A 52,993-nucleotide genomic window follows, 5' to 3' on the forward strand; every position below is an offset into this window, starting at 1 on the left:
CCGTAAGGCTCTGGGGGACACGGCCCCTCCACCGACAGCCCGCCTGGCGCGGCTACGCCAGGCGGGCGTCCCGGAAGACGTCGCCACTGTAGCAGCCAGCCAACAAACAAGGGGGACCGGCCGCCGACCCCGGCCTCGAGCCGGGGGAAGAGCGGCTGGTGGAGGGGGCGGGCCGGGAGCTCGGCGGATTGGACGGCGGGGGCCGGCGCGGCGCCTGGGGCTCGCCCCCTCCACCCCGCGCTCTACGGCCGGCTTCGCCGACCTCGGCCCGCGGTCCCCCTCCCGCCGCTTCGCGGGGGAGGTGAAGGTCGGACTGGTTGGTGGCAACGTCTGCTTTGGGCGTGTGAGGCAAAGGCCCCGTTCGACCCTTCTCGGACGTTGCGTGCACTCGGCCTGCAAACTGTGCTGGTATCGCGGGGCGATGAGGCATGAACGACCGAAATGACTGAACCGGTGCGGACCTATCGAAAGGCGCGTCGTGCTCAGGCTGCCATCGTCGGTGGGCTTGTGACGGGCGTGGTCGCAGCCGTCGCCGGACTTCTCTGGCTAGGATTTCCGTTCAATTTGACTGCCATGATCGATGGCAGGGATGCGCTTGACGCCGGGCACCCGACACCGTTTGGGTGGTGGTCTATCGGGTGGCGTGCAGCACTTGTCGGGCTCGTGGGGCCGGCTCTGACCGCCCGCGGCTACGCATGGTGGCAGCGTGTCCTTAGGCAGGATCGGGCCAGCTAGAACGCCCGCATTCAACCCTTCTGCAACGTCCGGAACGTCCGGTTGCCGGCGATGGTGGTCGAAATCTCGGAAGCGCATGGAGGCGCGCCGGCGCGACGGACTTGATGACCCGGGAAGGGGGCGTTCAGCCTGCTGCCCGGCTGACCTTCTTCGGGACGATCTGGGTCCAGGCTTCGCGGACGAGGGTTTCGAGTTCGGCGTCCTCCAGGGCGGCGAGGTCGACGTAGCTCCAGTGGACGGTGGCGACCTTGCAGGGCTGGAAGACGTCCGGGCGGATCTCGAAGAGGAGGTCCTGGTGGGCGCGGTCGAGCTTGAGGACCGCGCGGTCGTTCCAGACGAGGGCGAAGGTCTTCCTGCCGACGTTGAACCAGGGGGCGCCCTTGTAGGTCACCTCGTGCGCGCCCGGCAGGGCGAGGCTGAGGCGGCGCAGGTCGTCGAGGGTGGCCATGGGCGGAGGCTCCTCCGCCCATGAGGGCGCCGGCGGGCGGGGGCGGTCAACCCCGCGCCCGGGCCTCAGGAGTCGGCGGTGGCGAGGTGGCGGATGGTCTCGGCCTCGTCGCCGAAGACGCGGGCGAAGACGCGGTCGACGTTCTTGAAGTGGTACTCGAGGTCGAAGAGCTGCTCGAGCTCGGCGTCCGAGAGGGTGATCTCGGGGTCGGCCTTCAGGAAGTCGAGGAAGTTCCCCTCGCCGCGCCACACCTTCATGGCGTTGCGCTGGACGGCGGCGTAGCTGGCCTCGCGCGAGAGGCCCTTCTGGGTGAGGCCCAGGAGGACGCGCTGGGAGTGAACCAGGCCGCCGAGGCGGTCGAGGTTCTTGGCCATGTTCTCGGGATAGACCACCAGCCGCTCGACCACGCCGGCGAGGCGGCGGAGGGCGAAGTCGAGGTGGACGCAGGCGTCGGGGCAGATGCCGCGCTCGACCGACGAATGGCTGATGTCGCGCTCGTGCCAGAGGGCGACGTTCTCCATCGCCGGCGTCACCGCCGAGCGGACCAGGCGGGCGAGGCCGGTGAGGTTCTCGGTCAGGATCGGGTTGCGCTTGTGCGGCATGGCCGACGAGCCCTTCTGGCCGACGTCGAACGGCTCCTCGGCCTCCAGCACCTCGGTCCGCTGCAGGTGACGGATCTCGACGGCGAGGCGCTCGATGGAGCTGGCGACGACGGCCAGGGCCGCGAAGTAGGCCGCGTGGCGGTCGCGCGGGATCACCTGGGTCGAGACCGGCTCGACCGCGAGGCCCATCTTGTCGGCCACGTAGGCTTCCACCTCGGGGGCGACGTTGGCGAAGGTGCCGACGGCGCCGGAGATGGCGCAGGTGGCGATCTCGAACTTGGCCATCGCCAGGCGCTCCTTGGCGCGCTGGAACTCGGCGTAGTGGCCGGCGAGCTTGAGGCCGAAGGTGGTGGGCTCGGCGTGGATGCCGTGGCTGCGGCCGACGGTGGGGGTGCGGCGGTGCTCGTAGGCGCGGCGCTTGAGGGCGGCCAGGACCAGGTCGACGTCCTCGATCAGCAGGTCGGTGGCGCGGACGAGCTGGACGGCGAGGGTGGTGTCGTTGACGTCGGAGGACGTCATGCCCTGGTGCAGGAAGCGCGCCTCGGGGCCGACGATCTCGGTGACGTGGGTCAGGAAGGCGATGACGTCGTGCTTCACCTCGCGCTCGATCTCGTCGATGCGGTCGGCGTCCCAGATGGCGTCGCGGCCCTTTTCCCAGATGACCCGCGCAGCCTCCTTCGGGATCACGCCCAGGTCCGCCATGGCGTCGGCGGCGTGGGCCTCGATCTCGAACATGATCTTGAAACGGGTCTGGGGAGCCCAGACGTCGGCGGCTTCCTTGCGGGTGTAGCGGGGGATCATGGGCGGGGGTGTGCCGCCCGCCCTTGCCTCAAGTCAAGGCCTGGAGGGTCCGGCGGCGACGGAAGATAGCGCCGGCGAAGCCGAAGCCGCCGATCATCAGCGCCCAGGCGGACGGTTCGGGGACGGCCGTGGTCTGGTTTCCGCCGGGGACCGGTTCGCGCTCGCCGCCCGGAAGCCCGCCGGGGTTTCCGCCGGGCAGGCCGCCCGGCTCCTCCTCGTCGGGGAAGCCGCCCTGCGGCCCCTCGTTCACGAAGGACGCGAAGACGCCGCCCGCGCCCGGCTTGGGCGGCGGGATCAGTTCGAGGATCAGCTCCAGGTCGCCGTCCTCGGGGTTCCAGGTGAACTCCTGGCCGCCGAAGGTGAGCTGGTCACCGGCGATGCCGCCCATGGTGAAGGAGCCCCAGGTCCCCAGCTCCTGGCCGTTCAGCCGGAAGCTGAGCCGGAAGGTCTTGCTGTCGAGGGCGCCGAGGACGCCGCGCTCCAGGAGGAGCTGGCCGATGGTCATCGGGCCCGCCGCGCCGGCCGCCGACCAGGTCTTCGAGAAGACGCCGTTGTCGTTGAAGCAGGTGGTCTTGCCGCAGCCCTCGGTCCAGCCGGCCGAGAGGATGGTGGCCGCAGACGCGGGGGCCGCCGCCAGGGCGGTCAGGGCCGCCGCCGCGCAGATCGCCTTCAGAGCCGTACGCATGTTTCGCCACCCTTCGATTCCACGGTGAAGCTCGTCGACTCAGGGTGGAATCGCAAGCGCTCGCCCCACTGGAGCGAGCGCTACTCTCCCGTTAGGAGTAAATTAACTATACTTGAGGTGGCGGCGGCCGCGCAGGGCCGAGCCGGCGGCGAAGAAGCCCCCGATCATCAGCGCCCAGGTCCCCGGTTCCGGGATGGCGGCGGCGAACACGCCGCGACCCGGCGAGGGCAGCGGCGCGGGCAGGGGATTGTTGAGGCCGGTGGGGATCGGCGCGCCGCCGAGAACGATGCCGCCGCCCGTGAAGCCGCCGGCTCCGAAGCCGCCACCGCCACCGAACGACGGCGCCCCGGCAAAGCCGCCGCCGCCCCCGAGGCCGCCCCGCTTCGGGACCAGCACCTCGAGGTTCAGCACCAGTTCGCCGCCCGCGCCGTCCCAGTCCAGGGGCTGGCCGCCGATGGTGACCACGTCGCCGCCGAGAACGGCGAGGGTGTAGGCGCCCCAGTTGCCGACGACGGCGCCGTCCTTGGTGGTGAAGGTGATCTTCACGGCGTACTTGCCGAGGTCGCCCAGCATGGCCTTGTCGATGGCCAGGCCCGAGATGCTCATCGGGCCGGAGAAGCTGCGCTGGAAGGTGGTCTTCTCGGTGAAGCAGCCGCCCTTGCCGCAGAGGCTGGCCGCATCGAGGGTGAGGACCGTCGCCGCCTGGGCCGACGTGGACGCCCCGGCCATGGCGGCCGCGGCGGTGATGGCGAGCACTACGCTCTTATGCATGTCAGCCCCACTTACTGAACTAAACCGTGGCCCCCGACACCGCGCTACAGTCTGCGCATTAGGGTTAAGCTGCAAGCAAAAGCTGCATCGAAACCCACATTCTCCCGTTATGCTAGAAAGCAGGGCGGCAGAGGGGCGCCGCCGCCTACAGCTCAGGCGTCAGCGCTCCCTCAACCGACAGGCGACGGAATAGTTCCCGGCGGGATTGATCAGGCTGCCGCGGGAGCGGCCTGAGCGCTCTGCGCCTTCGCCCGGGCCATGTCCTTCGGCAGGGTGATCGCCGCCAGCAGGTAGTGCACGCCGGCCCAGGCGTAGATCAGCAGGTTCGAGACGATGCCGGCGCGGGTGCCCTCGGCCATGGCGGCGGGGCAGGCGGCGGCCAGCTCGGGCGAGGCGCCGGCCGGGGCGAGGCCGCCCTTGCAGACCTCCAGGAAGTCGCCGGCCATGCCCTTGGCGGTGAAGGCGGCGCGGGCGAACTGGTCGATGCACCAGCCGGTGAAGGGCGGGCCGAAGCCCAGGGCGATCAGGTTCAGCACGAAGAACAGCACCGCCACGGCCGTGGCGCGCATGCGGGTGTCCATCACGTTCTGCACCACCCCGAACGTCGGGCCGAGGTAGGTGTAGTGCAGGATGCCGGGGATCAGCAGGACCGCGATGGCGATCTGCCAGGTGTCGCGGGTGTAGGCGTAGATGTAGATCGGCGTCGCCAGGATCAGGCCGATGGCGGGCACCAGGGCGTACCAGCGCGCGCTGCGCTTGCCCGCCCAGTCGGTGAGGACGCCGCCCAGCAGGGTGCCGGCGCCGTTCGACAGGCCGCCCACCAGGCCGATCAGCAGGCCGACCATGCCGAGGCCCAGGCCGAACTCGCGGATGAAGTAGGCCGGGGCGTAGTTGCCCGTGCCGTAGCCGGCGAAGCTGGCCATGGTGATGCCGGCCGCCAGGTGGAACATGCCCCACGAGCCGAACAGGCGCTTGGAGACGGCCAGGATCGAGGGCGGCGGGCCGGCGGCCTCGGCGCCCGGGTTCGGCGCGCCGGCCTCCGAGGCCTCGCGGCCCAGGTCGCCGGGGCGCTCCTCGGCGAGGGCGAGCTGGGAATCGGCCCAGCCGCGCGGCGGCTCCTTGATGAAGACCTTGATGGCGATGGCCACCAGCACGCCGGGCAGGCCCACCACCATGAAGGCCGCCTGCCACGACAGATTCTCGGCGATCCAGCCGCCGGCCATGGCCCCGAACATGGTGCCCAGGGGGATGCCGAACGAATAGATCGAGAGGGCGGTCGCCCGCTTCTTCGGCTCGAAATAGTCGCTGATCAGGCTGTGCGCCGGCGGCGACAGGCCCGCCTCGCCGACGCCCACGCCCACCCGGTAGAGCAGGAGCTGGACGTAGCTGGTCGCCGTGCCGCAGAGGGCGGTGAAGGCCGACCAGATGACGATGGCGATGGCGATGATGTTCACCCGGCTGGTCCGCTCGGCCAGGCGCGCGATCGGGATGCCGAGGGTGGTGTAGAGCAGGGCGAACGACAGCCCGCCCAGCCAGCCGAGCTGCTGGTCGGTGAGGCCGAGGTCGGTTTTGATCGCCTGGCCGATCGTCGAGATGATCGTCCGGTCGATGAAGTTGAAGGTGTAGGCCAGCACCAGCAGCCACAGCACCGTATTGCGGTAGGCGGGGGAGAAGCTGGGCGCCCCGGGCGCGGCGGGCGGAATCTGGGCCTTGTCGGTCACGCGGTCTCGTCTCCCCCGGGCACGCCTCGCCGCCGGAAAGCGGCGGGCGCCGTCGTTGTGGTTGACGCGGACGTTAAGCGGGGGCGCCGGCCTTGGATAGGGGGACGTTGCGGGAGGGGCGGGCCCTCCCGCGCTAGGGTCAGGACGCCGGCCGCGAGACCTTGAGGATTCGCAGGGGGCGCTTCTTCCCGTCGCGGTCGGGCCAGAGGATCGACTGGCCGGCGGTCAGGCCCAGCAGCCCCGCGCCCACGTGGGTCATCACCGAGACCCGGCCGGCGGCGATGTCGGCCTCGCCCGGCCAGACGAGCTGGACGGTGCGCGGCGCGCCATGGGCCTCGTCCAGGAACTCGACGGTGGAGCCCATGGCGACCACGTCGGCCGGCAGCCTGGCGTCGGGCTTCACCCGGGCGCGCTCCAGCTCGTCGAGCAGCAGGGCGGCCACCTCGGGCAGGCGGTCCTCGGCCTGGAGGGCGAGGGCGGTCAGGCGCTCGGCGTCGGTCTCGCCGACGGTGATGGGGGGACGCGCGGTGGCGCGGGCGGCCATGCCGGTCATGGCGGTCTCCTTGTGCGGAAATGGGGATGGCGCGCGCCGGGCGGCGCGGGCGGGTGTGGTGAGTTGAAAGGTGTGGCGCCCCGGACCTGCCGCGGCGCGCGCGTTCAGCCCGGGGCTAGGAGCCTTGCTGGAGCGTGCCGCCGTGGCAGCGGAACCGGCCGAAGGTGGGGCGGGCGAACATGAGCGCCATTGGGCGGGGTGCGGGTGTGAAAGTCAATGTGGGGTGGCGGCGCGGGGACGCCAAGGGGGGGAGACCACGGACCATGAGGACCAGACGGACCATGGGGACGGGGCGTGGGCTCGCGCCTCAGGCGGCCTTGAGGCGCTCGATCTCGCGGGCGAATTCGAAGCGGAGCTGGTTGGCCTCGTCCTCGGGAAGCCAGTTGGCCATCTGGGGGAAGACGGTCTGCCACATGCGGGCGTCGCGGTCGGGCCAGGGCATGGCCTTGGCCTCGCGCGCCAGGGCGAGCAGGTCGTGAAGGCGGCGGCGCACGTCGGCCGGGTCGGGCGCGTAGCTGCGCGCCGGCGGCTGCATCCGGCCCTCGCCGGCGCCGAAGAGGCTGAGCTGGTCGGGCATCGTGCGTGCGAGGCTCCGTCTTCGGTGCAGGTGTTGAGCTTGCCCATATTCTTCCCGCCACGAAAGGCTGTCCCCGGCGCGCGGCGCGGGTAAGTTGTGACCCGTAGAGTCGGGGCCGGGATGAACGCAGCGGACTTCATCGCGAAGTGGCGTGACAGCGAGTTGCGGGAGCGGCAGGGCTCGCAGGAGCATTTCCTGGACCTGTGCCGGCTGCTGGGCGTGCCGACGCCCGCCGACGAAGATCCCAAGGGCGAGCGCTACTGCTTCGAGCGCGGCGCGGAGAAGGTCGGCGGCGGGGACGGCTGGGCCGACGTGTGGCGGCGCGGCTGTTTCGCCTGGGAATACAAGGGCAAGCACAAGGATCTGAACGCGGCGCTGCGGCAGGTGACGGCCTATGCGCGCGACCTGGAGAACCCGCCCTATCTGGTCGTGTCCGACATGGACCGGATCATCGTCCACACCAACTGGACCAACACGGTCCCCAAGACCTACGAGGTCGCCCTCGACGATCTGCTGGAGCCGGCCAAGCGGCACCTGTTGCGGGCGGTGTGGGAGGGCTCGGACGAGCTGAAGCCCCGGATCAGCCCGCAGGAGCTGACCGCCAAGGCCGCCGAGCGGTTCGGGGAGCTGTCGACGCGGCTGCAGGACCGCGGGCACGAGCCGCGGGCCGTGGCGCATTTCCTGAACCAGCTCGTCTTCTGCATGTTCGCCGAGGACGCGGACCTGCTGAAGGATAACCTGTTCACCCGCCTGATCAAGGCGACGGCCACGCGGCCCGAGGCGGCCACGCGCCAGCTTTCCGAGCTGTTCGGCAAGATGGCCCAGCAGGGCGACACCTTCTTCGGCGCCGAGTTCATCCGCTGGTTCAACGGCGGGCTCTATGACGGGGCGGCGGTGCTGCCGCTGGAACGCATCGACCTGGAGCTGATCGGCCGCACGGCCGAGGAGCACGACTGGTCGCAGATCGACCCCTCGGTGTTCGGCACCCTGTTCGAACAAGCCCTCAGCGCCCGTCGCGAGCGCAAGGCCCTGGGGGCGCACTACACCGATCGCGAGAAGATCCTGAAGATCGTGGAGCCGGTGATCGTGCGCCCGCTCCAGGCCGAATGGGCGGCGGCGCTGGAGACCGCGCGGACGGCGATGGCCAAGGCCGAGGCGGCCGACGCGGAGCGAAAAACGCTGCTGGAGGCGGCGGCCGAACAGATGCGGGCCGACCCGCGCGCGGCGCAGGACGCGGAGGCCAAGCGGCGCAAAGCCCTGACGGCCATCGACCGGCGGCGGACGGCGGCGCGGCGCGAGGCGCAGGACGTGGTCGAGGCCTGGCTGGAGCGTCTCGCGAATTTCCGCGTGTTGGACCCGGCCTGCGGCTCGGGCAACTTCCTGTACGTGGCGCTGCACGAGCTGATGGACATCGAGCAGCGGGCCATCGTGGACGCCGAGCGCCTGGGCCTGACCGGCTTCCTGCCGCGCGTCGGGCTGGAGGCGGTGCGCGGGATCGAGCTCGACCGCTACGCCGCCGAGCTGGCGCGGCTGACCCTGTGGATCGGCTACCTGCAATGGGTGCTGAAGAAGGCCGCCAAGCCGCCGCCCGACCCGGTGCTGTCCAACCTCGACCAGATCGAGAACCGCGACGCCCTGCTGAACCCGGACGGGACCGAGGCGGAGTGGCCGGCGGTGGATGTGATCATTGGGAACCCGCCGTTCCTGGGCGGCAAGCGCCTGCGGGACAGCCTGGGGGACGCGGCGGTCGAGCGGCTGTTCGCGGCCTACAAGGGGCGCGTGCCGGCTGAAGCGGACCTGGTCGCTTACTGGGTCGAGAAGGGCTGGCGACAGGTGGAGGCCGGGCGGGCGACGCGCGTCGGGCTGGTGACCACAAACTCGATCCGAGACGGAGCAAGTCGGCGAGTCGTCGATGCAATCCGTGATGCTGAGGCACTGGAAGAGGCCTGGGCGGACGAACCCTGGGCTGTCGATGGGGCCGATGTTCGCGTCTCAATGATTGGCTTTGGCGCGGGTTTTGTCGAACGCCGCCTCAACGGAAAGCTGGCGGAACGCATCAATTCAAACCTTACAAGTACGGCCGTCGACGTAACAAAGGCGGCATCGCTCAGACAGAATGCCGGCGTTGGCTTTATCGGCACTCAGAAGGGCGGCCCGTTTGACGTCGAGGGCGAAACGGCCAGAGCATGGCTAAGCCTGCCACTTAACCCAAACGGACGCCCCAATGGCGACGTGCTGCGGCAATGGAGAAACGGCTCTCACTTGACTGGGCGCTGGGACGATCGCTGGATCATCTTCTTCCCTATTGATTGCTCTCTGGAGGAGGCGGCGCTCTATGAGGCGCCATTTGCCCATGTGAATGAGCATGTCCTTCCGCAGAGAGAGGGCCTGCGACGCGACAATCATCGCCTTCGTTGGTGGATTCATGCTGAACCTCGGCCCGGGATGTGGCGTGCGCTGAGCGGGCGAACGCGCTTCATTGCTACGCCCCGAGTTGCAAAGCACCGCTTCTTCGTATGGTTGCCCGAAGCCGTCGTTCCTGACAGTCGGCTCGTGGCCATCGCCAGGGATGACGACCTTGCTTTCGGAATTTTGACTTCGCGGCTCCACGAAGTCTGGTCCCTTGCGACGTGCTCTTGGCATGGCGTTGGCAATGACCCGACCTACAATGCAGAGAGCTGCCTTTCGACCTTCCCCTTCCCCGAGGGCCTGACCCTCAACATCCCCGCCGCCGACTACGCCGACGACCCGCGCGCCCAGGCCATCGCCGAGGCGGCGCGGAAGCTGAACGAGCTGCGCGAGGCGTGGCTGAACCCGCCGGACCTGACGGTGCGGGTTCCCGAGGTGGTCCCCGGCTATCCCGACCGCATCCTGCCGAAGGACGAGGCGGCGGCGAAGGCGCTGAAGGCCCGCACCCTGACCAACCTCTACAACGAGCGGCCCCGCTGGCTGGCGATGGCGCACGAGGCGCTGGATGCGGCGGTGGCCGCCGCCTACGGCTGGCCCGCCGACCTCTCGGACGACGAGATCCTGGAGCGGCTGTTCGCCCTGAACCAGGAACGGGCCGCGGCGGGGCGGTAGGCGCCTCTCTGTTCGTCCACGAACCACGCGAACCCCACGAACGGGACAGGTCCGCGCGGCGAGGTTCGTGTGGTTGGTGTGGTTCGTGGACGATTGCGCCTGCGGCGCGGGGCGGCGGCGAGGCCCTGGCAGGGGGCTCGCCCCCTCCACCCCCCGCTCTTCGGCCTGCGGCCTCGGCGGGCGGTCCTCCTCCCCCGTGAACGGGGGAGGTGAGGGTCAGCGGTTCGGCTGGGGGCGCCGCCCCCTCCACCACTTCGTGGTCCCCCTCCCCCGCTTCGCAGGGGAGGTTAGGGGCTCACCGGGCCCACATGCCCTTGCCGTCCAGCATGGCGCGGAGCTGGGCGGGGAGGTGGCGGCCGTGGGAGTGGCGGGTGAAGTCGGTGGCCCAGCCGGCCTCGACCATCAGGGTCTCCAGGTCGGCGCCGTCGGCGGTGCGGCAGCGGGCGACGATGCGGCCGTGGGTGCGGCCGCCCTGGTCCTGGCAGGCGATGGGGCCGCGGGTGGCGACGAGGGCGGCGAGGTGGCGGCGGGCGGGCTCGCCGTGGGGCGTCGACATCTCGGGCGCGTCGATGCCGGAGAGGCGCAGGCGGTGGGCGCCGAAGCGCAGGGTGTCGCCGTCGGTGATGCGCGTGGGCCGGCCGCTGATCCGGGCCTCGGGCGTGAGCGGCGTATCGGGGGGCGTGGCCATCATCGCGACTGCGCCGCCGATCAGCAGCGCGGTGAGGACGCCGAGGGTGAGCGGCTGACTGCGGCGGGGAAGCCGTGCCCGCCCAGGCCCCCGGGGGGACCTGGGCGTGGCGGCCGGGAACCGGCGGCGACTCATGCGGCGCAGGGGGCGGGCGGCGCAGGGGGCGGGCGGCGCAGGGGGAGAGCGGGCGGACCGGGCCCCCTTAGCTGACGACGTCCTCGCGGATGGTCTTGCGGGCGCGCCAGAAGCCGAAGAAGGCGACGAGGCCGAAGAGGGTGGAGAGGATCAGCGCCCAGCGGACGCCCTCGCCCGAGGCGGCGGCGCAGGCGGCCTTGGCCTCGCCCACCGCGCCGCGGCAGGTCTGCACGGTCAGGCCGGTGTCCGCGAGGATCATGTTGGCCGACAGGTCCGACACCGCGCCGACCGCCAGCGGGCCGAGACCCAGGCCGATCAGGTTGATGATGAACAGCAGCAGCGCCGCGGTGGTGGCGCGCATGTGCGGCGGCGCCACCGACTGGCCGGTGCCATAGACCGGGCCGTACCAGAGCGTGCCGAGGAAGGCGTTCATGGCCAGCAGGCAGAAGGCGAGCACCGCCGAATCCACCGTCACGGCGATGATGAAGATCGGGATGGTCAGCAGGCTGGCGATGGCGGGCGTCACCATGTAGGCGCGCAGGTCGTTCTTGCCGAAGCGGTCGGCGATGACCCCGCCGGCCATGGCGCCGACGGTGCCGGCGATGCCGCTCATGATGCCGAGGGCCAGGCCCACGAAGCCGCGCGACTGCAGGTCGAAGCCCAGCAGGTCGCCCCAGAAGGCGGCGAGGCGGCCGACCTCCTCGGTGTGGTTGCGGAAGAAGAACGAGGCGGTGAACGGGGCGTGGCCGTAGCCGATGAAGGCCTTCACCGCCGCCGCCATGGCGATGAACCAGAAGGTGGGCTTGGCGGCCAGGTAGCGCACGGTCTCGCTGAAGGTGGCGCTGGCGGCCTGGACCTGGGCCGCGTGGCGGGCGAGGCGGGCGCGCGGCTCCTTCAGGGTGAAGACGGCCAGCAGGGCGAAGATCAGGCCCGGCGCGCCGGCGACGAGGAACGCCGTCCGCCAGCCATAGGCGTCGGCCACGAGGCCGCCCATGATCAGCCCCAGGAGGCCGCCGATCGGCGTGCCCATGGAATAGAAGGCCAGGGCCGAGGCGCGCTTTTCCTTCGGCACGTAGTCGACGATCAGGGAGTGGGCCGGCGGCGTGCAGCCGGCTTCGCCCACGCCGACGCCGACGCGGTAGAGCAGGAGCTGCCAGAAGTTGCCCGCCGTGGCGCAGAGGGCGGTGAAGCCGCTCCATACCGCCACCGACGAGCCGATGATCACCGCACGGTTCTTGCGCTCGGCCAGCCGGGCGATGGGGATGCCGAGGATGGTGTAGAAGATCGCGAACGCCAGGCCGCCGAGCAGGCCCATCTGGGTGTCGGTGAGATGCAGCTCGAGCTTGATGTCCTCGATCAGGATGTTGAGCACCTGGCGGTCGAGGAAATTGATGATGTAGATGCCGAGCAGCAGCCACATGACATAGCTGGTGTAGCCCTTGGAGAAGGGCGGGGCCTCAGCGCCCGCCGCGGGTTCGCGCGCGGCGCCGTCGGACACGGCATCGGTCATGGGGGGCGTGTTCCTCAGTTTATTTTGTCGTTGGTTCCGAACTAGATGGCGCCGCGCGGGCGGCCGCAACACATGAAGTGTTTCAAGTCAGCAGCATGGAGCAGGGCCGATGGAACTGGTGATCGGGACGAAGAAGTGGTCGACGTGGTCCCTGCGGCCCTGGCTGGCGATCAAGCGCTCGGGCCTGCCGTTCACCGAGACCCTGGTGGAGCTGCGCCAGGAGAACAACATGAGCGAGGCCGAGATCCGCGTGCACTCGCCCTCGGGCCTGGTGCCGGTGCTGAAGGACGGCGACCTGGTGATCTGGGACTCGCTGGCGATCTGCGAATACCTGGCCGAGAAGGCGCCGGGGCTGTGGCCCTCGGACCCGGCCCTGCGGGCCCTGGCCCGGTCGGCGGCGGCCGAGATGCACTCGGGCTTCGCCTCGCTGCGCGGGGAGTGTCCGATGGCGCTGGAGTCCGAGCCGCACGTGGCGACGCTGTCCGAGGCGACGCACAAGAACATCCGCCGGATCGTCGAGGGCCTGGGCGGGATCCTGGCGAGGTCGGGCGGGCCGTTCCTGTGCGGCGACTGGTCGATCGCCGACGCCTTCTACACGCCCGTGGCGACGCGCTTCCGCACCTATGGCGTCAAGCTCACCGACTTCGGCGACGACGGGAAAGTGGGCGCCTATTGCCAGCGCCTGCTGGACACGCCGGAGTTCAAGGAATGGGAAGCCGACGCGAAGTGACGCGCAGGCTGGCCGGCCTGCTGCGGGCCGTGAACGTCGGCGGGCGCAAGCTGCTCTCCGCCGACCTGAAGCAGGCGGCCGAGGCGGCGGGGCTCGCGCGGCCGCAGACGCTGCTGGCCAGCGGCAACGTCGTGTTCGAGACCGACCTACCGGCGGCCGAGGCGGCGGCGCGGCTGGAGGCGCGGATCCTTGAGGACCTGGGCCTCGCCGCCGACGTGATGGCCCGCGACCTGGCGGCGCTGGAGGCGGTGATCGCCGCCAACCCCTTTCCCCGCCAGGCGAAGGACGAGCCCAGCCGCCTGATGGCCATGTTCCTCAGCGCAGAGCCGCAGGCCGGCGTCGAGGTCCTGACGGACGCCTGCGCATTCGGCGAGGAGGTGAGGGCCGGGCCGGGCTGCCTCTACGTGTGGTTCCCCGCCGGCGCGGGGACTTCGAAGCTCTCGAACGTGCTGATCGAGCGCCGGCTGAAGGTGCGCGGCACGATGCGCAACTGGAACACGGTGGGGAAGCTGCGGGAGATGGTGGCGGGGTAGGGGCGGGTGAACCTCCGGGCTTCCCGCGCGTAGTGGGCCCACAGCGGAGCTCACGGCGTGTTCGATCTATCCGGTTATCACCTGATCCTGGCGGGCCTGGGCGTGGCGATCGTGCTGGCCTACTGGCTGCCGCGGTTAGTCTCGGGGCGGGAGCCGGCGGCCTCGGCGCTGCTGATCGGGCTGGGCGCGGGACTGTTCGGCTGGATCCCCGATCTGCCGGCGTCGCTGAACCCGGTGACCTCGCCCAAGCCCTGGGAGGTGGTCAGCGAGCTCTGCGTGATCTTCGGCCTGTTCGGCGTTGGCCTGCGCATCGATCGGCTGGCGCCCCTGGCGCAGTGGGGGCCGAGCGCCCGGCTGCTCGCCATCGCCATGCCGCTGACGATCCTGGCGGTGGCGGGGCTGGGCTGGTGGTGGGCCGGGCTTCCCATGGTGGCGGCGCTGCTGCTGGGCTCGGTGCTGGCGCCGACCGACCCGGTCTTGGCGGGCGACGTGCAGGTGGGGCGGCCGACCGAGGGCGGCGAGCATCCCGTGCGCTACACCCTGACCGCCGAGGCCGGGCTGAACGACGGGCTGGCGTTCCCCTTCGTCCACCTGAGCCTGGCGCTGGCCGCGGCGGCGATGCCGCTGGGCGAGTTGATGGGCGAATGGGCGTGGCGGGACGTGGGCTACCGGATCGTGGTCGGCGCGGCCTGCGGCGTCGGCGTCGGGTGGCTGTTGGGCAAGGTGCTGTTCGACGTGCCCCGGGAGAATGCGCTGGCGAAGACCGAGGCCGGGGTCTTCGCCCTGGCCGGGGTGCTGACCGCCTATGGCCTGACCGAACTCGCCGAGGGCTATGGGTTCATCGCGGCGTTCGCGGCGGGGCTGACGCTCAGGCGGAGCGAGAGCCACCATGCGTTCCACGTGCGGCTGCACAACTTCTCGGAGACGATCGAGCACGCGCTGACCGCCGTGCTGCTGATCGGCCTGGGGGCGGCGCTGCCGGCGATCCTGCCGGCGCTGACCTGGACGGGCGCGGCGGTGGGCCTGGCGCTGGTTCTGCTGGTGCGGCCGCTGAGCGGCTGGGTCTCGCTGGCGGGCACGCGGCTGAGCGGGCGCGAGCGGGCGGTGGTCGCGGCGTACGGCGTGCGGGGGGTGGGATCGATCTACTACCTGGCCTATGCCGGGAGCCATGCGGCGCTGCCGGGCGAGGCGGAGCTGTGGGCGATCGTCGCCTTCACGATCCTGGTCTCCACGGTGCTGCACGGCTTCTCCGCGGCCCTGGCCGTGGAGCGGGCCACAGGCGAGCCGCAGTCCGGCTAGGACTCGGACGGCGCGAACGGAATGGGGGTCGTGTCGCGGGTGTCGCCGCCGTCTACCCGCTGCAGCTGGGCGAGCCCGGCGGCCGTGATGTCCCAGCCCTGACGGCTGCGGACGGCGAGGCCGAGCTCGGTGAGCTGGCGCGCGTTGGCGATGTTGACGAAGGCGGTGAGGGCCCCGGCGCTCTTGTGGGACAGGTTGCGCAGGGCCGAGAGCTGGCCCTCGCTCAGAAGGTTGATGTCCATGCGCCGACGCTCCTTTGGTCTTCAGAAGACGGTGGTCGAGACGCCCCAGAGGCGCCGGTTGATCTGGTCGGCCAGGTCGCGCGCCTCGGCCTCGGAGATCTCGCTCCGAAGATCGAGCGTGAACAGCGAGTTGCTGTAGGACGAAACGGTCCCGCTGGACGGCTCGAAGGCCAGGTAGGGCGCGCCGTCTGCGCGGATCTGGACGGTGCAGCGGTGCTGCTGTTCGGGGGTCATTAGAGGCTACTCCTGTCACTGCCGGCGGCCCGACGTCCGAGCCGCTCGATGAGGTCATCCGCCTCGATCCAGCTCATGCCCGACTGCTCGGCCCCGCAAAGCGTGACCGGCTGGCCGGTCCAGCGATCGAAGACAGTCCAGCCGCGCAGGTCGCGGCGGGTGTCGTATTGTGTGGTCATGGTTAGGCGCTCCGGCCGTTTCCATCATTGGGGAGGGCGGCCCACGAGGAGCCGCCCACCGCGGGGGCCCTTAGGCCGCCTGCAGCTGACCCGCCGACATCTTGCCGCTCTTGCGGTCACGCTCGAGCTCGAAGCTGAGCTTCTGGCCTTCCGCCAGCGAGGACATGCCGGCGCGTTCGACCGCCGAGATGTGCACGAAGACGTCATTGCCGCCGTCTTCAGGTTGAATGAAGCCGAAGCCCTTTTGGCCGTTGAACCACTTCACGGTGCCGTTTTGCATATTCGTCCCTTTCGGACATGAGTTCTCGCGCCCGAGATGGGCATTGAGATCAAAATTTCGGAGAGGGTCGATGTCGAATCCGCGGCTAAAACTTGTGATTTCGGCCGGAAAAGAAGGCGAGCCAAAGCGATATTTGACCAGGAATAGATACGGCAAATATTCTGTGTGGGCAAGGTAATATTTTCAAAAATCTTGCAATATGGCCCCTTCGTCGTGCTACTAAAGCTTCATGCGCATGGTTCTTGAGCGGACGGTCCTGACCGTCACACGACACGAAGGCGTCTGGTGCGTCGAGCACGACGGCGACGCCTTCGGGCATTCCCGGGACAAGGAAATCGCCAAGGCGGCCGCCAACCGGCGCGCCCGCGAAGTGCAGGACGGAGGCCGTCCCTGCGAGGTGCGGATTTCCGGCGAGCACGGATTCTGGGCCTCTTGATGATGGCCAAGGTCGCTTCCAAGCCCACGGGTTCGCCCGACTCCCGCTTCCGCAGTCAGATCGAGGCGGCCATCGCCGAGGGGATCGCCCCCGAGGACATGACCCTGCGTCTGACGCTGCGGGATGTGACGCTGCTGTCGCGCGACCGCAGCACGCCGGTGGCCGACATCAGCTATGCGGGGGGCGAGATGCGCTTCCTGGGCGTGCGGGTCGAGAAGGGCGGCGTCGACGTCAGCTCGCTCGTCCGCGGCGAGGCCTGATCCGGCGCCCCGCGGGGCGCGTACGGCGGCGTCCGGTCCCGAAACCGCGGAGCCGCCCATCGGGTTAAGCGGCTCCGCAGACCGTCGCGTGGGGCGACGGCGGCTCCGGGGGGCAGATCACGCCTCCACGAAGCCAGTTCGAGGCGCCATCCACATTGAGAGCTAGAGCCGGAGCGCTCGCGGCGCACCCGGCGCGCGACGAACGCCGACGGGTCTGCGACGGACGCCTTTGCGGGCTTAGGGCGGACCCGGGCTCAGGCCGGGCCCGGACGGTTCAGGCTTTCCGAGGCAACTGCGCCACGCCGACCTCCAGCTCGCGCTGGGCCACCTCGGCGGCGTCGCGCACCAGGGCCTCGGCGGAGAGCTCGGTCTGTTCGATCTGCAGGGACATGAAGACGCCGTCCAGAAGCTGGAGCACGAGCCGGCTGATGCGGCGGACGAGCGCCTGCGCGGCCGCGGGCTCATAAGCCCCCAGGTCGAGGAGCAGGGCCTGCTCCAGGGAGTCGCGCCACATCCGCCGCACCGCGACCGCCGCCTCGCGGATCCGCGGGTCGCTGGCCTGGTGCTCGCTGGCCACCACCATCAGGAGGCGCAGGAATTCGGGGCCGTCCTCGAAGCCGGCGGCCGTCGCGCGGATGGCCTCGCCGAGGCCGGACAGGGGCAGCCGCAGATCGTTGGCCGCCGGCTGGTGGCGATGCTTCCACTCCTCCGCCGCCGCCGTCAGCGCCTCGGCGAACAGAGTCTCCTTGGAGTCGAAGGCCCAGTAGATGGAGCCGGCCAGGACGCCGGCCCGCTTGGCGATCTTGGAGATCGAGGCGGCGGTGTAGCCCTGCTCGGCGAACAGCTCGCGGGCCGCGGCGAGGATGCGCGCGCGGGTGTTGACCTGGTCAGCCTCGTCGGGCGCGGCCTTGGCCATGCGGGTTCCTCGATCGCCTCCGCTCCAGATGCCGCGATTCAGGGCTGGAACTCGACCGGATTGACCAGTCGGCCGACGCCTTCGATCTCGATCGCCATCGGCCGGCGCGCCTGGGCCAGGTCCCACTGGGTCAGCGCCCGGTACCGGCCGCCCTCGGCCGGCCGCATGGCGGTGCCGCAGTGGAGGATGTCGCCCGGCTCCAGGGTCATGTAGTCCGAGGCGTGGGCGATGATCCGCTCCACCGGGAACGTCAGGTTGGCGGTGGAGTCCTCGAACACCAGCTCCTCGCCGTCATAGGAGTGGATCGCCAGCCGGTTGGGGTCGGCGATCTCGTCGGCGGTGACGATCCAGGGGCCGATCGGACCGAAGGTGTCGGTCCCCTTCGAGAGCGCGTGATAGGTGAGGTAGATCGACCGGGCGTCCTCCGCGTCGCGCACGCGCCGCCAGCTCATCAGATCGCGATAGCCGCCCCCGGCCGCGGGCGGGGTGACCAGCTCGATGCTGTCGCGCTCCTTGAGGCCCGGCGAGGTGATGTCGTTGATGATCGTGTAGCCGAAGACGTGCTCCAGGGCCCGGGCCTCCGGGATCGCCTTGCCGCGCCGGCCGATGATGACGGCCAGCTCGGGCTCCGGGTGGGTGAGGCCATAGTCGCCGCGCACGACCACGGGCGCGCCGTGGCCGGTGAGCGAGGTGGCGGGTTTCAGGAAGAAGGCCGGCTCGGCGAACGGCCGGTACGCCACCTGCTGGCCCATGCGGTTGTTGATCGCCACGCCGACGACCTTGCCCGGCCTGGAGACCGGCGGGCGCCAGGTCACCGTCTCCGGGTCGAGGGCGGGTGCGCCGTCCGCGCGGGCCGCCAGGGCGGCCAGGTCGACCCGCCCTTCGCCGGAGGCTTCGATCAGGTCCTCCAGGCTGGCCGGCGCCTCCGCGCCGAGGAGGGCCCTCAGGTCGACGATCCGTCCGTCGGCGCGGACCAGGCCGTAGGATCGGCGGCCGCCCGCCTCGAAGCTGCAGAACCTCATCGCCGCGTCCTCAATAGATGGCCATGTCGGGGTCGAGCCCCAGGAGGTCGCGGCCCAGGCGCTGGGTGGCCACGTCGTAGTCCGAATAGGCGTGGGCGCCGGCCATGTTGGCGTCGCGCCACAGGCGCTGCATCTCGTTGTGGCTGAACCACGCCGAGCCGCCGGAGCCGCTGAAGAGGATGTTCACGGCCTCGATGGCGGTCCGGGTGGCGTAGGCCTGATTGGTCCGCCACATCGCCAGCTCGGCGGGCGAGGGCAGCCGGCCGCTGCGGCTGCGCGAGGCGATCTCGCGCCAGTCCTGGGAGAGGGTGGCGTAGGCCGCGCGCACCATGTGGGAGGCCTCCGCCAGCCGCATGTAGGCCGGGGCGCTCTCGGCCACCCTGGCGCCGGTGTAGGCGCGCGCCCGGCCGGCGATCTTGTCGCGATAGACCTCGAGGAACCGGCGGGCGACGCCCACGGCCACCGCGGAGAAGCCGAACGAGAAATAGGGCACGAAGGCCGCCCGGTAGATGCCGCCGTCGTGCAGGCCGAAGCCCTTCGAGGCGCCGGTGTTCATGGCGATGATCGAGTCGATGCGGTGGTCGGGGACGAAGGCGTCCCTTACCTCCAGCGTCTTGCTGCCCGTGCCGCAGAGGCCGGCCACGTGCCAGTCATCGACGATCGCATAGTCGCCGCGCGGCACGAGGGCGTAGAACGGAAGCATCATGCCGCCCATCTCGGCCACCGGCATGCGGAAGCCGAGGCAGGCCCACTGGGCGTGGTCGCAGCCGCTGGACCAGCCGAAGCGGCCCGAAAGGCGCACGCCGCCGGGGACGGGGACCGCCTCGTTGATCGGGGCCACCGAGGAGGAGACCAGGGTGTCGGGCTCGCGCCAGACCTCGTCCTGGACGTCCTTCGACATCAGCGCGAGGCCGTGGGCGTGCTGGGCCAGGAGGCCCGCGACCCAGGCGGTGGACGCGCAGGCGCCGGCGATGTCGACGACGACCGGACAGTACTGCTCCGGGCTCAGCTCCAGGCCGCCGTAGGCCAGCGGCTGCAGCGCTCGCGTGAATCCCGCCGCCTTCAGGAGTCGGATGTTCTCGTCCGGCACGCGCCGGTCCGCCTCGGCCTTGCCGGCGTTGGCGGCGATGGTGGGGAGCAGGGCCCGCACCCGTTCGCGCATCTCCTCGCCCCGGCGCACCTGTTCCGGATCGGGCAAGACGTAGTCCTGCGTGACCTGGTCGCCGCCGAGCGCGGCCGCTCCATCGGCCATGGCCGTTTCCTCCCTTGTCGCGCGGCCTGCGTGGTCGCGTCTTGTATGATCGTTCAAGTAGGCCTTGTTTGAGCGATCATACAAGATCAAAGATGCGGGACGGACGGACGCCGAAGCCGCCGGGAGGGAAGAATGCCGTATTTGATGGTCGCCGCCTCGCACTCGCCCCTGCTCGACTTTCCCGCCCGGGAAAGCCCGTCGGTGGTGAACATCCGGGCGGCGCTGGACGCGACCCGGGCCCGGATCGAGGCGTTCGACCCCGACCTCGTGATCCTGTTCGGCGTGGATCACTACGGCGGCCAGCACATGGACTGCATGTCGTCCTTCTGCGTGGGCGTGGAGGCGACGGCGCTGGCGGACGTGGGCGGCACGCCAGGGCGGCTGGACGTGCCGCGCGACCTGGCGGTGGCGGCGGTCAGGGCCATCCGGGCGTCCGGCGTCGACACGGCCGTCTCATTCGCGATGGACGTGGACCACGGGTTCTCCCAGGCGCTGACGCGATTGCTGGGCGGGGTGGACCGCTATCCCGTGCTGCCGATCTTCGTGAACTGCATCCAGCCGCCGTTCAGCCCCTATGCCCGGGCGCGCGCCCTGGGCGCGGCGGTGGGCGAGTTCGCGCGAGGCCTGGGCGACCGGCGCATCCTGTTCCTCGGCAGCGGCGGCCTGGCTCACAACCCGGCGGCCCTGTTCCCGCCCATCGACGCCGTGCAGCCCGAGTGGCGTCCGTACATCCTGCACGGCAAGGCGCAGGCCGACGTGCCGCAGCAGGCCTGGATCGACTACGAGATCCAGGCCCACCGGATGGGCGCCCAGATGCTGGCCCAGGACCAGGTGACGCCCGAGATGGCCGGCCTGAAGGACGCCTGGGACAAGGCCTTTCTGGCGACCTTCTGCGGCGGCGACCTGTCGGTCTTCGACGGGTGGGATCCCGAGCAGGTGATGGACGAGGCGGGAATCGGGGCGGTGGAGACCCAGTCATGGGTGGCGGCCGGCCAGGCCATGCTCACCGCGTCCGGCGCCGCGCCGCGGGCGATCTTTCAGGAAGTCTCCAAGGAGGTCGGGATCGGATTCGGGATCGCTGAGGCCGGACCGGCGTAGGACGCGCCGGATCAGCCGCCGCCGAAGGGGGCGCGGGTCTCCAGGTCGGCGAGGGCCAGCAGCAGCTCGTCGGTAGAGAACGGCTTGCAGAGCGACAGGTCGGCGCCGAGCTTCTCGGCCAGCCGCAGGAGGTCGAGCGCTCCCATGCTGCCGCGGCCCGACATGGCGAGGATGCCGGGGCGGGGGCAGCGGCCGCGGATCGCGTTGATCAGCTCCACCCCGTCGCCGCCGGGCATCATGATGTCGGTGAGGATCAGGTCGGGGGTGATGCGGGCGATGACCGAGAGCGCCTCGGGTGCATCGCCGGCCTGGTCGACGTCATAGCCGTTGGCCCGCAGGGTGCGCGACAGGGCCGTCCGCAGCGCGTCGTCGTCGTCGACGATGAGTATCCTGATCGGCACGTCGGCTCCTCGACGTGGAGTTGTAGAACGGGCCGGCGCCCGCTGTCACCCCGCTCCTTGTGGATAACACCGTAAACGATTGTGGGGGCGATGGAAAAGGGCCGGCGCTTCAGTAGAGCAGGAACGGCGCGCGGGCCTCGGCCCAGGCGGCTTCGTCCGGCAGGGTCAGGGCGTCGAGGTCGGCGGGCGTGGCGGCCGGGTCGTCGACCCATTCGCGCAACAGCGGGCCGCCGTTGATCACGTCGATGGCGAGCTTGCCCAGCTCGTATTCGTAGGGGAAGTCTCGCCAGAGCGGGTAGTCGGGCTGGAGGCGGCGGATGGCCTTGAAGGCCAGGGACTGCAGCCGCCAGGGGCGGAAGGCGTCGTGGTCGTAGGCCGGGCCCTCGGTGTGGATCATCACCCCCGCGCAGAGCTGGCCCACGTGCTTGTGGAAGGTGGGCTCGAACCAGCAGTCGCGCAGCGTGCAGCCGTCGAGCCAACCGGGCGCGAGGCTCCGCATCTCGGCGATCACCGCGCGGGCGTCGATATCGGGGGCGCCGAACAGCTCCAGCGGGCGGGTGGTGCCGCGGCCTTCGGAGAGCGTGGTCCCCTCCAGCATCACCGTGCCGGCGTAGGCGCGGGCCATGAAGAGGTTGGGGGCGTTGGGGCTGGGGTTGACCCACACCCGCTCGCCCAGCGGCCAGCCGTAGCCCGGGGCGGCTGCGGGCGCCCAGCCCTCCATCTCGATGACGCGGTACTCGACATCGAGGCTGAAGGTGCGGATGAACCACCAGCCGAGCTCGCCGAGGGTCATGCCGTGGCGCATGGGCATGGGGCCGGCGCCGACGAAGCTCTCCCAGCCGGGGCGCAGGGTGAGGCCCTCGATAGGCCGGCCGGCGGGGTTGGGACGGTCCAGCACCCAGACGGCCTTGCCGTGTTTCGCGGCCGCCTCCAGCACGTAGAGCAGGGTGGTGATGAAGGTGTAGATGCGGCAGCCCAGGTCCTGCAGGTCGACCAGCAGGACGTCGAAGGTCTCCATCGAGGCGTCGGTGGGCCGGCGGACCTCGCCGTAGAGGCTGAAGATCGGAATGCCGTGGACCGGATCGGCGAAGTCCGGGCTCTCGACCATGTTGTCCTGCTTGTCGCCGCGCAGGCCGTGCTGCGGCCCGAAGGCGGCCGTCAGCTTGATGTCCGGGCAGGCGGCCAGGGCGTCGAGCGAATGGGTCAGGTCAGCCGTGACCGAGGCGGGATGGGCCAGCAGCGCGACCCGGCGGCCGGCAAGGGGAGCGCGGAGGGCGGGGTCCGCCAGCAGGCGGTCGATGCCGAATCTCATGGCCCCGAAATTGGGGGAAGTTCGAGCACAAAGCCATCGGCGTGGTGGAAGTCCGGCCGCGCGGCGGGATGGCGCAGGGACCAGTAGGAGATGCTGCCGTCCGCGGCCTCGATCACGGCGGTGACGGCCACCTGCCAGGGGAGGTCGGAAGGGAGGTCGAGGGTCCAGGCGGCGGCGAGGTCGAACGTGTCGCCGTCTCGGTCGGTGGTGACGTGAGGCGCGGGGACGTCGGCGTTGGCCATCCCTTCGCGGTAGCCGTCGAACCGGTAGGCCGCCCAGGGCCCGCCGGGCGAGAGGTTGAGCTCGCGGTAGCCGGGCGCGCCGGGCAGGCGGACGAAGGCCTCCAGGCACGTGCGGCGCCAGAGCTCGTCGGTGCGAGCGGGCGGGGCGGTGGGCGGCAGGACGAGCCCGTCGGTGACGCCGGAGAGGCGGTGGCGGAGCTGCAGGACGTTCGGCGCGGGGCGCGCGGCCTCGACGGTCAGGCCGCCGAGGACGCGGCAGGGGAAGTCCGGATGGGGCTGGAGGTCGTGGCGCACGGGGGTGGAGGGTAGCGGTGGCGGGGTGTTTCGCAAATCGCGAGCCTCCGCTCTCGATGTCATCCCGGTTTCGCGCAGCGAAGACCGGGATCCAACCCACAGCTTGCGCAGAGGTCGAGCGACAGGTTCGGCCAGGGACGTGGAGCCTGTCCGGCGCGGGTGGGGTGCTGGAGCGGGTTGGGTCCCGGTCTTCCGCCTGTGGCGGAAACCGGGATGACACCGAGGAGGATCTAATTCCCGGCGACACGCCGCACCGCCGCGCCGCGCTCGTACCAGCCCTTGCTGGCGTTCACGATGGCGACGACGGAGAGCATGACGGGGACCTCGATGAGGACGCCGACGACGGTGGCGAGGGCGGCGCCGGAGGTGAGGCCGAAGAGGCTGATGGCGGCGGCGACGGCGAGCTCGAAGAAGTTGCTGGCGCCGATCAGGGCCGAGGGGCCGGCGACGCAGTGGGCTTCGCCCGCGGCGCGGTTCAGCAGGTAGGCGAGGCCGGAGTTCAGATAGACCTGGATCAGGATCGGGACGGCCAGGATGGCGATGACCAGCGGCTGCTTCAGGATCTGTTCGCCCTGGAAGCCGAACAGCAGGACCAGGGTGGCGAGGAGCGCGGATAGCGACAGGGGCTGGATGCGGGCGAGGGCGGCGGACAGGGACGCCTCGCCGCCGCGGGCCAGCAGGGCGCCGCGCAGGGCCTGGGCGATCACCACCGGCACGACGATGTAGAGGCCGACCGACAGCAGCAGGGTCTGCCACGGCACGGTGATGGCCGAGAGGCCGAGCAGGAGGCCGACGATGGGGGCGAAGGCGACGACCATGATGGTGTCGTTCAGCGCCACCTGGCTGAGGGTGAAGTTGGGCTCGCCCCGGGTGAGGTTGCTCCAGACGAACACCATGGCGGTGCAGGGGGCGGCGGCCAGGATGATCAGGCCGGCGATGTAGCTGTCGATCTCGCCCGCCGGCAGCCAGGGGCGGAACAGCCAGCCGATGAAGAGGGCGCCGAGGGCGGCCATGGAGAACGGCTTGATGGCCCAGTTCACCAGCAGGGTGACGCCGATGCCGCGCCAGTGGCGGCCGACGGCGCCGAGGGCGCGGAAGTCGACCTTCATCAGCATGGGGACGATCATCAGCCAGATGAGGCCGGCGACCGGGAGGTTGACCTTGGCCACCTCGGCGGCGGCGATGACCTGGAAGGCGGGCGCGAAGAAATGACCAAGGGCGATGCCGGCGACGATGCAGAGGCCGACCCAGAGGGTCAGGTAGCGTTCGAAGACCGGCATGGCCGGCTTGTCGGCCAAGGCTTCAGATGTCACCGGCGCGCTCCGGCTGGTCGGCGGCCTGGCCGATCTCGCGCAGCTTCGCCTGCAGCGACAGGCGGTCGAGCTTGTCGAAGGGGAGCTGGATGAAGGGGGTGATGCGGTTGCGCAGCATCCGGGCCGCCTCGGCGAAGGCGAGGCCGATCTCGGCCTCCGAGCCCGTGGCGGCGGCCGGATCGGGGATGCCCCAGTGGGCGGTCATCGGCTGGCCCGGCCAGATCGGGCAGACCTCGCCGGCGGCGTTGTCGCAGACGGTGAAGATGAAATCGATCGGCGGCGCGTCCGGCCCGGAAAACTCGTCCCACGACTTGGAGCGGAAGTCGGCGATGTCGTAGCCGAGGCCCTTCAGGATCGGCGCGGTGTGCGGATTGACACGGCCGGTGGGGAACGAGCCGGCCGAGAAGGCGCGGAAGCGGCCCTCGCCCAGACGGTTCAGCAGGGCCTCGGCCATGACCGAGCGGGCGGAGTTGCCCGTGCAGAGGAAGAGGACGTTGTAGGGGCGATTGGTCATGGCGGGCCTCAGCAGCTGCGACCTTCGGCGCCGCAGGCGCGGCTGGCGACCTCGGCAAGGGGGGCGCAGATGGCGGCGTTGCCGGCGCAGCAGTCTTCCATGAGGAAAGCGAGCAGCTCGCGCATGCGGTCGTAGCCAGCGGTGTAGATGATCGAACGGCCCTCGCGGCGCGAGGCGACGAGGCCGGCGCCGGCCAGGATGCCGAGGTTGGTCGAGAGCGTGTTGGGCAGGCTGCCGGTGAGACGGGCGATCTCACCGGCGGCAAGGCCCGCGTCGCCGGCCTTGACCAGGAGGCGGAAGACCTCGAGGCGGCCCGGATGGGCGAGGGCGGCGAGGCCGCCGACGGCGTTCTGAGTTTCCATGGTTCGGGATTGCCAGAAGTCTCGAACGCCGCCAAGCGACCGTTTTGTGACAGCTCGGCTCAGCAGCAGGCGCTGACGGCCGCCGGGGTCTCGGCCTTGGCGGGCTCGGCCTTGGGGCCGCAGCAAGCGCCGCCGGTGGCCTGGGCCTCCAGCGCAGCCTGGGCCTCCAGCGCAGCCTGGGCCTCGTCCTCGCCGTAGGTCGTCGCCTCGCCGAAGGTGTAGAAGGTCTCCCACCGCACGCCGGCCGGGTCGGCGACCCAGCTCTTGTCGGAGCGGGCGTAGCAGCAGGTGGTGGCCTCCTCGTCGAAGGTCTGGGCGCCGGCCGCCTTCAGGCGCGAGGACAGCTCGGCGAGCTCGGCGGTGCTGTCGACCTGGATGCCCACGTGGTCGACGCCGGCGGCGCGGTCGCGCTGGGAGATGGCGAAGTTCACCCGCGGATCGTCGAGCATCCACTTGGCGTAGTCGTCCTTCACCACCGTGGGGGCGGCGCCGAACAGCGTCTCGTAGAACTGGATGGATTGGGTGAGGTCGGGCACGCTCACGTGCAGGTGCAGGCGCTTCATGGTGGCCATCTCCGTCGTTGATGTGTCATTCTATATTTCGGGAAAAATGGAAATGTCAAGCGGGGCGCGATGACGGGGTTGAAGGTGCGGCCGGCTCGCCGCGAGGACGCGGCGGCGATCACCGAGATCTACAACCAGGGCATCGAGGACCGGATCGCCACGTTCGAGACCGAGCCCCGGGCGGTGGCCGCCATCGAGGCCTGGTTCGACACGGCGCTGGCGATCGTGGTGGTGGAGGACCCGGCCGGCGAGGTGGCGGGCTATGCGGTGGCCCATCCCTATGCCGACCGCTGCTGCTACCGCGGGATCGGCGAGTTCTCGGTCTATGTCCGGCGGTCGCACCGCGGGCACGGCGTCGGCGCGGCGGCGATGGGGGCGCTCATCGAGGCGGCGCGGGAGAAGGGGCTCTGGAAGCTGTTGTCGCGGGTTTTCCCGGAGAACCGGGCCAGCCTGGCGCTGATGGCGCGGATGGGGTTCGAGGAGATCGGCGTCCACCGCAAGCACGGCAAGCTGGAGGGGGTCTGGATGGACACCGTCATCGTCGAGCGGCTGATCCCGGAGAACCTGGATTAGCCTTCGGGTGGCCGGCTGCTGTCGAGCTCGGGATGCTTCTCGACGAGGTCGGCGCGATCGTCGGCGAGGGCGTCCCAGTGCGCGGCCATCTGGAGGAGCTGGTCGCGCTGGTCGGCGGAATCCATCTGGGCCGCCAGGACGCGGCATTCCCGGGCGTGTTCGCGGTACTCGGAAGCTTTCTTCATGGCCGCCCCATCTACGCCGGCGTTCCGTCGACGCAAGCGTGGCCGCAGGTGGTCGGTCGGCGCCGAAGGCTGCGACGAAGGGACGCCTGGGCCATCCACAGGTTGAGCGCCACGTTCACCGCCTCGAAAGGCTGCGACGTTTACCGTGTTCGATGGCGCCCTAGGGGCCCGACACTAAGGAAGCGCGCGTGAGTCAGGGCACAGCTGCGGCGAGGGACGAGGCCTTCGCCCTCATCGCCGAGCAGATCAGCGACGTGCTGGTGCGCGTCGATCGTGCGGGAACCGTCACCTACATCTCGCCGGCGATCCGCACCTATGGGTGGGAGCCGGAAGAACTGATCGGGACCACGGGCTTCGACCTCGTGCACCCTGAGGATCGCCCCCACTTCGTCGCCAACGTGGCCGCCCTGCTCGAGGGCAAGGCCGATCCTCTGGCGGGGCGGGAGCACCGGATCCTGCGCAAGGACGGCGGCTGCTACTGGGCCCAGGGCAATCCCCGGGTCCTGACCGACGACACGGGCGCTGTCTGCGGCTTCGTGAACATCTTCCGGGACGTGACGGCGCGGCGCGAGATGGAGGCGCGGGCGCGCGAGCAGGCCGAGCTGTTCGAGGCGGCCTTCCGCCATGCGCCGATCGGCAAGGCGCTGGTGGCGCTGGACGGTCGGTTCATGCGGCTGAACGCGGCGTTCTGCCGGGTCGCCGGCCGGACCGAGGCCGACATGCTGGCGCGGGATTTCCAAAGCATCACCCACCCGGACGATCTCGCAAACGACCTGGATCATCTCAGGCGTCTTCAGTCGGGCGCCATCGGCAGCTACGACGTGGAAAAACGCTACATCCGGCCCGGCGGCGAGACGGTCTGGGTGCGACTCACAGTGACGGCGGTGCGGGGGGAGGACGGCTCGCCGCTCTACTACGTCTCGCAGATCCAGGATCTCACCGCCGAGCGGGAGGCCGAGGCGGCGCTGAAGGACAGCGAAGCCCGCTACCGCCTGATCGCCGACAACATGAGCGACCTGGTGATCCGGATGGATCGCCGCGGCCGGATCAACTGGGTTTCGCCGTCGGTCCAGGCCTATGGCTACGCTCCGGAGAGCCTGATCGGGCGACGTGTCGTGGAACTGATCCACCCCGACGACCTGGCTGGGCTTCGCGCCGCTCGCAAGGCGACGGGAGGCGCGGCGCCCGAGGCCGGGTTCGAGATGGACCGGCAGCTCCGGTACCGCACGGCCACCGGCCAGTGGGTCTGGCTGGAGGGCAATCCGCGGATCATCCGAGACGACGCCGGCCGGGCGGTTGGCGCTGTGAACGTGCTGCGCAACGTAACCGAGCGGCGGGCCCAGCAGGAGCTGTTCGCCGCCGCGTTCCAGCATGCGGCCATCGGCAAGGCCGTGGTCGACATGGACGGCCGGTTCCTGGAGGTGAATCGCGCGCTCTGCGAGATGCTCGGTTTCAGCGAGGCGGAACTCCTGACGCTGAGGGCGCCGGACCTGGCCCACCCGGACGAGGCCGGACGCGCCTCGGGCAAGTTCGAGCGGCTGGCGGCGGGCGAGATCGAGGCCTACGCCATCGAGCGCCGCTACCGCCGGGCGGACGGCGGATACATCTGGGTCGAGCTGACCATGTCGCTGGTGCGGCATCCCGACGGCTCCCCCAAGCATCACGTGGTCGAGGTGCAGGACCTGACCTCGCGGCGGGCGGCGGAGGCGGCCCTGCGCGAGCGCGAGGCGCACTATCGCCTGATCATCGAGAACACCTCGGACATGATCATCGTGACCGGCCTGGACGGGCGGTCGACGTACGTCAGCCCGAACGTGCGGTTCCAAGGCGCCGCCGTCGAGGACGTCGAGGGCAAGTCGTTCAGGGACTGGGTCCACCCGGAGGATGTCGCGACGGTCATGCGCGCGTTCGGCCAGCTGCTGCGGGACGGCGGCTCAACGCGCGTCCGGTGGCGGGCGAAGACCTCGGCGGGGGGCTGGACCTGGTGTGAGTCGAACGCCACCCTGGTCCGCGACCCGACCACGGACGAGCCGACCGGTTTCCTGGACGTGATCCGCAACGTCCAGAAGCAGGTGGAGCAGGAAGCCGAGATCGCGGCGGCTCAGGCGCAGGCGGAAGCCGCCGCCGCGGCCAAGTCGCAGTTCCTGGCCAACATGAGCCACGAGATCCGCACGCCGCTGACCGCCGTGCTGGGGTTCACGAATCTCCTGCGCGAGCTCGATCTGCCCGACCCCGCGGGGGGCTACGTGAAACGTATCGCCGGGGCCGGAAACGGGCTGCTGGCGATCGTCAACGACATCCTGGACTTCTCGAAGCTGGAGGCCGGCAAGTTCGAGATCCGGCCGCGGCCGACCGATGTGGCCCAGGTCTGCGAGGAGACCCTGCAGCTCTTCTCGACCCAGGCCGGGGAGAAGGGGCTGGAGCTGCGCTTCGACCTGCGCGCCGGCCTGCCCCGCGCGGCCATGCTGGACGGCGACCGGCTGCGGCAGATGCTGATCAACCTGATCGGCAATGCGGTGAAGTTCACCGACGACGGGGCGGTGGCCCTGACGGTGGGGCCCGGCGAGGGGCCGGGAACCGTGGCGGTCGAGGTGGCCGACACGGGGCCGGGCCTGGACGCGGAGTCGCAGGCGCGGCTGTTCCAGCGTTTCGAGCAGATCGACGGCGGCATGACCCGCCGGCACGGCGGCACTGGGCTGGGGCTGGCGATCAGCCGGGGCATCGTCGAGGCGATGGGCGGCGCGATCGGCGTCGTCAGCACGCCCGGCGAGGGGGCGACCTTCCACGTGGAGCTGCCGGCGCCGGCGGCCGAGCTGCCGGAGGCGCTTGCGGGCGAAGGCGAGGTGGTCTCGATCGACGGGATCCGGGTGTTCGTGGTGGACGACAACCCTGCCAACCGGGAGCTCTCGCGGCGTATCCTGGAAGTCGCCGGCGCCGAGGTGGCCGAAGCCGCCGACGGGGCGGAGGCCGTGGATCGGCTGGCGATGCTGCCCGTGGACGTGGTGCTCATGGATCTCAGGATGCCGGTGCTCGACGGGCGCGCGGCGCTGAGGCGGCTTCGCTCGCAGCCCGGGCCCAACCAGGACGTGCCGGTCCTGGCCTTCACCGCCGACGCGGACGTCGCGGGCGAGGACGACCTGGCGGGCTTCGACGGGCTGGTGCGCAAGCCGATCCAGCCGCTCGAGATGTATGCGGCGATCGCGGCGGCCACCCAGTGGCCCGGCGCGGAGGAGGAGGGGATGGCGCATGCAGCCCATTGAGCGCCGCGCCCGACGGGTGCTGGTGGCGGACGACGAGCCCTTCATCCTGGAACTCATCGTCACGCGGCTGGAACTGGCGGGCTACGAGACGCGCGCCGCGCGGGACGGGGCGCAGGCGCTGGATCGCCTGTCCGACTTCCGTCCCGAGGCCATGGTGCTGGACATCAACATGCCCAAGCTGGACGGCTTCGCCGTGCTCCGGAACATGCGCGCCCAGGGCCTGACCGACAAAGTGCCGACCATGGTGCTCACCGCCCGCAACGCCGCGGAGGACGTGGCGTCGGCGATCCAGCTCGGCGCGAAGGACTATCTGTCGAAGCCGTTCCGGGACGATCAGCTCATCGCCAGGGTCGGTCGGCTGTTCGCCCGGGCCCGGCCGGGAGCCTGACCGAAGACCTGACGGCGGTCAGGTCAGATATTCGTGGTCGGTGTCAGCGCCCAGGCTGAGCTCGAAATCCTGCAGGACGTCCATCAGCTGCATCACGTTGGCGGCCAGGGGGCGCCCGCGGGGGAACTGGTAGCGCCAGTAGGTGGCGATGTGGCTGACGAGGCCGCAGCCCTCGCCCAGCGACAGGAACATCTCGGGCGACTTGAGCAGGAAGTCGCGGAAGGCGGGCGCGTTGCCCTCGCCGGTAAGCTGGGAGAAGACCTGGTCGTAGACGCCCAGCTGGTTCATCACCGTCTTGACCTGGCGCTCCATCTTCTGGCGCAGGCGTTGCTTGAGCTGTTCCAGCTCCTGGGCGGTCTCGGCGTCGACCGGGCCGATCACCTTGACCTTGTTGAGCTCGCTGAAGACCTGGCGGATATCGGCCCAGAGGCTGTTCAGCACCCACTTGTAGTAGAGGAAACCCTTCCAGGCGAAGATCCCCTCCCTGTAGTGCTCCCGCTCCAGCCGCAGGGTCAGGCGCAGCGGCTCGAGCCGCTCATCTGTCCGCGCGGAGAGCAGGGCTTCGACGAGACGGGCGACGTTGCCCTCCATGCCGTCCACGTCGCGGTAGGCCAGCTCGATCAGCTTGGCGATCTCAGACCCCACGAACCGCTGCATCTTGGCCAGATCGGGCGCCGAGATCTCGAAGTGGCTGGGGCTGATGTCGAAGCCCCGACGCTTCATGTGCTCGCGCAGGAGGAAGGGGTCGAGCGACGGCAGCTCGTCGATGGCTTCCAGGACGGCCACGTCGCGGGGGAAGTCCGGGTAGTCGCCCCGGAGCTCCTCGAAGATGTCGAGCCAGCCGCGCTCGTTGACGAACAGGGACCGTCCGCCCAGGCCCAGGTCCGAACGCTCGAACGGAATTATCAGCTTGGTGGCGGTGTAACGCAGCCGATCGAACGCCTCGCGTTCGGAATCGCGCAGACGGTGACGGACGATGACCGAGCCGTTCAGGGTCTGGGCGACGAAGAACGGCGACGCCTCATGCTCCGGGTTGTCGGCGTTTCGCGCCGCCAGGGCCGCGAGGTTCAGCACGCGGCTGGTGGAGGCGGTCTTCTCCAGGCCTCGAAGGCTGCGGTATGTGCGGTCGGTCGACTTGCCCACGTCAGCTTACCAGGCGTTCCTACGCCTTCCCCACGAGCCGGCCCCCCGCCGACGATACGCCGCCCAAGGCGAGCGGCTGCGCGAAGAATCAGACGATTCGACTCCCCGCATCATCGAACCGCGGCGTCCCATGAGAATGGTTACCCACTTTGGGGCGGCATGGTCCATCCGTCGCCGATTCGCCTCACGCTCGCATAACATTGTTGCGCAATCTGCGCGCGCGAAGCGTCGGCCTTGCGTCCGAGCGGCATCCCGAACAGGTTGCGCGCCTGGATTCTCCCCGGGGGCGCAGGATGAGCTTGGGACGGGCGGTGCTGGCTGGCGCGGTGTGGCTTGCGGGGGGGCTGGCGGCCGCCCAGGAGGCTCCAACGTTTCCGGCGTCCCTGGAGCGGGAGCCGCTGCTGGCCTGGCTGCAGCGAGAGACGGACATCATGCCCGAGCGCGTGATCGCGGTGACGCCACAGGCGGTGACCTCGGTCGTCTCGACGTTCCCGGCGAGCGGCGCGCAGGGCCCGCGACTGGTGATCCGGGCCGAGGCGCTGAACGCGGAGTCGCATGCGCGGGCGGGCGCCCTGTCATGGCACGTATCGATCAGCGCCGACTGCCAGGGGCGGCGCGTGCGGCTGGGCGACACGACGGGCTATCCGCAACGCAACCTGCTGGGCGAGCGGATGCTCCTGCGTTCGGGCGACGCGGACTGGCGGACGCCCGACGCGGGCACGGCGTTGGACTTCGCATGGCGCGCCGCGTGCGATCCCAAGTTCCAGGGTCCGTTCCAGTCGGCCCGGATGAGGGTGGCGCAGGCGGACGGGCCCATGGTGACGGCCCCGCCTCAGGCGCCGGCGCCCGTCGCGGAGGTGTCTCCGGCGATCGCAACGCCGCCGCCGGCCGCGCCACGTCCCGACCCGGCGCCGGTGGCCCGTGGCGGCATGGTGGCCCAGGTGGGCGCCGGCGCCTCCGAGGCCGAAGCCCGGGGGCTGCTCGTCGCGCTGGAATCGGTCACCGGCGGGCGGCCGACCTGGGTGGAGCGCGCGGTCGTCGGCGGCCGGACCTGGCACCGCGCCGTGGTCGGCGGGTTCTCGAACGCCGCGGAGGCGGGCCAGTTCTGTGCGGGCCTGAAGGCGGCGGGGCGCGACTGCTTCGTCCGCCCGGGGCGCGGCGGCTAGCTCCCGCGCCTGCGGTTCAGCAGCCAGCGGCCTGCGAGGATCAGCACGCAGACCACGAGCAGTACGCCCACGATGGCCCGCGCGGCGTCGATCAGCAGGCCCACCACCGCCAGGGCCACCATGGCGGCCAAGAGTATCGCGATCCATCGTCCCATGGCTTTCGCAACGGGCTTCAAGCTTGGGCGTTCCAGCCTGGGGCCGCGAAATCGCCACAGCGGCGCCTATGTAAGGCATCCGGCGCATCCGCTCGCCCGTATCAACCGGAATGACCCGGACGGATCGGGGGACGCTGCCGAATTCGAGGTGATCGATCCCATCCATGGCGCCTGACGAGGCGCCGGCCTGATGGGGGCGCCTCGTGGTCGAAGGGATCGGGGACGAGCCATGCTGGCCGTGCTGAGACAGGCGCTGACGAATCCGGCGACCGGGCCGATCGCCCTGGCCGTCGCCGTTGCGTTGGCCGTCGCGCTGGGAGTTTCCGCCAGCCACTGGGAAGCCGAGGCGGCCCGGTACGAGGCGCGGATCCGGGAGCTGACGCAGGCGTCCGAGCGCGCGGGGACGACCTTCAAGGCCGAGCTTGCCGCCTGCCGTGCGGCGGGCGCGGCGCGGGAGGAGGCCCAGGCCGCGCGGTACGCGGCGGCGCCCGGCGCCCCGGCGGGCGCGCGCCGCCTGCTGGAGCAGCAGCCCGAGGGCATCGACGCTTGCGCGCGCATGGAGAGCGCCGACCGCGCGGTGCTTTCGAACCTGAAGCCATGAGCCGACGTGTGCGCGCGATCCTGCTGACGGCCGCGGCGGCGATGACGCTGAGCGCCTGCCAGAGCCTGCGGGGGGGAAAGCCGCCGCCGCCGCCTCTGCCGCCTCCTCCGCCGCCGCCGCCGGTGGTGACGCTGCCCAAGCCGCAGCCGGCGCCGCCTCCGCCGGCCCCGCGAAGCTGTGTGCCGCGGACCCTGCCGGGCCCGCCGCGCTATCCTGACTCCGACGCGGCGCTGCGCTCGGCGCCGGGCGCGGCCGACCGCTACCAGCTCATGGCCGCCGGCCGGATCCTGCGCCAGCAGCGGCTGGAGGAGCTGGAACGGGTGATCGCGGGCTGCCGCGAGCCGCGATAGGACCGGTTCCGGTCGGCCACCGGCCCTGGGGGGCGCTACGTTTCAGCCCGCTACAAAGAAAGACGCCCCGGGACCAGCCCGGGGCGCAGTGTGAGGCGATCCGAACGGTGGCGGATCAGAAGCGGCGCTGCAGCTCGACGCCGTAGGTCCGCGGGGCGATGTAGGACACCGTCTGGTTCACGAAGCCCGTGTTCGGCCCGGTGTTGACGCGGGTCGAGGTGACGCCCGCCGAACCGCGAGAGTCGAAGACGTTCTTCACGTAACCGATCACCGTCCACTTGCCGTCGTGGTCGTTGAACAGCAGGCGCGCGTCGGTCTGGTCGTAGGATTTCACGCGATTGTAGTAGCGGTTGAAGATCGAATAGTAGGTCGCGTCCCGCCAGACATAGGTCAGCGACGCCGACAGGTTCCCGGGCTCCAGCTCCCAGGTGTAGTTGGCGTTGATCGTGAACCGGTGCGGGGTCGAGGAGGGCAGCTTGGCCCCCTTCAGGTCCTGGTTCAGGGCCGCGGTCGGGCTGGCGAGCTGGGCGGGCGTGTTGCCGGCCAGCTTGGCGCCCGGGACCAGGCCGCGCGGGTCTTCCGAATCCTGGAAGCAGCAGGCCTCGCGGATCTCGGCGTTCAGGTACGAGTAGTTGGCCAGGATCTGCAGGTTGTCGATCGGCTGCCAGGTGGTTTCCAGCTCGAAGCCGATGACCCGCGCCTTGGGCAGGTTGAAGAACGAGCTGACGTTGGTGTTCGTCACCGGGTTCAGGCCCGAGATCGGGATCTGGATGTCCTGGTAGTCGTAGAGGAAGGCCGAGGCGTTGGCCTGGAAGCGGCCGCCGAAGGTCTTCTTGGCCCCGACCTCGTAGGCGTCGATCGTCTCCTTGTCGGTGCTGACGTTCGCCTGCAGCGTCGTGGTGCCCGAGTTGAAGCCGCCGGCCTTATAGCCCCGCGTGAACTTGGCGTAGACGAGGGTGTCCGGATCGGGCTTCCAGTCCAGGCCCAGGGTGCCGCTGATGGCGTCCCAGCTCTCCTTCAAGCCACGGTGGCGCAGCCCGGTGGTCGGGTCGGTGAAGGCCGGCAGATAGACCGCCGGATCGGTGCTCGTGCCGGGCGAGGCCACCGCCGTCACGTCGACGGCGCGACCCGTCACCCGCGAGATCGGGCAGGTGGCGGTGTAAAGACAGAAGAGACGGGCGCTCTCGAACGAGCGCTTCTGGTCGTAGGTGTAGCGCAGGCCGGCGGTGGCCTTCAGCTCCTCGGTGAACTCCCAGTCGACCTGGCCGAAGACCGCGTAGGACTTGCTGACGTTCTCGGACGAGCCATAGGCGTAGCGCCGTTCGGGGTTCGGCGCCGCCGGCGTGAGCTGGGTGGCCGGATTCAGCGAGAACAGGGTGGGGTTCTCGAAGCCCGGATTGTCGGGGTAGCGGGCGTCGGAGAGCGTGTAGTTCGACCCCTCGCGGAACTGGTAGAGGCCGATGAGCCACTGCACCGGACCCTCGTAGGTCGAGGCGAAGTTCAGCTCGTTGGAGAACCACCAGACCTCTTCCTGGTACTGGTTGTTGCGGCGGGGGAAGTAGGGCCGCGCCACGCCCGGCAGATTGAACGGGGCCTGACGCGACGTGCCGTCCAGGTCGGTCTGGAGTCGGTAGTCGTAGTAGGTCATGCCGCCGATGTACTTCACGTCGACGTTGTCGAGGTGCAGCACGGTCTCGAGCGTGTAGGTGTTGCTCTCAAGGTTGATGTAGTTGCCGTCGTCCGTGTCGAAGCAGAGCTGGCAGGTGTTGCCGGGCACGGAGGAGCTGAGGCCGAAGGCGGCGGCGTTCGGCGTCAGGCTGGCCTGGAAGGGCGAGGTGACGTCGCGCAGGCCGTAGATCGCGCTCGTTCGGCCGCCGGGGCCCCGGCCCAGGGAATGCCACTCGGTCGTGGACGCCTTCAGCCACCACTCCAGCTTCTCGTCGGCCAGGCTGCCGTCGAGCTGGCCTTCGACGGTCCAGTAGGCGCCGCGGTTGCCCTCGTCCTTGGCCTTGGGGTCGGGGTTCAGGTTCTCGAACGTGCCGTCGCCGATGTGGCTGTAGGACGCCGCGACCCGGCCCCGAACCGTGCCGAACAGCGGACCGGACATGGCCGCCTCGGCGGCCTTGTTGTCGTAGTTGCCATAGCCGCCGCGGACCTCGCCGTAGAAGTCGTCGGTCGGGCGCTTGGAGACGATGTTCAGGGCGCCGCCGATGGCGTTGCGTCCGTACAGGGTGCCCTGGGGCCCGCGCAGCGCCTCGGTGCGCTCGATGAACAGGGAGGACTGGGCGAAGGCCGTCACCGACGAGGTGTAGAAGCCGTCGTTGTACATGGCCACGCCGCCCTCGGAGGAGCGGTTGTTGGTGAAGCGGCCGATGCCCCGCATGTTGATGCGGTCGTTGTTGGTCGAATAGGCCAGACCCGGCGTGAAGTTGGTGAGGTCGGCGACCGAGTTGATGCCGACCAGTTCCCGGCGCTCATCTGTGAACGCGGACACGGCCACCGGCACGTCCTGAAGGGACTGCTCCCGCTTCTCGGCGGTGACGACAAGCTCCTCGATCACGTTGACGTCCGCGCCGGCCTGCGCGTGCGCCGTTGTCGAAATCGCGGTCAGCGCACAGGCGCACGACAGCAGCCAGGTTTTCCTGGAACCCATGACGTATTCCCCCAAAGCCCATTTTGAACAGCGCCTTTGGCGGCGCTTGGATTCGAATGTCCGGCATGGTGGCGGCGGCGTCAATGCGTGTAGCATTCCGGAAATTCAAATTTCGCCGAGACTGTCGAAATGGCGACACGGTTTCGTGCGGGCAATCGGCGAACCGCGGCTTCACCACGGAACGCGGGCGAGGGCTGGCCACGAAGACCGGTGCGGGGCAGGCTGCGAGCCGGAGGGCGCGGCATGGCGGGCTACCGGCGAAGGCTGGAACGGGATCTGGACCGGTGGATCGGCGCGGGGCTGGTGCCCGCCGACAACCGCGCAGCGATCCTGGACAGCGTGGGCGAGGCGCGGCGGCTGGACGCCGCCACGGTCCTGGGGGTCATCGGCGGCCTCATGGCCGGGGTGGCGGTGATCGCCTTCGTGGCGGCGAACTGGTCGGCGATCCCGCGCGTCGCGAGGTTCGCGCTGATCCTGGCGGCGTTCCTGGGCGCGGCGGGTGGCGCGGCCTGGAGCGGCGCGCGGAACCGGCCCGTGGCGAGCCAGGTGCTGCTCAGCGTGGCGGCGCTGGTCTTCGCCGCCGCCATCGGCCTGACGGGCCAGATCTTCGACATCGCCGGCGATCCGCAGGCGGCGCTCAGGATGGCGGGGCTGGCGGCGGTGCTGCTGGCTCTGGCCGGCGGCTCGCCCTGGCCCGCGGCCATCGGCCTGCTGTTCATCGGGCTGGGCGATTTCGCGGGCCGGACGCTGTTCGGCGAGCGAGGGCCCTGGGCCGGGTGGCTGGTGGTCGCCGCACCCCTGGCGGCGGCGGGCGCGCTACGCTGGCGCTCGCCGGCCCTCGCCCACGCCGCCGGCCTGGCCGCCGTCGTCGCGGTGATGACGTTGAGCGAGGCCCTGCGGGTTCGGGCGGAGCTGACGTTCCTGGCCGCCTCGGCGGTCCTGGCGCTCGCCGCCGCCGGCCTGCGCTGGGCCCGTGACCGGTTCGAGGGGCCGGCGGGCGTACTCTACGGCTGGTGCGTCTGGGGCGCGCTGGCCTGGTTCGGCGCCGCCGGCTTCGGCGATGAGTTGCGGGGCGTCGTCCACTCCATCGCCTGGCTGGCCCTGTCGGCGTCGGTGGTGGTGCTGGGGCGGCATGAGCGGGGCGCGGCGGTGACGGCGGCGGGCGTGGTGGGCCTGTTCGCGGCGGGGGCGACCCTGCTGTTCAACATGGGCGTTGGCCTGCTGACATCTGCGGCGGTGTTCGGCGGGTTGGCGGTGGTGGCGCTGGCGATCGCCTTCGCCATGCGTGCGCGGAGGGCGGCATGAGGATCCCTGGTGCGCCGGTCCGCATCGTCATCGCCGCCGGGCTGCTGGCGGCGGGGCTCGTGGGCCTTGTTGTCCGCGAAGGCGTCGCGCGGGCCGCAGGGCAGGAGGTGCGGCTGGCGATGCAGGGCTACGATCCGCGCGCCCTGCTCACCGGCCACTACGTCCGGTTCCAGCTTCGCCATGATCTCCCGGGGGGAACGCGTTGCCCGCCAGTGTCGGCCGCGGGCGCCAGCGTGCGCGACGGCTGGGTCGCCCTGCGCCGGGAGGGCGTCCGCCACGTTCCCGCCGGGGCCGCCGTCAGCCGCGCGGAGGCGCTGAAGCTGGGAGACGTGGCGGTGCGCGGGGTGCTGACCTGCGAATCCGGGCCGGTCCTGCGGCTACCCGCCATCGGCGTCGAGAGCCAGGAGAACAACACGCTGCGGCTCGACGTCGGGATCGATCGCATCCACCTGGACCAGGCCGAGGCCGAGGCGATGGAGCGCCAGCTCAGCCGCTTCACGCCGGACGCCCCGGTGGAGGCCGACGCGATCGTCTCGGTCGGCCAGGACGGCAAGGCCCGGCTGAAAGGCGTCGTGGTCGCCGGCCGGCGGACCGACCTCGACTGGTTCTGAGCGCTATTCCGAGAGGTCGACCGCTTCGGGTTTGCGCCCCTCGGACTCGGCCTTGCGGGCGCCGGCGAGGATACCGGGGAGGGAGTAGTTCCCCTCGTGGCAGGCGTACTCGTACATCGGTCCCTTGGCTGCGTTGAGCGGCATCTCGGCGGTCCAGGGACGGGTGTAGACGGTCGGGTCCTCGACGGTGAAGGCATAGAGGATCTGGTCAGGCGCGATGCGGGTGAAGCGCTCGGTGACCTTGGCCGCGGGCGACAGGAAGAGGCTGGCGCCGAAGTAGGGGCGCAGGGACTCGCCGGGCTGGAAGCCCACGGTCTCGACCACGAGGGTGTCGCCCTCCCACCAGCCGACGGAGTCGCCCATCCAGGTGCGGATGTGCCCGGGCGGACGGCTGCGGTCGGCCAGGCGGACGATACGGGCGTCGTGGTTCATCTCGACGACGATGACCACGTGATCCTTCGCCTGCTGGATCTGGTAGTGGTTGTTGTAGAGGACGTTGAGCATCGGCGGGCCGGCGGTGGAGCCGAAGCCGAGGATGCACCGCTCGCCCAGCGGACGGGCCTCGGGGCCGTCGAAGGTGTTGCGGACCTTGTTCAGGGTGTCCTGGTAGAGCTTCCAGCCCTCGGGACGGTAGGGCAGCCGACCGTCGGCCGGGTCGACCAGCCAGGAGGTGCGCACCTCGCCGCGGATGCGGCCCATGCGCGTGCCGGGATCGATCCAGAACGAATTGTACCCGCCCGGGTCGTCGCCCGCCTTGGGCGCCGGAGCGTTGGGGTCCGAGGGCTTGTTCTGAGCCTCCATCATCCTTGCCCGCATGGCCTCGGCGGCCTTGGCCTGGGCGTCGGTGATGGTGAGGGTCTTGTAGTGGGGCGGACGCTCCAGGCTGGTCAGCGAGGCGTTGGTCCAGACCCCGCCGAAATCCGGCTGGCCGAAGGCGTTGCGGGGGGCCTTGTAGGCCGGCTGAGCGTGGGCCGTGACGGCGAGGAGCGCGGCGGCGAAGGCGAGGGCTAGCGTGCGCATGTCTCAGGTCTTCCGCTCGGCCAGCGCAGCGTAGACGGCCGCGGGGGAGATGTCGCGGACGGCCGGCGTGCCACGGCCGGGGATCGATCCGTCCAGATTCTGGATCATGCCGACGAAGACGATGTCGTGAGTAGGGTCGATCCAGAACCAGGTGCCGAACGCGCCGCCCCACCAGTAGCTGTCCTGGCCGTGGGGCAGGCCGCTTTCGGCCGGGCGCTCGTGCACGGCGAAGTCCATGCCGAAGCCCAGGCCCTTCTGCACCGGGCCATAGAGATCGACGCCGACGCCCTGCTGCAGGACGCTCTTGCGCATCAGCTTGACGGTGTCGGGCTTGAGGATGCGGGCCCCCTCCAGTTCCCCGCCCTGCAGCAGCGCCTGGCAGAAGCGGTAGTAGTCCGGCGCGGTGGAGACGAGGCCGCCACCGCCGGAGAGGAATCGGGGCGGTGAGGTGCGGATCGGGAAGTCGGCGGCGACGATCTTCCCGGCCGGGTCGTACGTGTGCATCCTGACCACGCGGGCGGTCTTGGACGGATCGACCCAGAACTGGGTGTCCGGCATCTTCAGCGGCGTGAAGATGTGGTCCTGGAGGTAGCGGTCGAGGGACTTGCCGGAGAGCTTCTGGACCACATAGCCCTGCAGGTCGACGCAGGGGCCGTAGGCCCAGTCCGTGCCGGGCTGGCTGACCAGCGGCAGCTTCGCCAGCTTGTCCACCATGCCCTGGAGGTCGGTCTCGCGCAGATTGTCCTTCTCGTAGACCGAGCTGACTCCGAAGCCGGCGGTGTGGCTCATGAGCTGGGCCATGGTCATCGGCCGGGCCTGATCCGCGAGGCCCGCGTCGGTCTTCACCTTCAGGCCCGCGAACTCGGGGATGTGCTTGGCGACCGGGTCGTCCAATTTCCAGCGGCCCTGTTCCCAAAGCTGCATCATCGCCACGCCCACCACCGGCTTGGTCATCGAGGCGATACGGAAGATCGAGTCCGTGGTCATCGGCGCCGGCGCCGAGGCGTCCTGCCGGCCGTAGGCGTCGAGGTTCACCACCTTTCCCTTCCGCGCGAGCAGGGTGACCACGCCGGCCAGCTTCTGCTGGTCCACGAGGGCATGCATCTTCGCGTTGAGATCGGCGATCCCCGCTGCCGTGAAGCCCGCCGAGGCGGCAGGTTGCACCGCGATCTTCGCCCAGGCGGGCAGGGCGGCCGAGGCGCCGAGCCCCATCGCCCCGAGCATCAGCGTGCGCCGGTCAAACACCGTCATGGCCGTTTCCCCCATGTTGCCGGTCCGCCTCGCGCGGACTCTTACCGTCGAGCATCCCCGACTTTCGAACTTTCGACCAGAGGTGTTGCGGCGATGTTTCGGGTGGAGAGGGCGGGGGGCGCGCACTAGTGTCGCCGGGTAGCTCGGGGGAGTCGCCGGTGGCGGGGATCAGAACGGTCGAGGCGCCGGTGAAGCGGCCGCTGTGGACGCAGCTCTATCTGCAGGTGCTGGTCGCCATCGCGCTGGGCGCGCTGATCGGCCACTTCGCGCCGGCGACGGGCGAGGCGATGAAGCCGCTGGGCGACGCCTTCATCAAGCTGGTGAAGATGATCATCGCCCCGGTGATCTTCCTGACCGTGGTCACCGGCATCGCGGGCATGCGCGACATCGGCAAGGTGGGCGGGGTCGCGGCCAAGGCCTTCGCCTACTTCATCACCGTGTCGAGCTTCGCCCTGGTGGTGGGGCTGATCGTGGCCAATGTGGTGCAGCCGGGTTCGGGGATGCACATCGACCCCGCCACGCTGGATGCGGAGGCGGTCAAGGGCTACGCGGCCAAGTCGCACGACATGACCATCACCGGGTTCCTGATGGACATCATCCCGGAGACGGTGGCTGGCGCGTTCGTGGGCGGCAATATCCTGCAGGTGCTGTTCTTCTCGATCCCGTTCGGCCTGGCGCTGGCTATGATCGGCGAGCGGGGCGAGCCGGCGCTGACGCTGCTGAACTCGGTGGGCGAGGCGTTCTTCCGGCTGGTCGCGATCTTCATGCGCGCCGCGCCGATCGGGGCGCTGGGCGCCTTCGCCTTCACGGTCGGCAAGTACGGCATAGCCAGCATCGCCAGCCTGGCGGCGCTGGTGGCCACGTTCTACGCCACCTCGCTGCTGTTCGTCCTGGTGGTGCTGGGCGCCATCGCGGCGCTGAACGGCTTCTCGATCCTGAAGCTGATCCGATACCTGAAGGAGGAGCTGTTGCTGGTGCTGGGCACCAGCTCCTCGGAGGCGGCGCTGCCGTCCCTGCTGGAGAAGATGGAGCGGGCGGGGGCGGCCAAGCCCGTGGTCGGGCTGGTGGTGCCGACGGGCTATTCGTTCAATCTGGACGGCACCAACATCTACATGACCCTGGCGGCGCTGTTCATCGCCCAGGCGCTGGGGATCGAGCTGTCGCTGGGCGAGCAACTCCTGCTGCTGGGCGTGGCGATGTTGAGCTCGAAGGGCGCGGCGGGGGTGACGGGCGCGGGGTTCATCACCCTGGCGGCGACGCTGCAGGTGGTTCCGAGCGTGCCGGTGGCCGGCATGGCGCTGATCCTGGGCGTGGACCGGTTCATGAGCGAGTGCCGCGCGCTGACCAACTTCGTGGGCAATGCGGTGGCGACCCTGGTGGTCTCACGCTGGGAGGGGCAGCTGGACCGCACGCGGCTGGCGTCGGCCCTGAACGGCGAGCCGCAACCCGTCGCGGCGCCGCCTGTCGAAACGGACGAGGATTAGCCGACGGCGCGCTTGAGGATCGCGGGCCGGCGGGCGGCCGCGCAGCGCTTGATGGTGGCCATCAGTCCGGCCACCAGGATCGGTTTGGAGACGAAGTCGTCGAAGCCCAGCGCGACGTACTCCGCCGGGCGGCGGGAATAGACATCGGCGGTCAGGGCGATCACCGGCACGTTGCGTTCCGGTCCGTTGGACGCCCTGAGGCGCTGGATGACCTCGATGCCGGTCATGCCCGGCATGTGGATGTCCAGCAGCATCACGTCGAACGGTTCGACCGACAGCCGTTCCAGCGCCTCGGCGCCAGAGCAGGCCATCACCGCCTGATGCCCGAAGGCTCCCAGGATCTCCTGCACGACGCGCAGGTTCATCGGATCGTCGTCAACGTGCAGGACCTTGAGGGGCCTGGCGTCTTCTCCCGGGATCGGCGGCACCGTTCTGGCTCCGAGGGGCGGCGCGGGGGAAGGCGCCCAACAGCCCTGAATTTGGAAGACCCGGTTTAAGGTAACGCTGACAAACGTCCTGAATCCACATTAACCGCGGCCGGCGAAGGTCAACCGTGAGGAGAAGCGCCGCCAAGCTCCAGTGGCGGCAAGTCACGCCACTGGTATCGCGTCCTGGTTGTGTGTGGAAGCTAGTTAAGCGCGCGGTTCAACTCAGCCGCTATGCTTGAGCAGCGTCAGATCAGCCGCGCCACGACCGCGATCAGGCCAAGCGCCGAGGCGGCAAGAGCCACCGTCTCCGTCAGTCTGAACCAGCGGATGGCGTAGCGGACTCGCATTCGGGTCTCCGGCGAAACAAGGGGACTCGCCACCCGGACAATCCCGCACTCGGGGGGAGGTGGGGTTGCGGGACTCGAGCCAGGCGTCTGGGGCATGCGCCGGTGGCCGGTCCGGGTGGCGAGATCTCTTAAAATCCAGTGTCTGTGAGTTTAGTAAATACTGGATATGGGAGTGTCAACTCTCCAGGGACGGTGGGCTGTGGGCCTTCGTCGAGCCGGGTGGTCAGGCCAGATCCAGCACCGGCGTCGCCTCGAGGGGCGCGGTGATGCGGCAGACGACGCCGGCCGCGTCGAAGACGAGGTCGGTCGTTCCGTCCAACTCGCCGGGCAGGCCCTGGGTCAGGAGGCGCGATCCGAAGCCCGAGCGGGCAGGCGGTGAGACGGCGGGGCCGTCGCGTTCCCGCCACTCGAGCGCGAGCCGCCTCACCGGCGCGCTGTCGTCCAGGGTCCAGGTGAGGTCCACGCGGCCGTTCTCGCCGGACAGGGCGCCGTACTTGGCGGCGTTGGTGGCCAGCTCGTGCAACGCCATCGCGAGACCCACCGCGGCGCGGGCGCACAGACGCGCGTCCGGGCCTTCGATCCGGATGCGGCCGTCCCCGCGTGTGGTGAAGGGGGCCAGGGCCTCCTGGGCGATCTCGTGCAGCGCGGCGCCCGACCAGTTCTCGCGCGTGAGGACGTTGTGGGCGGCGGAGAGGGCGACGAGGCGGGCGGTGAACAGGTCCATCGCCTGCTCGGGCGGGCGTCCCGAGCGCAGGGTCTGGCGGGCGATGGACTGGACCGAGGCGAGGGTGTTCTTCACCCGATGGTTCAGCTCGTTGATGAGCATCACCCGGCGCTCCTCGGCCTGCTTGCGCTCGTCGATGTCGATGGCCGCGCTGAGGGTCTTGATGACGCGACCTTCGCCATCGCGCTCGAACGCCACGGCGCGGTCGAGGATCCAGCGCCAGCCTCCGTCGCGCCGTCGCACCCTGAGCTCAAACTCGCTGACGTGACCGTCCGGGGTCGCGGCCAGCTCGCGCAGCCGGCGGCCGACGCTGGGGATATCTTCCGGATGGATCAGCGTGCCGATCAGGGTGGCGCCGCCCGCGACCAGCTCGTGCGGAGTGTAGCCGTACACCGGCTCGGTCAGGCCCGCGGCCCAGATGGCGCTGCCGGTGTTGAAGTCGAAGAGATAGATCGCCGTGGGACTGACGGCGGTGATCTGGGCGAGGCGCGCCTCATTCTCGCGGACGGCGCGGTCGAGGGCCCGGTGCTCGGTGACGTCATAGACGCTGGCCACGGCGCCCGTGATGCCGTTCGACCCGGTCCCGCGGGGGACGACGGTGAGTTTCAGATCCCGCGGCTCGCCGCTGGCGTCCCTGAGGACGAGCAGGTCCTCGAAGGTGGCGCCGGCCATGGCGGCCGCGAGCGGTTCGCGCATCGCCTCCCAAAGATCGGCGGAGACGGCGGTTTCCGGGGCGTCGCCCGAGGCCGGCGGCGGACGGGTCAGCCAGCGCTGCATGCCGCGATTGGCGTAGTCGATGACCCCGTCGCGGCTTACCGACATCACACCCCACGGCGCGGCGTCGGTCATCCGATAGAGGCTGGCGCGATCGATGGGCGGCTTGGCGGCCAGCAGCGCCTCGAGCTCGGCCACACGGGCGGCCAGCCGCGCGTTCTCGGCCTTCAACTCCTCGGACTGGGACATGGCGTCCGTGCACCCCAAGCCTGGACTACAGCTCAAGGTAGCGTCAGCCGGGCGTGCTGGCGAGCGCCTTTCCTGAGGTCCGGCCCGCTCGCTGGAGCGCCGCTATTTGGAGTTGCATCGCCTGCCGCATGAGGCGAGCCGCAGCGCCCTAGCAGGCGTAGCGTCGTTCAATGGTCACGCGGCGGCCGAAATAGGGGTCCCAGACCTTGTCGCGGGTGATGCAGGTGCGGGCGCCCCGGTACGGTTGGTCGTAATAGCCGTAGGCGCGGCCATAGGGCGGGCCGCCACGATAGTAGCGATCGGCGCGAGGGTCGTAGCTGTAGCTCCGGCCGTAGTATCCGCGGTCATAGTAGCCGCCGCGATCTCGCGAGCCGCTGGCCAGGGCCGCGCCGAGGGCGAGGCCGGCGACGCCGCCGATGATGGCCGCGGCGACCTCGTCGTCGTTGTCGCGGCCGCGATGGTGACGGCGCTCGGCGCTGGCCGGGCCCGCGGCGGCCAGGACGGCGCCGGCGGTGACCACGGCGGCCATGGCCGAGGCGATGAACTTGCGCATGGAAGCCTCCTACTCGTGAAGGCAGTTAGCGGTCGTTCACCCTGAACCCTGCCTGAATGAGGCCGTCAGGTTCGCCGGCGCCCTATCTGCGCGCGGCCGCCGCCTCGCGCACCGGCTTGAACTCCGAGCCGGCGTTCCAGCCGGGCCAGCGGTCCGGATTGGCGAGTTCGCGACCGGCCTCGAAGGCAAGCCGCACGTCGGCCGCCGCGCCCCGGTAGTCCTGGGTCGGCTCCCAGCGGTCGCAGGTCTGGTGGTAGCAGCGGGCGGTGTAGTCCTCGACCCACTTCTCGCCGGCCGCGCGGCCGCCGTCGACGAGGTCGGCGCCGCCGCTCATGCCCATGAAGAGCACCGTCGGCACGCCCCGCTTCGCCACCGAGAAGTGGTCGGCGCGGTAGAAGAGGGCGCGCTCGGGCTTGGGGTCGGGGGTGATAGTCCGGCCGTGGCGGGCCGCGACGGCCGCCAGGTGGGCTTCCAGTTCATTCTGGCCCGAGCCGACCAGGACGACGTCGCGCGCCGGGCCCGCGGTCTGGAGTACGTCGTAGGTGTAGTTGGCGACCATCCTCGGGAGGTCGGCGGCGTTCCGCTGCGCATAGAACTCGCTGCCCAGCAGGCCGCGTTCCTCCGCCGTCCAGGCCGCGAACAGGATGGAGCGGTCGGGGGTCGGTCCGGCCTTGAAGGCGCGCGCCGTCTCGATCACGCCGGCCACGCCGACCGCGTCGTCCACGGCGCCGGGGCGAATGGTGACGCCCGCCGCATCGGCCGGGCCGACGCCGTACCCGTCCCAGTGGGCGGCGTAGAGGATGCTCTCGTCCGGCCGCTTGGCGCCGGTGATCTTCGCCAGCACGTTCCGGCTTTCCAGCCGGGTGAAGCCGTTGCGGTAGTCGGCCGAGAACGAAGCGCCCTCGAGCGCTACCGGGCGGAAGGCGGCAGTGCGCGCGCGCGCCTTCTCGGACTCGAAATCGAGGCCCGACTGGCGGAAGAGCTCCACGGCGAGGTCGCGCTGGATCCAGCCCTGCAGCAGCAACTTGTCCTTCGCCGGGTCTTCGCGAACCACGTCGTAGCTCTCGCCGTTCGCCGCGACGACGGTGCTCCAGCCATAGGCGGCGCCCGCAGTCTCGTGGACGATCAGCATCCCGAGGGCCCCGCGGCGCGCGGCCTCCTCATACTTGTAGGACCAGCGCGCGTAGTAGGTGGCCGCTCGGCCGCCGAACTTGCCGGCCACCGCGTCGCCGGGCTGGGCCTCGAAGTCGGGGTCGTTGATGAGGACGACGGCGATCTTGCCCTTCAGGTCCACGCCCTTGAAGTCGTCCCAGGCGCGCTCGGGCGCGGTGACGCCGTAGCCGACGAACACCAGTGGCGCGGCGCGAATGGTCACGGTCTCGACGGGGCGCTGAGTCTCGACCCGAATGTCCGACTGCGTCTGGAGAGAACGGGATACGCCGCCCGCAGTCACGGAGAACGTGCCGCCGGGCTGGGTCTGGAAGCGCCAGAGCGGCGCCGCCTGGGTCCAGCCGCCGTTGTCGCCGGCCGGCTCGAGGCCGAGGGCCTGGAACTCGCGGACGATGAAGTCGATGGTCTTCTGTTCGCCCGGCCCGCCGGGGGCGCGGCCGACGTAGGCGTCGGAGGCCAGCTCGCGCGTCATGTCGGACAGCCGCTGGGCGGAAATCTCCTGGGCGAAGGCCGGCGTGGCGGAGAGGGCGAGGGAGGCGATGAGCAGGGAGCGCAGCATGGCGCCTCCCATAGCGCCGGCGTTTCCCGTTGAAAAAGAAACTTTTGCGGATGGGTCGCGACACCGAACCGCACTTCCCGCGTTAGGGCGGCAGGCGCGCCGCAAGGCGCTGCCCGCACTGGCCTGGAAGCGGAGAAGACGATGAGCGACATCGATAGCGGCGGAACCCTCGACACCTCGGGCGCCGGTGGGCGCAAGGCCCAGGCCAAGGAACTGGTGGGCCAGGCGAGCGAGACCCTGAAGGCGGAGGCCAAGACCTTCGCCAGCGTGGCGCAGGATCGCGTTCGCGCCGAGACGCAGAAGGGGACCGAAAGGGCGACCAAGACCCTGGGCGACTTCGCCAACGCCATCCGCAAGGCGGGCGACGAACTGGGGTCCGCCGACCAGAGTCCGGCCTCGCGCCTCGTGCGGCAGGCGGCGGATGGCCTGGAGACCTTCTCCCGCAGCCTGGAGGGCAAGGACCCGGGCGACCTTCTGAACGATGTCCGTGACTTCGGACGCCGGCATCCGATGGCGTTCGTCGGCGGCGCCGTACTGGCTGGCCTGGCGTTGGGCCGGTTCGTGCGCGCCACCGAGCGGGAGCCGATGAGCTTTGGCGGGGAGGACATGGCCCAGGCGGAGGAGGCGATGTTCGACGGTCCCTCCGAACTCGGCGCGAGCGGCGGCCTCGCCGCGCCTCTCGCCGACAACCTGGACACCCTCGAGGGCCCCGCACCGCTGGCGTCGCCGGCGGAGGACAGCGTGAGCGATCTTACCGGAGCGCCGGACACCGGGCCGGATCCGGCCGCGCCCCCCATCGGAGGGCGGTAGGCGATGGACGGGAGCGGGCCCGACCGGGAGCGCACCCTTCCGGACCTGATCGGGCAGTTGACGGGCGATCTGGCCGCGCTGGTCCGCAAGGAATCTCAGCTCGTCCGGGCCGAGTTCGGCGAGAAGCTGGACCAGGCCGGACGCGGCGTGAGCGGCGTGGCGGCCGGCGCCCTGCTGCTGCTGGCTGCCCTGCTGGTGCTGCTGCAGGCGCTGGTGCTCGCCCTGGCGAGCTTGGTCGGCATGGCGTGGGCCTCGCTCATCGTCGGCGTCGCGGTGGCGGCGGTCGGCTACGTGCTGATGCGCGGCGGCATGAAGGCGCTGAGTCCTGGCGGGCTGAAGCCCGACCGCTCGGCGCGACAACTCAAGAAGGACGCTGAACTTATGAAGGGAGCCCCCCGATGACGAAGTCTTCCGCCGAGCTGGAGCGCGAAGTCGAGGACGCGCGCGGCCGCATCGACCAGACGGTCGAGGCGCTGAAGGACAAGATGCAACCCCGGGAACTGTTCGACGAGGCGACGAGGATGATGGGCGGCGCGAGCAACAAGGTGCTGACGACGGCGGTGGAGCAACTGCGGCAGAATCCGATCCCCATCGCCCTGATCGGCCTCGGCGTGGCGTGGCTGGCGATCGCCCAGACGCGCCGGGACCCGACGCTCGGTGGGGCGTACCCGAACGGTTACTACCCGGTGCACGAGGGCTATGACGAGGACGAGGGCCTGAAAGCCAAGGTCAAGGCGCGGGCCGAGGCGGCGAAGGCGAAGCTGTCCAGCGCCGCCCACGCGGCCAAGGACAAGCTCTCGGCCGCGAGCCATGGCGCCGGCGACGGCGTGGCCGAGGTGCGCGGGCGGGCGTCACAGCTTGCCGGCGAGGCCCGGGCGAAGGCCGGCGAATATGGCCACATGGCCCGGCAGCGGTTCGACCAGACGCTGGACAGCGAACCGCTGGTGATCGGCGCCATCGGGCTGGCGGTCGGGGCGGCGATCGGGGCCTCCCTGCCGGCCACGCCGGTCGAGCGGCGCTACATCGGCCCCGCGCGTAGCAAGGCCGCCGAAAAGGCGAAGACGCAGCTCGGCGACCTCAAGGACGTCGCCAGCCGCGCCTATGGTCAGGTGAAGGAGGAGCTCCATCGCCAGACGGGTCCGGCGGGTGAGGGAACGACCTTGGCCCAGAAGGCCGGGGCGATCGCCGAAGCGGGCTCGCGAAAGGTCCGCGAGGAACTTTCCGGCCCGACCCACTAAGGGCCGGCGATACGGAGAGGGCCGCGCGCCGCGAGGCACGCGGCCCTTCGCGCGTCAGAACCAGGCGCGGAGGCCAACGACGAAGCGGGTGTCGCTGGCGTGCTCGCCCGCGGCGCGGGCCAGATCGGCGGTGTCGCCCAGCTTGCGGTCCCAGTTCACGCCGACATAGGGCGCGAACTCGGGCGTGATCGCGTAGCGCAGTCGCAGGCCGAGTTCGAGCTTGGAGACGCCCGAGCCCACGCCCACAGCCGGGTCGTCGCTGAACGCGACGTCGGCCTCGGCGCGCGGCTCGAGGATCAAGCGCTGGGTCAGGCGCAGGTCGTACGAGGCCTCGAAGCGGGCCGAGAGGTCGCCCTTCTCCGACAGGAAGGCCGCAGCGCCGACTTCGAACCAGTAGGGCGCGAGGCCCTCAAGGCCCACCGTGGCGTAGGTGCGGCGCGGGCGGGGCTCGACGTCCTGCCGAACGCCGGCCTGGAGATTGAAGTACGGGCCGATGGCGCGCGACCCCAGGACCTGAAGCTCGGCGGATTCCAGATCGCCCGACGCCCCTTCGCCTTCGCTGCGAAGGACCAGCCGGTTCACGTCGCCGCCATACGAAAAGCGGCCCTCCCAGGCGTAGCCGTCGCCATCTCCCGAGGGGCGGTACTCGGCGGTCTCCAGCATGCCGGTGGCCCAGGACATCTCGCCATGCTCGCGGCGAAGCTGGTCGCGGGCCGCGGCCATGGCGGTGGGCGAAAAGATCTGGTCGGCCGCGTGGTCGGTCGGGACCGGCGGCGGAGGTTCGCCTCCGACTGGTCCCGTGGGCGGCGCGCCGTGCCCGGCATGCGGATCGGCGGGCATGGCGTGACCGGCGTGCGGGTCGGCCGGCGGCGCGGCGGGGGCCATCCGGTGGCCGGCGTGAGGGTCGGGTGCAGGCGTCGCCGGCATCACGTGGCCCGCGTGCGGATCGGGCGCAGTCGCGGGTGGCATGGCGTGCCCTGCGTGCGGGTCCGTCGCCGCGGGCTTGGGAGCCTCGACCGGGGGAGCCTCGGCCGGAGGCGCGTGGTGGTGCGCATGCGGATCCTGCGCGGCGGCCTCGCCGATTTCAGGGAAGGCCGCGGCGAGCAGTCCGAGGGCGAGGACAGGGCTGGCGAGGGCGGTCATGCGGCCTCTCCGTCGAGGGGGCGCACGGTCACGACCTTGAACATCCCGGCGTGCATGTGGAGCAGCATGTGGCAGTGGAAGGCCCAGTCGCCGGGGGCGTCGGCGGTGAGGTCGAAGGTGGCCTTGCCGCCGGGCTGGACGTTGATGGTGTGCTTGCGCGGATGGTGGCCGGCGTGCCCGTTCACCAGGTCCATGAAGTGGCCGTGCAGGTGGATCGGGTGGTTCATCATGCTGTCGTTGACCAGCGTGACGCGGACCCGCTCGTTCCGGCGGAACGGGATCGGCTTGGTGATCTCGCTGAACTTCTCCCCGTCGAAGGCCCACATGAACCGTTCCATGTTGCCGGTCAGGTGGATCTCCATCGACCGCGAAGGCGGACGCGTGTCGGGATTGGGCGCCAGGGCGATCAGGTCGGCGTAGGTGAGCACCTTGCCGGGGACGCCCTCCAGACCCGTGCCGCGCTCGGCCGTCCGGTCCACCGGCATGGGCGAGATCATCTGCACGCCCGGGCCGGTCTTCACCTGCGGCGCGTTCTTCGGGTCCAGCATCGACATGGAATGGCCGCCGCCATGTCCCCCATGGCCCGACATGTCCATGCCCATGTCCTTCATGGTCAGCAGCGGCCGTTCGCGCAGAGGCGGCGCCTCGGCGGTCATGCCGGGGCGCGGCGCCAGCGTGCCGCGGGCCATGCCCGAGCGGTCGATTGCCTCGGCGACGAGGGTGAAGGCGCGGTCGTCCGTGGGCTGGACGATGACGTCGTAGGTCTCGGCGTTGGCGATCTGGAACTCGTCGACCTCGACCGGGCGCACGTCCTGGCCGTCGGCCTGCACCACCGACAGCTTCAGTCCGGGGATGCGGACGTTGAAGATCGTCATCGAGGCGGCGTTGATGAACCGCAGCCGCACCCGCTCCCCGGGCTTGAACAGGCCGGTCCAGTTGTCCTTGGGGCCGTGGCCGTTCATCAGGAAGGTGTAGGTCGAGCCCGTGACGTCCGAGATGTCGGTCGGGTCCATGCGCATGCCGGACCACTCGACGCGGTCCTTCAGGGGCTGGTCCTTGCCGGCCAGGAGGCCCGCGACGGTCTGCTTCTGGCGGTTGAAGTAGCCGGCCTGCTTCTTGAGCTTCAGGAACACCTCGTGCGGGTGCATGAAGCTGTAGTCCGACAGGACGATCACGTGCTCGCGGTCATAGGGCGCGGGCTCGGCGCCCTTGGGGTCGATGACCAGCGGGGCGTAGTGGCCGACCAGCTCCTGCAGGCCGGAGTGCGAGTGGTACCAGTAGGTGCCCGCATGCAGGATCGGGAACTCGTAGACGAACGTCTCGCCGGGCTTGATGCCGGGAAAGCTGACACCCGGCACGCCGTCCATCTGGAAGGGCACGAGCAGGCCGTGCCAGTGGATCGAGGTGTCCTCGTCGGTCAGGCGGTTGGTCACCTTCAGGCGGACGTTCTGGCCTTCCTTGAGGCGGATCAACGGGCCGGGGACCGTGCCGTTGATGGCGATCCCGTGGCCCTTGCGACCATCGAGCGTGAGGTGGGTGTGGTCGATGGTGAGGGCGATCTCCTCGCCCATGAGCGCCTGCGGGCGAGCGAGGCCCAGGGTCTGGCTGCGGGCCCAGGCGGGGAGCAGGCCGGCGCCGGCGAGGGCCGCGCCGCCTGCGAGGATCTGTCGTCGGTGAAAGTCGATTGCGCGGGGGCGCATGAGGAATCCTGGTCTAGGTTCGGGGGGAGTCGTGCGCCGGTGCGGCGCATGGGCGGGGGAGATCGGGATGCTTCGCTGGTCGACGCAGATCCATAAGTGGCTGGCGCTGGTGGTCGGCCTCCAGGTGCTGGGCTGGGTGCTGGGCGGCCTGGTGATGACCGCCATCCCGATCCAGACGGTGCGCGGCGAGCACCATGTGGCGAAGTTCCGCCCCGACCCGCTGCCGGCCGAGGGCGTGATGGGCTACGCGGTCGCCGCGGCGACGCTGGGCGTCGAGCCGGTGGAGGCCGCCCTGAAGTCCACACTCCGCGGTCCCATGTGGGTGCTGAAGGACGCCGACGGAAGAAGCCATGTCGTCGATGCGCGGACCGGCCGGCATCCTGCGCCGCTGCCGGCAGCTGAGGCGCGCCTGCTGGCCGGCGTGCAGTACCAGGGCGCGGGACGGCCGACGACGGTGCGCTGGTTCGCGGAGGCTCCGGAGGAGACGGGCAAGTCCGGTCCGCTGTGGCGTGTCGACTTCGACGACGCCGAGAAGACCAGCTTCTACGTCTCGCCCGAGACCGGCGAGGTGGTCAGCCGCAGGTCCGACGTGTGGCGGCTCTACGACCTCTTCTGGCGGATTCATATTCTGGACTTTCGGGACGGCGATGATTTCAACCACCCGGTGCTGATCGGCCTCGCGGCCCTGACCCTGCCGGTCGTGGTGACCGGACTGATCCTGCTGTGGATCCGGCTGGCGCGAGACCTCAGGATGCTGCGGGCGAGGCGGAGAACCGGCGCGCCCGCAGCCTGATCCGGCTAGTGCTTGTGCTCGGGCGCCGCCGGGGCCGGCGTCGCGGGCTTGGGCGTGTCGGGCTTGTGGGCGCCGTCGGCGTGGCCGCCGTGATGACCCTTGTGACCGTCCTTGTGGCCGTCCTTCATCTTGTCGCAGGCGCATTCGGACTTGCCGTCGGCCGGCTTGTCCTTGCAGCCGTCGGGGCCGCAGGCGAGGGCGGCGCCGCCGGCGAGGCTGAGGCTCAGGGCGAGGGCGGCGGTGGTGAGGAGATGGGTCATCTGTCGGATCCTTCCAGAATGCGCGGTCAGCGCGTGGCGCGTTCGAGAAGCTGGATCAGCTCGGCCGCCTTCTGGCGCTGCTCGTCCCGGTCGCCGGACACGATCGCGCCTTCGATACAGTGGCCGAGGTGGTCGCGCAGCATCTCAGTCTCGACCTTGCCCAGGGCGGCGCGGACCGCCTGGATCTGGGTCAGGACATCGATGCAGTAGCGGTCTTCCTCGACCATGCGGGCGATGCCGCCCACCTGACCCTGGATGCGGTTCAGGCGGTTGAGCAGCCGATCCTTGTTCTCGCGCTTCATGGGGGTGGAGCATATACCCACCCGGGGTAATTGCAATATGCCCAGGTAGGGTATATTTGCCTGTATGCC

The 52,993-nt window shown here is 70.4% G+C and carries 57 protein-coding genes; 20 read left to right on the forward strand and 37 right to left on the reverse strand.

Annotated features, from left to right (window positions below; translation table 11 throughout):
* Nucleotides 1-859 precede the first annotated feature (859 nt).
* The 7 genes from DJ019_RS18645 to DJ019_RS18675 all read right to left on the reverse strand — a co-directional run bounded on the left by DJ019_RS18645 (nt 860) and on the right by DJ019_RS18675 (nt 6,893).
* The gene (locus DJ019_RS18645; RefSeq protein WP_111277895.1) at nt 860-1,183 is read right to left on the reverse strand and encodes an MmcQ/YjbR family DNA-binding protein; all 324 of its coding nucleotides are present in this window, start codon (nt 1,181-1,183) and stop codon (nt 860-862) included.
* A 65-nt stretch (nt 1,184-1,248) separates the two neighbouring features.
* A complete protein-coding gene (gene purB, locus DJ019_RS18650; protein WP_111277897.1) occupies nt 1,249-2,586 on the reverse strand; it encodes an adenylosuccinate lyase in 1,338 nt (445 codons plus the stop codon).
* 28 nt (nt 2,587-2,614) lie between these two features.
* A complete protein-coding gene (locus DJ019_RS21275) occupies nt 2,615-3,271 on the reverse strand; it encodes a PEPxxWA-CTERM sorting domain-containing protein (protein WP_205854208.1) in 657 nt (218 codons plus the stop codon).
* A gap of 102 nt (nt 3,272-3,373) precedes the next feature.
* The gene (locus DJ019_RS21055) at nt 3,374-4,042 is read right to left on the reverse strand and encodes a PEPxxWA-CTERM sorting domain-containing protein (protein ID WP_165844077.1); all 669 of its coding nucleotides are present in this window, start codon (nt 4,040-4,042) and stop codon (nt 3,374-3,376) included.
* Between the two features lie 209 nt (nt 4,043-4,251).
* Nucleotides 4,252-5,763, reverse strand: a complete 1,512-nt coding sequence (locus DJ019_RS18665) for a spinster family MFS transporter (protein WP_165844078.1) — start codon at nt 5,761-5,763, stop codon at nt 4,252-4,254.
* Between the two features lie 139 nt (nt 5,764-5,902).
* A complete protein-coding gene (gene rnk, locus DJ019_RS18670) occupies nt 5,903-6,316 on the reverse strand; it encodes a nucleoside diphosphate kinase regulator (RefSeq protein WP_111277899.1) in 414 nt (137 codons plus the stop codon).
* Nucleotides 6,317-6,623: 307 nt separating this feature from the next.
* Entirely contained in the window at nt 6,624-6,893 is a 270-nt protein-coding gene (locus tag DJ019_RS18675; RefSeq protein WP_111277901.1) for a hypothetical protein, read from the reverse strand.
* A 120-nt stretch (nt 6,894-7,013) separates the two neighbouring features.
* Here DJ019_RS18675 and DJ019_RS18680 point away from each other — a divergent pair, with 120 nt between their 5' ends.
* Entirely contained in the window at nt 7,014-9,974 is a 2,961-nt protein-coding gene (locus tag DJ019_RS18680; RefSeq protein WP_111277903.1) for a class I SAM-dependent DNA methyltransferase, read from the forward strand.
* Nucleotides 9,975-10,269: 295 nt separating this feature from the next.
* Here DJ019_RS18680 and DJ019_RS18685 read toward each other — a convergent pair whose 3' ends face one another.
* Together DJ019_RS18685 and DJ019_RS18690 are read right to left on the reverse strand one after the other, a co-directional pair.
* Nucleotides 10,270-10,665, reverse strand: coding sequence for a thermonuclease family protein (locus DJ019_RS18685; RefSeq protein ID WP_165844079.1), 396 nt, complete (start codon nt 10,663-10,665; stop codon nt 10,270-10,272).
* A gap of 199 nt (nt 10,666-10,864) precedes the next feature.
* Nucleotides 10,865-12,307 carry a spinster family MFS transporter gene (locus DJ019_RS18690; protein WP_111277907.1) on the reverse strand — a complete coding sequence of 481 codons (1,443 nt, stop codon included), beginning with the start codon at nt 12,305-12,307 and terminating at the stop codon, nt 10,865-10,867.
* Nucleotides 12,308-12,416: 109 nt separating this feature from the next.
* On the opposite strand from DJ019_RS18690, the gene DJ019_RS18695 reads away from it, so the two are divergent.
* Genes DJ019_RS18695 through DJ019_RS18705 form a run of 3 tightly spaced genes read left to right on the forward strand, consistent with a single transcriptional unit; the run spans nt 12,417 to nt 14,869 of the window.
* Complete coding sequence (locus DJ019_RS18695; protein WP_111277909.1) at nt 12,417-13,037, forward strand: glutathione S-transferase family protein; 621 nt, start codon at nt 12,417-12,419, stop codon at nt 13,035-13,037.
* Nucleotides 13,016-13,570 (forward strand): DUF1697 domain-containing protein, encoded by a 555-nt coding sequence (locus DJ019_RS18700; protein ID WP_240606542.1) that lies wholly within the window; start codon nt 13,016-13,018, stop codon nt 13,568-13,570. The genes DJ019_RS18695 and DJ019_RS18700 overlap by 22 nt, the downstream gene beginning before the upstream one ends.
* Before the next feature lie 57 nt (nt 13,571-13,627).
* Nucleotides 13,628-14,869 (forward strand): cation:proton antiporter, encoded by a 1,242-nt coding sequence (locus tag DJ019_RS18705; RefSeq protein ID WP_111277911.1) that lies wholly within the window; start codon nt 13,628-13,630, stop codon nt 14,867-14,869.
* Here the strand turns inward: DJ019_RS18705 and DJ019_RS18710 are convergent.
* The 4 genes from DJ019_RS18710 to DJ019_RS18725 form a co-directional block, all read right to left on the reverse strand.
* Nucleotides 14,866-15,111: a hypothetical protein gene (locus tag DJ019_RS18710; protein WP_111277913.1), complete on the reverse strand. Its 246-nt coding sequence runs from the start codon at nt 15,109-15,111 to the stop codon at nt 14,866-14,868. The two genes, DJ019_RS18705 and DJ019_RS18710, sit on opposite strands and share 4 nt — an antisense overlap.
* 21 nt (nt 15,112-15,132) lie before the next feature.
* Nucleotides 15,133-15,345: a hypothetical protein gene (locus tag DJ019_RS18715; RefSeq protein ID WP_111277915.1), complete on the reverse strand. Its 213-nt coding sequence runs from the start codon at nt 15,343-15,345 to the stop codon at nt 15,133-15,135.
* Nucleotides 15,345-15,524, reverse strand: coding sequence for a hypothetical protein (locus DJ019_RS18720; protein WP_111277917.1), 180 nt, complete (start codon nt 15,522-15,524; stop codon nt 15,345-15,347). Before DJ019_RS18720 ends, DJ019_RS18715 begins: the two co-directional genes overlap by 1 nt.
* A gap of 70 nt (nt 15,525-15,594) precedes the next feature.
* Nucleotides 15,595-15,804 carry a cold-shock protein gene (locus DJ019_RS18725; RefSeq protein ID WP_111277919.1) on the reverse strand — a complete coding sequence of 70 codons (210 nt, stop codon included), beginning with the start codon at nt 15,802-15,804 and terminating at the stop codon, nt 15,595-15,597.
* 229 nt (nt 15,805-16,033) lie between these two features.
* Here DJ019_RS18725 and DJ019_RS18730 point away from each other — a divergent pair, with 229 nt between their 5' ends.
* Together DJ019_RS18730 and DJ019_RS18735 are read left to right on the forward strand one after the other, a co-directional pair.
* Nucleotides 16,034-16,240 carry a hypothetical protein gene (locus DJ019_RS18730; protein WP_240606543.1) on the forward strand — a complete coding sequence of 69 codons (207 nt, stop codon included), beginning with the start codon at nt 16,034-16,036 and terminating at the stop codon, nt 16,238-16,240.
* On the forward strand, nt 16,240-16,500 hold the full coding sequence (locus DJ019_RS18735; protein WP_111277920.1) for a hypothetical protein: 261 nt from the start codon (nt 16,240-16,242) through the stop codon (nt 16,498-16,500). The genes DJ019_RS18730 and DJ019_RS18735 overlap by 1 nt, the downstream gene beginning before the upstream one ends.
* 274 nt (nt 16,501-16,774) lie before the next feature.
* Here the strand turns inward: DJ019_RS18735 and DJ019_RS18740 are convergent, their stop codons facing one another.
* Genes DJ019_RS18740 through DJ019_RS18750 form a run of 3 tightly spaced genes read right to left on the reverse strand, consistent with a single transcriptional unit; the run spans nt 16,775 to nt 19,690 of the window.
* Nucleotides 16,775-17,416 carry a TetR/AcrR family transcriptional regulator gene (locus DJ019_RS18740; protein ID WP_111277922.1) on the reverse strand — a complete coding sequence of 214 codons (642 nt, stop codon included), beginning with the start codon at nt 17,414-17,416 and terminating at the stop codon, nt 16,775-16,777.
* Nucleotides 17,417-17,454: 38 nt separating this feature from the next.
* A complete protein-coding gene (locus DJ019_RS18745) occupies nt 17,455-18,438 on the reverse strand; it encodes a fumarylacetoacetate hydrolase family protein (RefSeq protein ID WP_111277924.1) in 984 nt (327 codons plus the stop codon).
* Nucleotides 18,439-18,448: 10 nt separating this feature from the next.
* Nucleotides 18,449-19,690, reverse strand: a complete 1,242-nt coding sequence (locus tag DJ019_RS18750) for an acyl-CoA dehydrogenase family protein (protein WP_205854209.1) — start codon at nt 19,688-19,690, stop codon at nt 18,449-18,451.
* Nucleotides 19,691-19,822: 132 nt separating this feature from the next.
* On the opposite strand from DJ019_RS18750, the gene DJ019_RS18755 reads away from it, so the two are divergent.
* Nucleotides 19,823-20,788 carry a DODA-type extradiol aromatic ring-opening family dioxygenase gene (locus DJ019_RS18755; protein ID WP_111277926.1) on the forward strand — a complete coding sequence of 322 codons (966 nt, stop codon included), beginning with the start codon at nt 19,823-19,825 and terminating at the stop codon, nt 20,786-20,788.
* An 11-nt stretch (nt 20,789-20,799) separates the two neighbouring features.
* Here DJ019_RS18755 and DJ019_RS18760 read toward each other — a convergent pair whose 3' ends face one another.
* From DJ019_RS18760 to DJ019_RS18790, 7 genes are all read right to left on the reverse strand, one after another.
* Complete coding sequence (locus DJ019_RS18760; RefSeq protein WP_111277930.1) at nt 20,800-21,189, reverse strand: response regulator; 390 nt, start codon at nt 21,187-21,189, stop codon at nt 20,800-20,802.
* Nucleotides 21,190-21,298: 109 nt separating this feature from the next.
* The gene (locus tag DJ019_RS18765; RefSeq protein WP_111277932.1) at nt 21,299-22,501 is read right to left on the reverse strand and encodes an exo-beta-N-acetylmuramidase NamZ family protein; all 1,203 of its coding nucleotides are present in this window, start codon (nt 22,499-22,501) and stop codon (nt 21,299-21,301) included.
* Nucleotides 22,498-23,073, reverse strand: coding sequence for a DOMON-like domain-containing protein (locus DJ019_RS18770; protein ID WP_240606544.1), 576 nt, complete (start codon nt 23,071-23,073; stop codon nt 22,498-22,500). Before DJ019_RS18770 ends, DJ019_RS18765 begins: the two co-directional genes overlap by 4 nt.
* A gap of 194 nt (nt 23,074-23,267) precedes the next feature.
* The gene (gene arsB / locus DJ019_RS18775; protein ID WP_111278116.1) at nt 23,268-24,317 is read right to left on the reverse strand and encodes an ACR3 family arsenite efflux transporter; all 1,050 of its coding nucleotides are present in this window, start codon (nt 24,315-24,317) and stop codon (nt 23,268-23,270) included.
* 22 nt (nt 24,318-24,339) lie between these two features.
* Complete coding sequence (locus tag DJ019_RS18780; protein ID WP_111277936.1) at nt 24,340-24,864, reverse strand: arsenate reductase ArsC; 525 nt, start codon at nt 24,862-24,864, stop codon at nt 24,340-24,342.
* 8 nt (nt 24,865-24,872) lie between these two features.
* On the reverse strand, nt 24,873-25,226 hold the full coding sequence (locus tag DJ019_RS18785; RefSeq protein ID WP_111277938.1) for an ArsR/SmtB family transcription factor: 354 nt from the start codon (nt 25,224-25,226) through the stop codon (nt 24,873-24,875).
* Nucleotides 25,227-25,285: 59 nt separating this feature from the next.
* Entirely contained in the window at nt 25,286-25,789 is a 504-nt protein-coding gene (locus tag DJ019_RS18790) for an ArsI/CadI family heavy metal resistance metalloenzyme (RefSeq protein WP_111277940.1), read from the reverse strand.
* 69 nt (nt 25,790-25,858) lie between these two features.
* Here DJ019_RS18790 and DJ019_RS18795 point away from each other — a divergent pair, with 69 nt between their 5' ends.
* A complete protein-coding gene (locus DJ019_RS18795) occupies nt 25,859-26,362 on the forward strand; it encodes an arsinothricin resistance N-acetyltransferase ArsN1 family A (protein WP_111277942.1) in 504 nt (167 codons plus the stop codon).
* Here DJ019_RS18795 and DJ019_RS18800 read toward each other — a convergent pair.
* A complete protein-coding gene (locus DJ019_RS18800) occupies nt 26,359-26,547 on the reverse strand; it encodes a hypothetical protein (protein WP_111277944.1) in 189 nt (62 codons plus the stop codon). The two genes, DJ019_RS18795 and DJ019_RS18800, sit on opposite strands and share 4 nt — an antisense overlap.
* Nucleotides 26,548-26,735: 188 nt before the next feature.
* On the opposite strand from DJ019_RS18800, the gene DJ019_RS18805 reads away from it, so the two are divergent.
* Together DJ019_RS18805 and DJ019_RS18810 are read left to right on the forward strand one after the other, a co-directional pair.
* A complete protein-coding gene (locus DJ019_RS18805) occupies nt 26,736-29,807 on the forward strand; it encodes a PAS domain S-box protein (RefSeq protein ID WP_111277946.1) in 3,072 nt (1,023 codons plus the stop codon).
* Complete coding sequence (locus DJ019_RS18810) at nt 29,794-30,195, forward strand: response regulator transcription factor (RefSeq protein WP_111277948.1); 402 nt, start codon at nt 29,794-29,796, stop codon at nt 30,193-30,195. The genes DJ019_RS18805 and DJ019_RS18810 overlap by 14 nt, the downstream gene beginning before the upstream one ends.
* Nucleotides 30,196-30,213: 18 nt before the next feature.
* Here the strand turns inward: DJ019_RS18810 and DJ019_RS18815 are convergent, their stop codons facing one another.
* Nucleotides 30,214-31,338: a hypothetical protein gene (locus tag DJ019_RS18815; protein WP_111277950.1), complete on the reverse strand. Its 1,125-nt coding sequence runs from the start codon at nt 31,336-31,338 to the stop codon at nt 30,214-30,216.
* Between the two features lie 293 nt (nt 31,339-31,631).
* On the opposite strand from DJ019_RS18815, the gene DJ019_RS18820 reads away from it, so the two are divergent.
* Nucleotides 31,632-32,504: an SPOR domain-containing protein gene (locus DJ019_RS18820; protein ID WP_111277952.1), complete on the forward strand. Its 873-nt coding sequence runs from the start codon at nt 31,632-31,634 to the stop codon at nt 32,502-32,504.
* Here the strand turns inward: DJ019_RS18820 and DJ019_RS21060 are convergent.
* Nucleotides 32,501-32,659 (reverse strand): hypothetical protein, encoded by a 159-nt coding sequence (locus DJ019_RS21060; protein WP_165844080.1) that lies wholly within the window; start codon nt 32,657-32,659, stop codon nt 32,501-32,503. The two genes, DJ019_RS18820 and DJ019_RS21060, sit on opposite strands and share 4 nt — an antisense overlap.
* 229 nt (nt 32,660-32,888) lie before the next feature.
* Between DJ019_RS21060 and DJ019_RS18830 the strand changes: the two genes are divergently transcribed.
* Nucleotides 32,889-33,260: a hypothetical protein gene (locus tag DJ019_RS18830; protein ID WP_111277956.1), complete on the forward strand. Its 372-nt coding sequence runs from the start codon at nt 32,889-32,891 to the stop codon at nt 33,258-33,260.
* Nucleotides 33,257-33,610 carry a hypothetical protein gene (locus tag DJ019_RS21280; protein WP_205854210.1) on the forward strand — a complete coding sequence of 118 codons (354 nt, stop codon included), beginning with the start codon at nt 33,257-33,259 and terminating at the stop codon, nt 33,608-33,610. Before DJ019_RS18830 ends, DJ019_RS21280 begins: the two co-directional genes overlap by 4 nt.
* Nucleotides 33,611-33,725: 115 nt before the next feature.
* Here the strand turns inward: DJ019_RS21280 and DJ019_RS18840 are convergent, their stop codons facing one another.
* Nucleotides 33,726-36,263 (reverse strand): TonB-dependent receptor, encoded by a 2,538-nt coding sequence (locus DJ019_RS18840; RefSeq protein WP_165844081.1) that lies wholly within the window; start codon nt 36,261-36,263, stop codon nt 33,726-33,728.
* 243 nt (nt 36,264-36,506) lie between these two features.
* Between DJ019_RS18840 and DJ019_RS18845 the strand changes: the two genes are divergently transcribed.
* Together DJ019_RS18845 and DJ019_RS18850 are read left to right on the forward strand one after the other, a co-directional pair.
* Nucleotides 36,507-37,568, forward strand: a complete 1,062-nt coding sequence (locus tag DJ019_RS18845) for a DUF2157 domain-containing protein (protein ID WP_165844082.1) — start codon at nt 36,507-36,509, stop codon at nt 37,566-37,568.
* The gene (locus DJ019_RS18850) at nt 37,565-38,179 is read left to right on the forward strand and encodes a GDYXXLXY domain-containing protein (RefSeq protein ID WP_111277962.1); all 615 of its coding nucleotides are present in this window, start codon (nt 37,565-37,567) and stop codon (nt 38,177-38,179) included. The genes DJ019_RS18845 and DJ019_RS18850 overlap by 4 nt, the downstream gene beginning before the upstream one ends.
* Nucleotides 38,180-38,182: 3 nt before the next feature.
* Here the strand turns inward: DJ019_RS18850 and DJ019_RS18855 are convergent, their stop codons facing one another.
* Nucleotides 38,183-39,199, reverse strand: a complete 1,017-nt coding sequence (locus DJ019_RS18855) for a hypothetical protein (RefSeq protein WP_111277964.1) — start codon at nt 39,197-39,199, stop codon at nt 38,183-38,185.
* A gap of 3 nt (nt 39,200-39,202) precedes the next feature.
* On the reverse strand, nt 39,203-40,450 hold the full coding sequence (locus DJ019_RS18860; protein ID WP_240606545.1) for a serine hydrolase domain-containing protein: 1,248 nt from the start codon (nt 40,448-40,450) through the stop codon (nt 39,203-39,205).
* A 158-nt stretch (nt 40,451-40,608) separates the two neighbouring features.
* On the opposite strand from DJ019_RS18860, the gene DJ019_RS18865 reads away from it, so the two are divergent.
* Complete coding sequence (locus DJ019_RS18865) at nt 40,609-41,934, forward strand: dicarboxylate/amino acid:cation symporter (RefSeq protein WP_420849890.1); 1,326 nt, start codon at nt 40,609-40,611, stop codon at nt 41,932-41,934.
* Here DJ019_RS18865 and DJ019_RS18870 read toward each other — a convergent pair.
* From DJ019_RS18870 to DJ019_RS18885, 4 genes are all read right to left on the reverse strand, one after another.
* The gene (locus tag DJ019_RS18870) at nt 41,931-42,362 is read right to left on the reverse strand and encodes a response regulator (protein WP_111277966.1); all 432 of its coding nucleotides are present in this window, start codon (nt 42,360-42,362) and stop codon (nt 41,931-41,933) included. The genes DJ019_RS18865 and DJ019_RS18870 overlap by 4 nt on opposite strands.
* Nucleotides 42,363-42,932: 570 nt before the next feature.
* Nucleotides 42,933-44,396: a sensor histidine kinase gene (locus DJ019_RS18875; RefSeq protein ID WP_111277968.1), complete on the reverse strand. Its 1,464-nt coding sequence runs from the start codon at nt 44,394-44,396 to the stop codon at nt 42,933-42,935.
* A 148-nt stretch (nt 44,397-44,544) separates the two neighbouring features.
* The gene (locus DJ019_RS18880) at nt 44,545-44,949 is read right to left on the reverse strand and encodes a hypothetical protein (RefSeq protein ID WP_111277970.1); all 405 of its coding nucleotides are present in this window, start codon (nt 44,947-44,949) and stop codon (nt 44,545-44,547) included.
* 82 nt (nt 44,950-45,031) lie between these two features.
* Complete coding sequence (locus DJ019_RS18885; protein WP_111278124.1) at nt 45,032-46,678, reverse strand: M28 family metallopeptidase; 1,647 nt, start codon at nt 46,676-46,678, stop codon at nt 45,032-45,034.
* Between the two features lie 141 nt (nt 46,679-46,819).
* Here DJ019_RS18885 and DJ019_RS18890 point away from each other — a divergent pair, with 141 nt between their 5' ends.
* The 3 genes from DJ019_RS18890 to DJ019_RS18900 are packed head-to-tail and all read left to right on the forward strand — an operon-like array spanning nt 46,820 to nt 48,726.
* Nucleotides 46,820-47,488, forward strand: a complete 669-nt coding sequence (locus DJ019_RS18890; RefSeq protein WP_111277972.1) for a hypothetical protein — start codon at nt 46,820-46,822, stop codon at nt 47,486-47,488.
* Between the two features lie 3 nt (nt 47,489-47,491).
* Nucleotides 47,492-47,890 (forward strand): phage holin family protein, encoded by a 399-nt coding sequence (locus DJ019_RS18895; RefSeq protein WP_111277974.1) that lies wholly within the window; start codon nt 47,492-47,494, stop codon nt 47,888-47,890.
* Entirely contained in the window at nt 47,887-48,726 is an 840-nt protein-coding gene (locus DJ019_RS18900) for a DUF3618 domain-containing protein (protein ID WP_111277976.1), read from the forward strand. The genes DJ019_RS18895 and DJ019_RS18900 overlap by 4 nt, the downstream gene beginning before the upstream one ends.
* 54 nt (nt 48,727-48,780) lie before the next feature.
* On the opposite strand, the gene DJ019_RS18905 is transcribed toward DJ019_RS18900, so the two are convergent.
* Nucleotides 48,781-49,869, reverse strand: a complete 1,089-nt coding sequence (locus DJ019_RS18905; RefSeq protein ID WP_111277978.1) for a copper resistance protein B — start codon at nt 49,867-49,869, stop codon at nt 48,781-48,783.
* The gene (locus DJ019_RS18910; protein ID WP_111277980.1) at nt 49,866-51,569 is read right to left on the reverse strand and encodes a copper resistance system multicopper oxidase; all 1,704 of its coding nucleotides are present in this window, start codon (nt 51,567-51,569) and stop codon (nt 49,866-49,868) included. The genes DJ019_RS18905 and DJ019_RS18910 overlap by 4 nt, the downstream gene beginning before the upstream one ends.
* A 67-nt stretch (nt 51,570-51,636) precedes the next feature.
* Between DJ019_RS18910 and DJ019_RS18915 the strand changes: the two genes are divergently transcribed.
* Entirely contained in the window at nt 51,637-52,362 is a 726-nt protein-coding gene (locus DJ019_RS18915) for a PepSY domain-containing protein (protein WP_111277982.1), read from the forward strand.
* Between the two features lie 5 nt (nt 52,363-52,367).
* On the opposite strand, the gene DJ019_RS18920 is transcribed toward DJ019_RS18915, so the two are convergent.
* The gene (locus DJ019_RS18920; RefSeq protein WP_111277984.1) at nt 52,368-52,622 is read right to left on the reverse strand and encodes a hypothetical protein; all 255 of its coding nucleotides are present in this window, start codon (nt 52,620-52,622) and stop codon (nt 52,368-52,370) included.
* Between the two features lie 26 nt (nt 52,623-52,648).
* On the reverse strand, nt 52,649-52,924 hold the full coding sequence (locus DJ019_RS18925; RefSeq protein ID WP_111277986.1) for a metal-sensitive transcriptional regulator: 276 nt from the start codon (nt 52,922-52,924) through the stop codon (nt 52,649-52,651).
* Nucleotides 52,925-52,993 lie beyond the last annotated feature (69 nt).

The sequence above is a fragment of the Phenylobacterium kunshanense genome (genome assembly GCF_003254525.1).
GTDB lineage: Bacteria > Pseudomonadota > Alphaproteobacteria > Caulobacterales > Caulobacteraceae > Phenylobacterium > Phenylobacterium kunshanense.

What these genes read in the sequence shown, in the direction of transcription:
- DJ019_RS21055 (WP_165844077.1), bottom strand. Translation starts at nt 4,042, where the DNA reads ATGCATAAGAGCGTAGTGCTCGCCATCACCGCCGCGGCCGCCATGGCC.
- DJ019_RS21060 (WP_165844080.1), bottom strand. Translation starts at nt 32,659, where the DNA reads ATGGGACGATGGATCGCGATACTCTTGGCCGCCATGGTGGCCCTGGCG.
- DJ019_RS18735 (WP_111277920.1), top strand. Translation starts at nt 16,240, where the DNA reads ATGATGGCCAAGGTCGCTTCCAAGCCCACGGGTTCGCCCGACTCCCGC.
- DJ019_RS18890 (WP_111277972.1), top strand. Translation starts at nt 46,820, where the DNA reads ATGAGCGACATCGATAGCGGCGGAACCCTCGACACCTCGGGCGCCGGT.
- DJ019_RS18695 (WP_111277909.1), top strand. Translation starts at nt 12,417, where the DNA reads ATGGAACTGGTGATCGGGACGAAGAAGTGGTCGACGTGGTCCCTGCGG.
- DJ019_RS18850 (WP_111277962.1), top strand. Translation starts at nt 37,565, where the DNA reads ATGAGGATCCCTGGTGCGCCGGTCCGCATCGTCATCGCCGCCGGGCTG.
- DJ019_RS18645 (WP_111277895.1), bottom strand. Translation starts at nt 1,183, where the DNA reads ATGGCCACCCTCGACGACCTGCGCCGCCTCAGCCTCGCCCTGCCGGGC.
- DJ019_RS18880 (WP_111277970.1), bottom strand. Translation starts at nt 44,949, where the DNA reads ATGCGCAAGTTCATCGCCTCGGCCATGGCCGCCGTGGTCACCGCCGGC.
- DJ019_RS18845 (WP_165844082.1), top strand. Translation starts at nt 36,507, where the DNA reads ATGGCGGGCTACCGGCGAAGGCTGGAACGGGATCTGGACCGGTGGATC.
- DJ019_RS18795 (WP_111277942.1), top strand. Translation starts at nt 25,859, where the DNA reads ATGACGGGGTTGAAGGTGCGGCCGGCTCGCCGCGAGGACGCGGCGGCG.
- DJ019_RS18810 (WP_111277948.1), top strand. Translation starts at nt 29,794, where the DNA reads ATGCAGCCCATTGAGCGCCGCGCCCGACGGGTGCTGGTGGCGGACGAC.
- DJ019_RS18875 (WP_111277968.1), bottom strand. Translation starts at nt 44,396, where the DNA reads ATGTCCCAGTCCGAGGAGTTGAAGGCCGAGAACGCGCGGCTGGCCGCC.
- DJ019_RS18755 (WP_111277926.1), top strand. Translation starts at nt 19,823, where the DNA reads ATGCCGTATTTGATGGTCGCCGCCTCGCACTCGCCCCTGCTCGACTTT.
- DJ019_RS18900 (WP_111277976.1), top strand. Translation starts at nt 47,887, where the DNA reads ATGACGAAGTCTTCCGCCGAGCTGGAGCGCGAAGTCGAGGACGCGCGC.
- DJ019_RS18745 (WP_111277924.1), bottom strand. Translation starts at nt 18,438, where the DNA reads ATGAGGTTCTGCAGCTTCGAGGCGGGCGGCCGCCGATCCTACGGCCTG.
- DJ019_RS18720 (WP_111277917.1), bottom strand. Translation starts at nt 15,524, where the DNA reads ATGACCACACAATACGACACCCGCCGCGACCTGCGCGGCTGGACTGTC.
- purB (WP_111277897.1), bottom strand. Translation starts at nt 2,586, where the DNA reads ATGATCCCCCGCTACACCCGCAAGGAAGCCGCCGACGTCTGGGCTCCC.
- DJ019_RS18725 (WP_111277919.1), bottom strand. Translation starts at nt 15,804, where the DNA reads ATGCAAAACGGCACCGTGAAGTGGTTCAACGGCCAAAAGGGCTTCGGC.
- DJ019_RS18895 (WP_111277974.1), top strand. Translation starts at nt 47,492, where the DNA reads ATGGACGGGAGCGGGCCCGACCGGGAGCGCACCCTTCCGGACCTGATC.
- DJ019_RS18700 (WP_240606542.1), top strand. Translation starts at nt 13,016, where the DNA reads ATGGGAAGCCGACGCGAAGTGACGCGCAGGCTGGCCGGCCTGCTGCGG.
- rnk (WP_111277899.1), bottom strand. Translation starts at nt 6,316, where the DNA reads ATGACCGGCATGGCCGCCCGCGCCACCGCGCGTCCCCCCATCACCGTC.
- DJ019_RS21280 (WP_205854210.1), top strand. Translation starts at nt 33,257, where the DNA reads ATGAGCCGACGTGTGCGCGCGATCCTGCTGACGGCCGCGGCGGCGATG.
- DJ019_RS18860 (WP_240606545.1), bottom strand. Translation starts at nt 40,450, where the DNA reads ATGACGGTGTTTGACCGGCGCACGCTGATGCTCGGGGCGATGGGGCTC.
- DJ019_RS18910 (WP_111277980.1), bottom strand. Translation starts at nt 51,569, where the DNA reads ATGCGCCCCCGCGCAATCGACTTTCACCGACGACAGATCCTCGCAGGC.
- DJ019_RS18830 (WP_111277956.1), top strand. Translation starts at nt 32,889, where the DNA reads ATGCTGGCCGTGCTGAGACAGGCGCTGACGAATCCGGCGACCGGGCCG.
- DJ019_RS18690 (WP_111277907.1), bottom strand. Translation starts at nt 12,307, where the DNA reads ATGACCGATGCCGTGTCCGACGGCGCCGCGCGCGAACCCGCGGCGGGC.
- DJ019_RS18780 (WP_111277936.1), bottom strand. Translation starts at nt 24,864, where the DNA reads ATGACCAATCGCCCCTACAACGTCCTCTTCCTCTGCACGGGCAACTCC.
- DJ019_RS18855 (WP_111277964.1), bottom strand. Translation starts at nt 39,199, where the DNA reads ATGCGCACGCTAGCCCTCGCCTTCGCCGCCGCGCTCCTCGCCGTCACG.
- DJ019_RS18790 (WP_111277940.1), bottom strand. Translation starts at nt 25,789, where the DNA reads ATGAAGCGCCTGCACCTGCACGTGAGCGTGCCCGACCTCACCCAATCC.
- DJ019_RS18680 (WP_111277903.1), top strand. Translation starts at nt 7,014, where the DNA reads ATGAACGCAGCGGACTTCATCGCGAAGTGGCGTGACAGCGAGTTGCGG.
- arsB (WP_111278116.1), bottom strand. Translation starts at nt 24,317, where the DNA reads ATGCCGGTCTTCGAACGCTACCTGACCCTCTGGGTCGGCCTCTGCATC.
- DJ019_RS18800 (WP_111277944.1), bottom strand. Translation starts at nt 26,547, where the DNA reads ATGAAGAAAGCTTCCGAGTACCGCGAACACGCCCGGGAATGCCGCGTC.
- DJ019_RS18675 (WP_111277901.1), bottom strand. Translation starts at nt 6,893, where the DNA reads ATGCCCGACCAGCTCAGCCTCTTCGGCGCCGGCGAGGGCCGGATGCAG.
- DJ019_RS18730 (WP_240606543.1), top strand. Translation starts at nt 16,034, where the DNA reads ATGCGCATGGTTCTTGAGCGGACGGTCCTGACCGTCACACGACACGAA.
- DJ019_RS18685 (WP_165844079.1), bottom strand. Translation starts at nt 10,665, where the DNA reads ATGATGGCCACGCCCCCCGATACGCCGCTCACGCCCGAGGCCCGGATC.
- DJ019_RS21275 (WP_205854208.1), bottom strand. Translation starts at nt 3,271, where the DNA reads ATGCGTACGGCTCTGAAGGCGATCTGCGCGGCGGCGGCCCTGACCGCC.
- DJ019_RS18885 (WP_111278124.1), bottom strand. Translation starts at nt 46,678, where the DNA reads ATGCTGCGCTCCCTGCTCATCGCCTCCCTCGCCCTCTCCGCCACGCCG.
- DJ019_RS18920 (WP_111277984.1), bottom strand. Translation starts at nt 52,622, where the DNA reads ATGACCCATCTCCTCACCACCGCCGCCCTCGCCCTGAGCCTCAGCCTC.
- DJ019_RS18710 (WP_111277913.1), bottom strand. Translation starts at nt 15,111, where the DNA reads ATGGACATCAACCTTCTGAGCGAGGGCCAGCTCTCGGCCCTGCGCAAC.
- DJ019_RS18750 (WP_205854209.1), bottom strand. Translation starts at nt 19,690, where the DNA reads ATGGCCGATGGAGCGGCCGCGCTCGGCGGCGACCAGGTCACGCAGGAC.
- DJ019_RS18840 (WP_165844081.1), bottom strand. Translation starts at nt 36,263, where the DNA reads ATGGGTTCCAGGAAAACCTGGCTGCTGTCGTGCGCCTGTGCGCTGACC.
- DJ019_RS18785 (WP_111277938.1), bottom strand. Translation starts at nt 25,226, where the DNA reads ATGGAAACTCAGAACGCCGTCGGCGGCCTCGCCGCCCTCGCCCATCCG.
- DJ019_RS18925 (WP_111277986.1), bottom strand. Translation starts at nt 52,924, where the DNA reads ATGAAGCGCGAGAACAAGGATCGGCTGCTCAACCGCCTGAACCGCATC.
- DJ019_RS18905 (WP_111277978.1), bottom strand. Translation starts at nt 49,869, where the DNA reads ATGACCGCCCTCGCCAGCCCTGTCCTCGCCCTCGGACTGCTCGCCGCG.
- DJ019_RS18765 (WP_111277932.1), bottom strand. Translation starts at nt 22,501, where the DNA reads ATGAGATTCGGCATCGACCGCCTGCTGGCGGACCCCGCCCTCCGCGCT.
- DJ019_RS18740 (WP_111277922.1), bottom strand. Translation starts at nt 17,416, where the DNA reads ATGGCCAAGGCCGCGCCCGACGAGGCTGACCAGGTCAACACCCGCGCG.
- DJ019_RS18820 (WP_111277952.1), top strand. Translation starts at nt 31,632, where the DNA reads ATGAGCTTGGGACGGGCGGTGCTGGCTGGCGCGGTGTGGCTTGCGGGG.
- DJ019_RS18715 (WP_111277915.1), bottom strand. Translation starts at nt 15,345, where the DNA reads ATGACCCCCGAACAGCAGCACCGCTGCACCGTCCAGATCCGCGCAGAC.
- DJ019_RS18915 (WP_111277982.1), top strand. Translation starts at nt 51,637, where the DNA reads ATGCTTCGCTGGTCGACGCAGATCCATAAGTGGCTGGCGCTGGTGGTC.